Source organism: Propionivibrio soli, assembly GCF_025770765.1.
GTDB classification, from domain to species: Bacteria; Pseudomonadota; Gammaproteobacteria; order Burkholderiales; family Rhodocyclaceae; genus Propionivibrio; species Propionivibrio soli.
In genome coordinates, this window is the sequence record NZ_JANZKY010000024.1 from 1 (window position 1) to 47,483 (window position 47,483).

Sequence of the window (47,483 nt, forward strand, 5' to 3'; positions counted from 1 at the left end):
GGCGTGGCGCGCATCCCCATGAGCGGTGCCATCCGCGGCGTCGTCCCCTTCATGATCGCCCAGACGATCGTCATGTTCCTCCTCGTCGTCTTCCCCCAGATCGTCATGGGTCCGCTCAAGTGGATGAGCTGAGATCGTAAGAACCAACGGCAGGCTTAAAGCCTGCCGTTCCTCGCTTGCCCGCCTCGTTTTTTTGGAGCCACATTCCGTGAAAGTCACCAAGCTTACGACGTATCGTTTAGCCCCTCGTTGGATGTTTCTCAAGGTTGAAACGGATGCGGGGATTACCGGGTGGGGTGAGCCCGTCATCGAAGGTCGCGCGCGCAGTGTCGAGGCCGCGGTGCATGAGTTGTCTCACTACGTGGTCGGGCAGGATCCGGCGCGTATTAACGATATCTGGCAGACACTATATCGAGCCGGTTTCTATCGCGGCGGGCCGATCTTGATGAGCGCGATAGCGGGCATCGACCAGGCGCTGTGGGACATCAAAGGAAAGACACTCGGTGTCCCCGTGTATGAGCTTCTCGGCGGCTTGGTCCGCGAGAAGATGAAGATGTACAGCTGGGTCGGCGGCGACCGTCCAGCGGACGTGATCGCGGGCATTCGCAAGTTGCAGTCGATCGGCTTCGACACCTTTAAGCTCAATGGTTGCGAAGAAATGGCACTGCTCGACAATAGCAAGACCGTCGATGCGGCCGTAGCCGTTGTTGCGGAGATCCGCGAAGCCTTCGGCAACAGCATTGAGTTCGGCCTCGATTTTCACGGTCGTGTGGCAGCTCCGATGGCGCGTATCCTGATCAAGGAGCTTGAGTCGTACAGACCGCTGTTCATCGAGGAGCCTGTCTTGGCTGAACAGGCGGAGTACTATCCGCGCCTCGCGGAGATGACCCATATACCGATCGCGGCCGGGGAACGCATGTTCTCGCGTTTCGATTTCAAGCGCGTTTTCGCAGCCGGCGGTATCTCGATCGTCCAGCCCGATCTGTCGCATGCCGGCGGTATTACCGAATGCTTCAAGATCGCCGCGATGGCCGAGGCGTATGACGTCGGTCTTGCACCGCATTGCCCGCTCGGGCCGCTCGCTCTGGCTTCATGCTTGCACGTGGACTTCGTTTCACGCAATGCGGTGCTCCAGGAACAGAGCATGGGCATCCATTACAACCAAGGTGCCGAGCTGATGGATTACGTCCTGAACAAAGACGATTTTCAGTTCCATGACGGATTCATGCTGCCGCCGAAGAAGCCGGGCCTTGGTGTCGAGGTCAACGAGGAACTCGTTATCGAGCGCAGCAAGTCGGCTCCCGATTGGCGCAATCCCGTCTGGCGGCACGAAGACGGGGCCGTTGCGGAATGGTGATTGATGACGCGGCAGGTCGAAAGGCATACCTGACCGCTGTGTGGAGGAAGGCATGACCGAATCGACCCCCCCGGCGATTCCCCAACTCATTGCGCTGGACTGGGGGACTTCCAGTCTGCGCGCTTTCTTGATGCGCGATGGAGATGTGCTGGAGGTACGCCAATCGCGGCATGGAATTCAGAACCTGCCGGTTCCTGGCATCGCTGGCTTTGAGAACGCATTTGCGCAGATCGCCGGCGAATGGCTCGTCCGCTGGCCCGGGTTGCCTGTGGTGGCGAGCGGTATGGTAGGGAGCGCGCAAGGGTGGCGCGAAGCGCCGTATGTGCGCTGCCCGGCCACCATCGATAACCTCGCGGAGCAAGGCGTCACGGTTCCGTGCGGTCTGGGCGTCGACATTCTGATCGCTCCCGGTGTCTTGTTCGACGAACCGGATGAACTGCCCGACGTGATGCGCGGTGAGGAAATCCAGATCGCCGGGGCATTGCTTCAAGAGCCTTCTTGGAATCGACGCTCGTGTGTCGTCCTGCCTGGAACCCATTCCAAATGGGTACGTTTCGAGGAAGGGCGCCTGCTCCGCTATTCCACTTACCTGACCGGCGAGCTTTTTGCCGTTCTCAGCAAGCATTCGATCCTCGGGCGCCTGATGCCCGAGGGGACGCAAGGAAATCATGGACCGGATGTCGTCGCGTTCGAGTTGGGCCTTGCCACAGCGCGTGACAGTCGTCCGGGCGACCTCACGCATCAGGTCTTCGCAACGCGTACCCTTGGCCTCACGCATCGCCTGCCTGCGGAGGCCCTTGCTGATTATCTGTCCGGACTCCTGATTGGGCATGAACTCGTGTCCGCGCTGGCCGGTCTCGGCAACGCCGCCGACGCGCCGCTCGTCATGATCGGCGACCCGGCCTTGTGCGAACGCTATGTGTATTCCCTCAAGTATCTCGGCAAAGCGGCGGATGCGGTTCTCGACAACACGGCACCGACAGGGTTGTGGGCGTTCGCCCATGCCGCGGGCCTTATCGGCGACGCCAATCCCTGAACCATGAAATCGGAGAAACCGATGGCCGACCTAAACGAATTGACGAACCGGTTTTCTGCAGCGTTGCGTCAACTTCCCCTTGTTGCCATTTTGCGCGGGATCAAGCCGAGCGAGGCCCAAGGCGTAGGGCGTGTGCTTTACGAGAAGGGATTTCGCCTGATCGAAGTACCGCTGAATTCGCCTGACCCGTTCGACAGTATTGCGGCCATTCGTCGTTCTCTTCCGGACGACGCACTGGTTGGTGCGGGCACCGTGCTTTCCGTGGATAACGTGACGGCGTTGCGGCAATGCGGCGGTGAAGTGGTTGTCATGCCGCATTCCGATGGCGGTGTCATTAGGGCGGCGAAAGATGCCGGCCTGCTTTGCGTTCCGGGTGTCGTGACGCCGACGGAGGCGTTTTCCGCGCTGGCGGCCGGAGCCGACGCGCTCAAACTCTTTCCAGCCGAACTCGTAAGCCCCCAGATACTGAACGCGATTCGGGTTGTGTTGCCGGCAACGACGCGGCTGCTGCCGGTGGGTGGAATCGCTCCGAACAACATGAAGCCATTTGTCGATGCCGGAGCGGCTGGCTTCGGGCTGGGTTCTGCGCTCTACTCGCCTGGTATGAACATCGACGAGGTGGCAAGGCGTGCCGGCGACTTCGTGAGCGCCTGGAGGGAAATCGCACCGGCATCGGCTTAGTCGGCCGGCTCGGGATGCCGGAGGAACAGAAGACAAATCAATGCGCTGAAAAAGGGAGAGTAGGGGAGCATGAAGATCGTCAAGACAGCACTCGCCGTTGCTTTGGGATGCGGAATTGGCGCGGTGGCAACGCTTTTTCCGGCGTACGACGCCAACGCACAAATCAAGGACCGCGAGCTACGGATTGGTATCGGTCTGGGCGAAGACCACCCGCAAAGCCTTGCGATCAAGCAGATGGCCGATATCGTGCAGCGTGAGACGAAAGGGAAGATCAAGATCACGCTCTATGCCGGTGGCAAGCTGGGCAACGACAAGACCATGGCCGCCGATTTGCAAAAAGGCACGCTGGACATGACCGCGCCGGACTCGTCCACGCTCGTCGATTTCAACAAGGGTTTCGGCATCATCAACTTTCCGTACCTTTTTGATCGCGAGGAAGATGCCGATTCCGTGCTCGACGGTCCCTTCGGAACCAAGCTGCTCGATACCTTGCCCGAGCATGGCATCGTCGGCCTCGCCTGGTGGGAAAACGGTTTTCGCAATACCACGAACAACGTGCGCCCGATTACGACGGCGAGCGATTTCCAGGGGTTGAAGATTCGCGTCATCCCGAACCCGCTGTTCAAGGACATTTTTGTGGCCTTGGGGGCCGAACCGGTCGAGATTCCCTTCCCGCAGGTGTACGACGCATTGAAGGATCAGAAAGTCGACGGGCAGGAAAACCCGGTGATCACCATACACAGCTCCCGTTTTTACGAGGCCCAGAAGTACCTCACGTTAACGCGGCACATCTACAGCGCGTGGCCGCTGCTCATCAGCAAGAAAACCTGGGACTCGTTCTCGGACGAGGAGCGGAAGATCATGCGCGATGCCGCACGTGAAGCAACCCTGTTCGAACGTCGCACAATCCGCGACTCGTCGCGGCGGGCAATCGCCGAGTTGCAGCGGCAGGGCATGAAGGTCAACGAGTTGCGATCGTCCGAACAGGTCCAGTTCCGACGGTTCATGCGGCCCGTTATAAAGAAATACACGACGGTATTTGGCGAACAGTGGGCGAGCGAGTTCTACATGGCCGGTGTTCAAATGGAAGCGCAACGTATCAAAAAGGGCGCACCTAACTGAACCCCTCACCCTGTTCTCCATTGCGGCAAACGGAAAAAAGAGAGCAGGGCAGGGGATCTTTCCACCGAGGAGTGGAAAGACATCGTCCAAAAACACTTTTGTTCTATTGCAATCGAAAGGTGCTCCATGGTTTCTACAGTAGCAAATCCCTTGTTTGATCTGACGGGCCGGCGTGCTTTGATCACCGGATCGACTCAGGGAATCGGGTTCGCGTTGGCGACCGGTTTGGCGCGAGCGGGCGCCACGATCGTTCTCAATGGGCGTGATTCAGGCCGCGTGCGAGCCGCAGTCGAAAAGCTCTCGGCTTTCGGCTACACCGTCGAAAGCGCCGTTTTCGACGTTACGGATCAGCCGGCGGTCGTTGACGGAGTGGACCGAGTCGAGAAAGAAAACGGGGCAATTGATATTCTGATCAACAACGCCGGCATCCAGCGTCGGGCGCCGCTCGATGAGTTTCCGAGCGAGAACTGGCACGCCTTGATCAACGCCAACCTGAATAGCGTCTTTTATGTTTCGCAGGCGGTCGCCAAGCACATGATTCCGCGCCGGAGGGGCAAGATCATCAACATCTGCTCAGTGCAGAGCCAGCTTGGCCGGCCCACGATCGCACCTTACACGGCGACCAAGGGCGCAGTCGCGATGCTCACCAAAGGCATGTGCGCCGATTGGGCGAAATACGGTATCCAGGCGAATGGCCTGGCCCCGGGATATTTTGAGACGGAGATGAACAAGGCGCTCGTGGAGAACGAGGAGTTTTCAGCGTGGCTTTATAAGCGCACGCCAGCCGGGCGTTGGGGAAAAGTGGAGGAACTCAACGGAGCGGCGATCTTCCTTGCCTCGGATGCGTCGAGCTTCGTCAATGGTCAGGTTATTTATGTCGATGGCGGTATGACGAGTACCGTCTGACGCCCGTCGCGCAGCGTGTCTTCAACGGCCATCTTAGGGTGGCCGTTTTTTTTCTGAGGGAGGGGGCAAGACAAACCGTAAGCTCGCAGGCCTCAAGCGAGGCATTTCCGGACAACTGAAGGAACGGTGATCGCGCACGGGCTGAGACCACGATGGTTCCACTTGCGCGAGTTGTCTGTGCAAAGGTTGGCTTTGTGGTCAGTCTTAGGTAAGGGCGGCCATTCTTTGAATGGCCATACCGTCCCGAATGCCAAGCGCAACGACTATCTGAACGAGTGGCCTCCTCGTCAGGAATCGAACCTGAATCTCACGCTTAGGAGGCGCGTGCACTATCCGTTATGCTACGAGGAGGTCGGGCGCGTATTCTACGCGGCCTTGGCGTAGCCCACCAGAGTTACCAGCGCTTCGTGTGCGGCCTGCACGCATGGTCGTGCTGTAGCCGTTCTCCTTGCTCGGTAGCCGCGCAGTAAATCGTGACGGCGGAGGTAGAATCGGGGGACTATGCCTATGTAGGTTCAACCTACGAGTCGAAGTTGCCCGCCGAACCTCCACTTTTCCCTTCAACCTGCTCTGCTCATGCCTCATCTGATTCTGTCTGACGCTTCTCTCGCTTACGGCCATGTGCCTTTGCTCGACCACGCCGAATTCCAGCTCGATCCGGGGGAGCGTGTGGCCCTGATTGGCCGAAATGGCAGTGGAAAGTCGTCGTTGTTGCGCGCACTGGCCGGGCAAGGTGCTCTCGACGACGGTACGGTGTGGCGTCAGCCCGGTATTCGTTTTGGCTACGTGCCCCAGGAGCCACCCTTCGATCCGGACCTGTCGGTTTTCGAAGCGATCGTGGCCGGTATGGGTGAAGTCTCCTCGCTTCTGGCCGAGTATCACGCGGTCTCCCTGGCGATGGCCGAGCCAAAGGCGAAACACGATGAGCTACTTGACCGGTTGCATCATCTGCAAAGCGAACTCGAGTCCCGCGATGCCTGGTCATTCGAAGCGCAGGCCGGACGAGTGATTCAGCGCTTCTCGCTGGCACCCGATGCACGCGTCGGGACGTTGTCCGGCGGTCAGAAAAAGCGCCTCGCGTTGGCACAGGCCCTGGCTGTCTCACCGGAAATGCTTCTGCTCGACGAGCCCACCAACCACCTCGATATCGGCGCTATCGAGTGGCTTGAGGAGATGCTCGTTGGCTCGACGGCTTCGCTCGTGTTCATCACCCACGATCGTCGTTTCCTAGACCGTGTCGCGACGCGCATCATCGAATTGGACCGGGGCCGCCTGGCGTCGTTTCCCGGCAACTTCTCCGCCTACCAGGCGCGCAAGGAGCAGATGCTCTACGACGAAGCGATTCAGAACGCGAAGTTCGACAAGTTCCTCGCTCAGGAAGAGGTCTGGATTCGAAAAGGGGTCGAAGCGCGGCGTACACGCAACGAAGGCCGCGTCCTGCGGCTCGAGCAATTGCGTCGAGAACGCGCTGCACGACGGGAACGCCAAGGTCGAGTGGAACTGGCTCTCGACGCGGGCGAAAAGAGTGGCAAGCTAGTCGCCGAACTCGTGAATGTGAATAAACGTTTCGGCGAGAAAATCGTCGTGCGGGGTTTTTCTTGTCGCCTGCAGCGGGGCGACAAGCTCGGACTCATCGGTCCTAATGGCGCCGGCAAGACGACCTTGCTTCGCCTGATCCTTGGCGAACTTGCACCGGACTCGGGAACCGTGCGTCTCGGTACGCGGATTCAGGTGGCCTATTTCGATCAGTTTCGGACTCAACTCGATGAGGAGGCCGCGCTCGTCGATGTCATCTCCCCGGGGTCGGATTACGTCGAGATCGGGAACGAACGCAAACACGTCATCGGCTACCTCGGTGACTTTCTCTTCGCCCCGCAACGAGCCCGTTCGCCGGTCAAGTCGCTCTCAGGGGGTGAACGCAACCGTCTGTTGCTGGCACGCCTGTTTGCGAGGCCAGCCAACGTACTCGTACTCGACGAGCCGACCAACGATCTCGACATCGAGACACTCGAACTTCTTGAGCAACTCTTGCAGGACTATCCGGGAACCCTTTTCCTGGTCAGCCATGACCGCGCGTTCCTTGATAACGTTGTGACGCAAACGATCGCCGCCGAGGGGGGGGGTGTCTGGCACGAGTACGCCGGCGGTTACCAGGACTGGGCAGACTACCAGACGAGGAAGAAACAAAACGACGACTCTACGCGCACACCGCCGAAACTGGCCGAGGCCGCTACTGGCAGCTCCCCGAAAACGCGGCCAGACGGAAACCGGAAGCTGAGTTACAAGGAAACGCGGGAACTCGCGGAATTGCCCGAGCGTGTTGCGGCGCTTGAGCAGGAACAGAAAGAGCTGACTCGGCGCCTGGAGGACCCGGCACTTTACCAATCGGAGCCGCGCGAGGCAGAGAAGCTGGCGCGTCGTATGAACGAGATCGACGACGAACTCATGGTACTGCTCGAACGCTGGGAAGAGTTGGACAAGTAGCCGGGGGGCCTGATCTTGGCCGACTAGGAACGCGGTGCGCGCAAAAGAGTCTTGGACCGGCGGGCGCAAAAAGAAACGCTACGAGCGTCTCCGGCACTGGTGAGTGCGAAACCCGGCCTTCAGCCGCCAGCCGCTTTTTTCAACGCTTCGCGAATCTGCGGCAATGCCGCCTGTGCCGCTTTTTCTCCCTCCAAGATCGAATCGTGCCGGGCGAGGAAGTCGGTGGAGCCGACCGCTCCCACGTCTGGCCGAATGACAACGTCGGCTTCCTTCAACTCGTGCCGTGCCAAGTTCTGCCCCATGATCGTGAAGGTTTGGAGCAGGATGTCGAGTGTGCCGCGTACCGGATGATTATCGGTGTGCGCGGAGATATCCACGGCAATCACGACGTCGGCGCCCATTTCACGAGCGCTGCGCACCGGGACGAGGCTCGAAAGACCGCCGTCCACGTATTCGTGCCCGTTGATCAGTACCGGCCGGAAAATCCCAGGGACGGTGGCGGAGGCGCGTACTGCCATGCCGGTATTGCCTGTGCGGAACAGAATTCGCTCCCCGCTATTAAGGTCTGTCGCCACAACCGCGAATGAGGTTTTCATCTTTTCGAGCGGACGTTGCGCGACAGCATCATTCACGAACTTCTGCAACGCCTCGCCTTTCAGGACGCCGCGGTCTGGCATCGACCAATCGCTAATCTTCGATTCGTCGAGCCGATGAGCGAGTTTCTGGATTTCGAAACCCGAGTTTCCGGAAGCGTACAACGCTCCGACTACGGCCCCCGCACTGGTCCCCACAACCACGTCGGGAACAATCCCTTGTGCTTCAAGAACCTTGATTACTCCGATATGCGCAAAACCGCGGGCCGCACCGCCCCCGAGGGCGAGGCCGACCTTAGGCGGTCTCGCAGGCGCGGTCGCAATGATGATCGGAGCAGGCGGGGGCGCTGGTTCGCGGCTGACGCAGCCGGTGAGGCCGGATGCCAGAACCAGCAAGGCGATAGGCAGGTAGTGCAGGCGCATATTGTTCTCGTTGAGGAAACGGGATTGTAATTCCGTTTCGTTTCACGAGGTGGTTTGAAGCGGGCTCGCCGCGATGCGTCAATCAGATGCCGGTTGGGAAGGCCCGTCCATCTCCTGAACGTCGCTTAAGTATTTCGGTATGAGCTCAGCCGGCACATTGAGCCGCGTGAGCAGCGTTTGCCGATCGATATGAAGCAGTTTTTGGATTGCCGTGAAGTCGTCCGGTAATGCCGCATCGGTCCAGTCATTGGAGGAATGGCGGGCGAGATTGACGGCCAGGATGACGTTTTGGACACGGGGAAGGTGCGAGTTCGCATCGTCCATCAACGTGTTGAGAAGTTCGGGAAGGTTCCACGATTCACAAAGGGCGCGTTGCAAATCGAACAGCCGGATGCCAAGAATCTGTTGTTGGGCGCTGGCGCTGCGCAACGTTTTGTCGGCCGTTTGTTTGTCGCGGATCGCGATAGCGAGCCGGGGGGCGAAGCACCACAGTAGGATCTCGGAAAGATCGTGGAGCAGCGCGGCAAGCGCGACCTCTTCGACGTTCAGGTCGTACCGTTCGCGCGCCCATTCGTGAGCGTAATGCGAAGCCCGCTGGACCCGTCGGATGACTTGGAGTACGCCAAGCAAGGCCTGTGGTTCGTTCTTGAGCAGCGTTTCGATCGTGAGCGGCGCTTCAAAGCGGGCGAAAAAAGGCTCGAGGCCATACATCATCACGGCGTGGTCGATTGTCGTAATGTCTGTCCGCAAGCGCTTGCCGCGGTACGGCTGTATATGCGCCAGAACACGAACCGCCATCAGGGGATCCTGAAGAACGATCGCCGCGATATCGCGACCATTGATCTGGTCGACGTTTTGCCGCGCTTCTTCGAGTCGGCGTGCAGTTTGCCGAAGAATAGGCATCTCGGTGTGACTGAAAAAGTCCACCCAAGCATCGAGATCGGGAAGCGGCTGATCGAGCATGCGCCAGAAGTTATAAAGTTACTCTAAATGTTTCTGCTAATTGTCTGATTCATCAATAAGGATTAAATTTTCAAGTTCATACTACCCGGAGCCTTTAGCGACCGCAAGGGCATGGCAAGAACCGCAGACTTCGGAAACTTTTGTCGTGTTCTTCAGGGCTTTGCGTGCGCCACCAACGTTTACAAACATCAGTTCTACCGCTGGGCCGTTGACGTGGCCTCGTTTCGGCATTCCTGAGAGTGTTGGTAGAATGAGAAGTTATCCCGCGTATTCCGACTCCGTCTGTTAAACCCGCCCTGTGGAGGATTCATGGCTATTGAACGTACGCTTTCGATTATCAAACCCGACGCCGTTGCGAAGAACGTCATTGGCAAGATCTACTCACGTTTTGAGACCAACGGTCTGAAGATCGTCGCGGCGAAAATGGCTTGGCTTTCGCCTCAAGAGGCCGGCGAGTTTTACGCGGTGCACAAAGAGCGGCCTTTCTACAAGGACCTCGTTACGTTCATGACGTCCGGTCCGGTGATGATTCAGGTGCTCGAGGGCGAGGATGCAATTGCCAAGAACAGGGAACTGATGGGTGCAACTGACCCCAAGAAGGCGGCCCCGGGAACGATCAGGGCTGATTTTGCGTCGTCGATCGATGCCAACGCCGTGCATGGTTCCGATGGCCCGGAGACGGCCAAGGTCGAGGTCGGTTTTTTCTTCCCCGGCATGAATGTTTACGCTGGTCGCTAGAGCAAACCCTCTGCGTGTGACGGCTTGATGAAGACTAACCTGCTCGATTTCGATGCGGCCGGGCTGACCGCCTTTTTTGCCGAAAACGGCGAGAAGACCTTTCGCGCCCGGCAAGTACTGCGCTGGATGCATCGATTCGGGCAGGATGATTTTGACGCGATGACCGATATCGCGAAAAGTCTGCGTGAGAAGCTGCGCGAAATTGCAGAAATCCGGGCACCGGCCGTCGTTTCGGACAAGCAGTCCGACGACGGAACCCGCAAGTTCCTGTTTGACGTCGGCGGGGGCAATGCCGTCGAGACCGTCTTCATTCCCGAAGACGACCGCGGCACCCTTTGCGTCTCTACTCAGGCTGGTTGTGCGCTCGATTGTGCCTTTTGCTCCACTGGCAAGCAGGGGTTCAACCGAAACTTGACGGTTGCAGAAATCATCGGGCAGTTATGGCAGGCGAATCGGGCGCTCGGCGCTGACCCGTCGGGTGAGCGAATCATTAGCAATGTAGTCTTGATGGGCATGGGCGAACCGTTGGCGAACTTCGAGAATTCCGTCACAGCCCTTCGCCTGATGCTCGATGACAACGCCTATGGCTTGTCGCGGCGACGCGTGACTGTGTCAACGTCAGGCCTTGTACCGGTCATCGATCGTTTGCGCGATGAATGTCCGGTAGCCTTGGCAGTTTCTCTGCATGCACCGAACGATGGACTGCGTGATGAACTGGTTCCGATCAACCGGAAGTATCCATTGCGGGAATTGATGGCGGCGTGCTTGCGCTATCTGGAAAAAGCACCGAGAGATTTCGTGACGTTTGAATACGTGATGCTCGATGGAGTGAACGATTCGGACGCCTGTGCGCAGGAATTGCTCGCCTTGACGCGCAACGTACCTTGCAAGTTCAACCTGATTCCATTCAATCCGTTTCCCGGGTCGCCGTTCAGGCGTTCGCCGTCGCAGCGAATCAGGCGGTTTGCTGAAATACTAATGAATGCCGGCATCATTGCCACCACGCGAAAGACGCGGGGGGATGATATTGATGCGGCATGCGGTCAATTGGCCGGCCAGGTTCAGGATAAAACGCGGCGAAGTGGGCGCCGTATCATCGACGTACACGAGGTTAGGACACGATGAAAGCGTTTTGGGGGATGTTCGCACGGGTAGGGGCCTTGGTCTGCCTGGTGGTGACCTTGGGCATGGTTTCCGCCCCTTCGGTTTTCGCTCAGGGAACGGCTTCGCCAGCTGATACGCTGACAGGCAGCAGTCCGAAGGACGCGCTGACCCGGGCTAAGCTTCATACCGAACTGGGCTCGATGTATTTCCAGGAAGGGAATTTCATCGTGGCCCTCGAAGAACTGACGATCGCCATCTCGATCAATCCCAACTATGCACCTGCTTACAGCACCCGTGCATTGGTCTTGCATCAGATCCGGGAACTCGATTCCGCAGGCAAAGACTTTAGAAAGGCGCTGGAACTTGACGAGCGCGATCCCGAGATCAACAACAACTATGGCTGGTTCCTTTGCGAAACGGGGCATGAGAAAGAGGCACTCGATTACTTCCAGAAGGCGATCCGGAACCCCTTGTACCGGACGCCGGAGGTTGCACACCTCAATGCCGGCGCCTGTTACGCGAAGATCGGCGATCTGGATACGGCCGAAGACTACATTCGCCGCACGCTCCGTTTTTCACCCGACAATGCTCGTGCGCTTTATCAACTGGCGGCCATCACTTACAAACGAGGCAACTACGATGCCGCGAGAGAGCATCTGACGAAGATTACCCGCACGCGTGAGCCGAATGCGGAAACGCTTTGGCTGCTTCTGCGTACGGAACGCCGTCTGGGCGACCGCATCGCGGAAAACAGCTTGGCGGCTCAATTGCGCCGCAACTATCCGGATTCGCCCGAATATCGCGAGTTGCTGAAAGGGAACTTCGAATGAATGGGGAATCGGTTCAGCAAGGAGGCCTCGTCGGGATTACTGACCCGGCGGATATGGTGGGGGCTCAGAGCGCGTCGGCTCCAACTGTCGGCCAGCAACTCCGAGCGGCCCGTGAAGCGAAAGGGCTGAGCAAGGGGGAAGCGGCCAAATCGATCAAGTTGAGCGTGCGCCAGGTCGAAGCGCTCGAAGCCGACGACTGGGACAACTTGCCGTGCAATACTATTGTTCGCGGTTTTGTTCGCAACTACGCGCGGCTGCTCAACCTTGACGCGGAGCGGCTCATGCATGACCTGGATGCCCTGCATTTTCCCCAGGCTCCGGAATTGAAAGTTACGACGGGGACTCCGGTCAGTATGCCCCAGGAAGGCACGCCTGATCGGCGCGACTATGCGCGAGTCATTTTTGGCCTGTTGATCCTGGCGGCAGCGGTGGCTGCGTACCTGTTCGTTCCCATCGAGCTGTGGCAATCGACTCTGACGGCGGTGAAGTCGGCGATGGAATCACGCACAGCAACGGAGGAAAAGCTTCCGCCGTCCCAAGAGGCGGCAACCGCCAACACGCCAGTCGTAACCGCAGCGCCTTCCGTGCCGGAGCCAGCGGCTGTGCCGGCTAACCTACCACCAGTCGGCGGTGCTGACACAAGCGCTCAATTGCCGGAGTCGCCGGCTGTGGCGGATGCAGCGGCCGAAGCGCAGGCGAACGTGCTCAAATTCTCTTTTGCGAAACCTTCGTGGGTGGAGGTGCGCGACAAAAGCGGGCGAGTTATCTTTTCGCAGTTGAACCCCGAGGGAAGCCAAAAGGAAGTGTCGGGAACTCCGCCATTTTCCCTGGTCGTGGGCAACTCGGCGTATGTCAGCCTGCAATACAGGAATAAGCCGGTGGACCTCTCCAAGCGCAGCAAGGATGATGTCGCCCGGTTAACCGTCGAATAACCCTCTTGATGGTGCCCTGCGGTTCGCGGGGGCGCTTTCCCATATTTTGTGAGCAGTGAGTTGAGCAATTCTCTTGTTACCCGACGTTCCACACGTACTGTCCGTATTGGCCACGTAAATGTGGGCGGGGATTCCCCGGTCGTGATCCAATCGATGACGAATACGGACACCGTGGACGTCGTGAAGACGGCGATTCAGTGCGCTGAGCTGGCAAGAGCCGGTTCGGAGCTTGTTCGTATCACCGTCAATACTCCGGAGGCCGCTGCCGCCGTGCCGGGTATTTATGAACATCTGCAGCGGATGAACGTTGATGTGCCGCTGATTGGCGACTTCCATTACAACGGGCATCGGTTGCTGTCTGATTTTCCCGAATGCGCCCAGATGCTGGCGAAGTACCGGATCAATCCAGGCAACGTCGGTCACGGAAAGAAACGCGACGATCAGTTCGCACAAATGATCGAAGTCGCATGCAAATACGATAAGCCGGTCCGCATCGGTGTTAACTGGGGGAGCCTGGACCAGGACCTGTTGGCGCGAATCATGGACGAGAATGCCCGGCGCCCCCAGCCGTTGGACGCAATCGAAGTGATGCGCGAGGCCATGGTAACGTCGGCCCTCGAATCGGCCGCGAAGGCAGAAGAGCTGGGCCTGCCCGGCGGCAAGATCATCCTGTCGTGCAAAGTCTCGGGCGTGCAGGATCTGATTGCCATTTACCGAGAGCTTTCGCGGCGCTCGGATTATCCTCTACATCTCGGTTTGACTGAAGCCGGAATGGGGTCAAAGGGAATCGTTGCCTCGACGGCCGCCATGGCGGTGCTCCTGCAGGAAGGTATTGGCGACACCATCCGGGTTTCGCTGACCCCAGAGCCGGGGGGCAAACGCACCCAGGAAGTGATTGTCGCGCAGGAGATGCTGCAGACGATGGGACTGCGGGCTTTTACGCCGATGGTCGCCGCATGCCCAGGCTGTGGCCGTACCACGAGCAGCTTTTTCCAGGAGTTGGCCCAGTCGATTCAAGATCATGTTCGGGAAAGAATGCCGCAATGGCGGGCGGAGTACGACGGCGTGGAAAATATGACGCTTGCCGTCATGGGATGTGTCGTCAATGGTCCGGGCGAGAGCAAGCACGCCAACATCGGCATTAGCCTGCCTGGAACCGGCGAAGTGCCGGCCGCTCCCGTGTTTGAAGACGGCGTGAAGACGAGCACGCTGCGCGGGGAGAATATCGCAGCTGAATTTACGGCCATCGTCGACCGCTACGTGGCGCGTACCTACAAAAGAAAGATAGCGACAAGATCATGAGTCAAAACATTCAGTCCGTGCGTGGGATGAACGACATCCTGCCGGAGGAGGCCGAGTTCTGGGAGGTGTTTGAAGAAACTGTCCGTTCGTGGCTGAGAAGCTATGGATACCGGCCGATTCGCCTGCCAATCGTCGAACCGACGCCTCTTTTCAGTCGCGCGATCGGGGAAGTGACGGATATCGTGGAGAAGGAAATGTATTCCTTCACCGACAGCCTTAACGGCGAGCAGCTGACCTTGCGCCCTGAAGGAACGGCGGGTTGTGTACGCGCGGTCATCCAGCACAAGCTCGCAGCACAGCAGCCACTGCGGCTTTACTACGTGGGGCAGATGTTCCGGCACGAGCGCCCACAGAAGGGACGCTACCGTCAGTTCAATCAGGTTGGCGTCGAATCGTTCGGTTTCACCGGGCCAGATATCGATGCCGAGCAGATTCTTATGGGCGCGAGGCTCTGGGATGATCTGGGTCTGGAGGGGATCGGCCTGCAGTTGAATACGCTCGGCCAGCCCGCGGAGCGCGCGAGCCACCGTGCCGAACTGATCGCGTATTTTGAAAAGCATCAGGAGCTGCTGGATGAGGATGCGCGACGTCGGTTATACACGAATCCGCTGCGGATTCTGGATAGCAAGAATCCCACGATGCAGGAAATGATCACCGAGGCTCCGCAATTGATGAGCCATCTTGGGGCTGAGTCGATGGCGCACTTCGAAGGGGTGCAGCAAGTGCTTCGCGACACCGGGATTCCGTACGTCATCAATCCGCGCCTTGTACGCGGCCTCGACTATTACAACCTGACTGTTTTCGAGTGGGTGACTGACCGCTTGGGCGCGCAGGGTACGGTCTGTGCCGGCGGGCGTTATGATGGCTTGGTCGAACAGCTCGGTGGCAAGCCGACACCGGCCTGCGGTTTCGCGATGGGCGTTGAACGTCTGGTAGCTCTCGTACGAGAGTCGGGCGGTGCACCGGAAACCGAAGGCGTGGACGTTTACCTCGTGCATCAGGGTGAAGCGGCCTCGCGTCTTGCTCCGCGCGTCGCCGAGAATTTGCGTGATCGGGGTATCGACGTGCTTTTCAACTGTGGTGGGGGTAGCTTCAAATCGCAGATGAAAAAGGCTGATGCCTCTGGGGCAACGTTTGCTGTCATCATTGGCGACGATGAGGCATCCGTCGGTGAGGTGACCCTCAAATCGTTACGCGCCGGCGAAGGAGTGCGCAACGAGCAAAAGCGTGTCGGCGTCGATGATGTCGCGGACGAAATCATGGACTCATTTTTGGACTTGGAAGAAGAAGCGTAATGGCTACCTACGACCTCGAAGAACAGGAACAACTCGCCGAGATCAAGGCGTGGTGGAAGCAATACGGCAACCTCGTGATCAACGTGGTAACCGCGGCCGCGATCGTCGTGATCGCCTGGCAGGGATGGAACTGGTACCAACGGTCTCAATCGACGCAGGCGGCTGGGCTCTACAACGTTCTCCAGCGTGCGGCGCAGGAGAAGGACTTGCAGAAGGTGAAGGCGGCAAGTGGAGAGCTCCTCGAAAAATTCGGAGGCACGAGCTACGCCACGCTCGGATCAATGATGGCTGCCAAGGCGTTGATCGACGCAGACGATGCCAAGACGGCCAAGCTGCAATTGCAGTGGGCCGTCGAGCACGGCAAGGATGAGCTGCGTGATCTTGCGCGCCTGCGTTTGGCTTCACTGCTGATTGACGAGAAGACTTACGACGAAGCGCTGAAAGTCGTTGACGGGTCTTCAGGTCCGGCATTCGAACCGCGGTTTTCGGATCTCCGCGGGGACGTTTTGCGGGCTCAAGGAAAGAAAGCCGAGGCGGCGACCGCGTATCAATCTGCGCTGGACAAGCTTGATACTCTCGCCAAGGCTGGCAAGGAAAAGGACGCGCAGGGCTGGCAGGAACAGTCGGGGGCGATCTACCGCGAACTCGTCCAGCAGAAGCTTGATTCGCTTGGCGGGAGCAAGTAATGACGAGGCGCCTTGCCGCGGCTGTACTTGTCCTGGCGCTTCCGCTGGCGGCATGTTCGACGCTTGACGCGATCAATCCGTTTGCGAAGAAGAGCGGGCCGAAAATGGCCGAGCTGCAGCCGATCAGTGCTACGACGGAGGCTCGCGTCGAGTGGCGGGAGGGCGTCGGCAAGAGCGAACTCTATGTCTTTACGCCTGCGGTCGTCGGCTCATCGGTTTACGCAGCCGGTGAAAACGGAACAGTTCTTCGAATCGACGAGGGGCGCGTGGTCTGGAAGGCCAATGCCGAGCAAGTGCTGTCCGGAGGGGTGGGCGCCAATGCCGACATCGTCGTGGTTGGGTCTCGCAAAGGCGACGTACTTGCTTTTGCCGCCGCGGACGGCAAGTTATTGTGGAAGGCCAAGGCGTCCAGCGAGATTTTGGCGCCGCCGGCGGTGGGTGAGGGACTCGTTGTTGTGCGTAGCAGTGACAGTCGGGTTACCGGATACAGCGCAAGCGACGGCCAGCGCAAGTGGGTTTACCAGCGGCCGGCACCTGCACTTGCGCTGCGCTTCGCCGGGCAGCCGTTGATCGACGGCAAGTACGTCTTCGTCGGCTTCCCCGGCGGTAAGCTTGTTGCGCTCCTTAATGACAACGGCACCGCTGTTTGGGATGGCACCGTTGCCTTGCCAAAGGGCGCGACAGAAACAGATCGTATCGCCGATATCAGCAGTGCCCCGGTTATTTCAGGGCGAACGATTTGTGCCGTTGCCTACCAAGGGAGGGTGGCTTGCTTCGACCTCGGCAATGGCAGTCTCGTGTGGGCCCGCGACATGTCGAGCGCACGCGGAATGACGGTCGACCAGCGTTACGTTTACGTGACCGACGACAAGGGTGCGGTTCATGCTCTTGATCTTGCGACGGGTTCGAGTATCTGGAAGCAGGACAAGCTGTTCTTGCGTGGTGTGACGGCACCTGCGGTGGCACGCGGCCTGGTCGTTGTGGCAGACGTTCAAGGCGTGGTCCACTTCCTGAACCGAGACGACGGCTCCTTCGCGGCGCGAGTGACGACAGACGGCAGCCCCGTCGTCGCACCTTTGCGTGCGGCAGGTAACGCGCTGGTGTTGCAAACCAGGAACGGCGGCGTATTCGCTGTAGCGGCGCAATGAAGCCGACGATCGTTCTTGTCGGCCGGCCGAATGTCGGCAAGTCCACCTTGTTCAACCGCCTGACCAAAAGCCGGGATGCCCTCGTTGCCGACATTCCGGGCTTGACGCGGGATCGCCACTACGGGCATGGAAAACTAGGCAGCAAGCCATATCTCGTTGTCGATACCGGTGGCTTCGAGCCGCTAGCGAAAGACGGCATCATGCACGAGATGGCACGCCAGACGGAACAGGCGATTGCCGAGGCAGACGCGGTAGTTTTCGTTGTCGACGGACGGACGGGGATTACGGCGCTCGACAAGGAGATCGCCCGAAAGCTAAGACGTGCTGGCCGGCCGGCCTTCGTTGCGGTCAACAAGACCGAAGGCATGAACGAGGGAGTCGTCATCGCGGATTTTCATGAGCTTGGCCTCGGGGAGCCGTGGGCGATTTCGGCGACGCATGGCGAAGGTGTTCGTCATTTGGTCGAGCAGGTACTTGCGCCCTATCCCGAACCAACTGAAGAAGAGGAAGGTGACGGTACGCTGCGCGTGGCTATTGTCGGCCGACCGAACGTCGGCAAGAGCACGATGATCAATGCCTTGCTCGGTGAAGAACGCGTCATCGCCTTCGACCAGCCGGGAACGACCCGAGACGCAATCTATGTCGATTTTGAACGTGGCGGAAAGCACTACACACTGATTGACACGGCGGGCCTTCGGCGCAAGGGCAAGGTGTTCGAAACGATCGAAAAATTCTCGGTCGTGAAAACCCTACAATCGATCGAGGATGCCCATGTGGTAGTGCTCGTTCTCGATGCCCAGCAAGACATCTCGGACCAGGATGCGCATATCGCTGGCTTTGTGGTCGAGTCCGGAAGGGCGCTTGTTGTCGCTGTGAATAAGTGGGACGGCTTGGATCCTTACACTCGGGACCAGGTCAAAAGTGCGCTCGAATCGAAGCTCACCTTCCTGAACTTCGCGAATTTCCACTACGTTTCGGCGTTGCGGGGGCAAGGTCTTGCGCATGTGTTCCGGTCGGTGGACGCGGCGTACAAGGCGGCGATGGCCGATCTCTCCACGCCGCGGCTTACTCGCACATTGATTGATGCAGTTGCCAAGCAAGCACCACCGCGTAGCGGTATCTTCCGGCCCAAACTCCGCTATGCTCACCAAGGAGGAAGGAATCCTCCTGTCATCGTCATCCATGGCAATGCGCTGGACAAGGTGCCGGATTCGTACAAGCGCTATCTGGAGCACATTTTTCGGGAAGTGTTCAAACTGCAAGGCACACCGTTGCGCATTCAGTTCAACGTCTCGGAGAATCCGTTCGCTGAGCGCAAACCGGTGGAGCAGCGGCGCCGCAAGCCGAAAGGCGAAGAAAAGGCGAAACCAAAAGCACGGACCCCGGTCCAACCGAAGGTCGTGGCCCCGACGCGGGGCACGGCTAGACCTCGGCGCAAGTCAAAGCCGGCGTCCGCTTAGCCCGTTGGCGTTCGGCCAGTATGGCGAACACACCCAAAATCAATTAAGCTGCAAGAGCTTAGACCAACAACGAACATGGAGTTCTAACCATGAGCAATAAAGGGCAATTGTTACAAGACCCGTTTCTGAATGTGCTGCGTCGTGAGCACGTACCGGTCTCCATCTATCTCGTCAACGGTATCAAGTTGCAGGGGCAAGTGGAATCTTTCGATCAGTACGTCGTTTTGCTCAAAAATACTGTGACGCAAATGGTGTACAAGCACGCCATCTCCACGGTTGTTCCGTCTCGGCCTGTCAGCATTCAGCAGGATAACGGCGACGGCGATTGATCAACGACTAGCCGCTTTTCCCGGAATGCCGCTTCCGCCGCGTTTTCGGGAGGTGGCTTTCTCGATCCTGGTGTTTCCGCTTCTTTCGTAAAGCGTCTTCATGCTCGAACGTCCAGCCGGCGGTGAACGTGCGGTTATCGTCCAGCTCGATTTCGGTCGTGCCGATATTGCCGAAGAACTCGAAGAGGTCCGCCTGCTGACCCAGTCGGCGGGTGCGGTCGTCTGCGCGGAGGTGCAGGGACGTCGGCAAGCTCCAGACGCGGCCACCTATGCCGGCAAAGGCAAAGCGCAGGAAGTGGCTGCGGAAGTGGCGGCGCATGAGGCGGACTTGGTTGTCTTTAACCACGAATTGTCGCCTGCTCAGGAACGCAACCTGGAGCGCGTGCTGCAGTGTCGAGTGATTGACCGGACGAGCCTCATACTCGATATCTTTGCGCAGCGAGCCCAAAGCGCCGAGGGCAAGCTGCAGGTCGAACTCGCCCAACTTGAGCATCTTGCGACCCGCCTCGTGCGGGGGTGGACCCACCTTGAGCGCCAGAAAGGTGGCATCGGATTGCGTGGGCCTGGCGAAACCCAGTTGGAGACCGACCGCCGTTTGCTGGGAAAACGCGTCAAGGTGCTCAAAGAACGGTTATCCCGCCTCGAACGGCATCGCGGCGTGCAACGGAAGGCGCGTAGCCGGGGCGACGTGTTGAATGTCTCCCTCGTTGGTTATACGAATGCCGGCAAGTCGACGCTCTTTAATGCATTGACTCATGCAGGTGCCTACGCTGCCGATCAACTGTTCGCCACCCTGGATACGACCTCCCGGCGCCTTTGGTTGGGCGAGGCGGGGAACGCCGTAATCTCGGACACTGTTGGCTTTATCCGCGATTTGCCGCATGAGTTGGTCGCCGCCTTTCGGGCGACCCTGGATGCGACGTCCAGGGCGGATCTCCTGCTGCACGTGGTAGATTCGGCGAGCACTGTGCGCGACGAGCAGATTGCCGAGGTCGACAAGGTCTTGTCCGAAATCGGGGCAAGCGACGTTCGCCAACTCGTGGTGTTGAACAAGCTCGATCTCACAGGGCTACCGCCGGCGGTCGAGAGAGACGAGTATGGTAGAATCGCCCGCATCAGGATCAGCGCGAAAAATGGCGAGGGTTTGCCCCTCTTGCGGCAAGCGCTGGCTGAAATCGCTCTTGAGAAACGCCAAAACGACGCGTCACCGGCAAGCATAGGTGACGACAGTTCTTTCAAAGCTGAATAACGTTCGTAACGTTCGGATTCCGACTTCTCCCTATGATTTCATGCATCGGAGTACTTATGTCGCTCAACGACCCGCAATGGGGCAACCGAGGCAACGACGGCGGTGGCGGCAAGCGGCCAAGTCAGGGGCCCCCAGATCTTGAAGAGCTTTGGCGCGACCTCAATCGTCGCTTGTCGGGTGTTTTTGACAAGAAAGGCGGTGGAGGCAGTGACGGTGGTGGCAATCGCCCGTCGGCTGAATTCAATCCACGGTTTCTCGGCGGCGGCATCACAATGCTTGTTGCCCTGGTACTCGTTGTCTGGCTGGCGAGCGGCTTCTATATCGTCGACGCTTCTCAACGTGGCCTCGTTTTGCAGTTCGGCCGCTACAAAGAGAGTACGGAATCGGGGCTTCGCTGGCGGTTGCCGTACCCGATCCAGTCGCATGAGCTGGTCAACATCTCCGGAGTGCGGACGATTGAGGTCGGCTATCGCGGTAGCGAGAGAAACAAGGTTCTCAAAGAGGCACTGATGCTCACGGATGATGAAAACATCATCAACATTCAGTTCGCCGTTCAGTACATTTTGAAGGATCCGGTCGAGTATGTCTTCAACAACCGGAATCCAGACGAGTCGGTGATGCAGGCTGCCGAGACGGCGATTCGCGAAATCGTCGGCAAGAGCAAGATGGACTTCGTTCTCTACGAAGGCCGCGAACAGATTGCAGTTCAGGCTTCTAACCTGATGCAGGAGATTCTCGACCGGTACAAAACCGGAATCCTGATCTCGAAAGTCACGATGCAAAACGCGCAGCCGCCCGAGCAGGTTCAGGCAGCCTTCGACGACGCCGTTAAGGCCGGCCAGGATCGCGAGAGACAAAAGAACGAGGGGCAAGCTTACGCGAACGACGTGATCCCGCGTGCTCGCGGTACGGCGGCTCGCTTGTTGCAAGAAGCGGACGGTTACCGGCAACGCCTCATCGCGACAGCTGAGGGCGACGCCAACCGGTTCCGTCAGGTCAACGCCGAATACTCGAAGGCGCCCGAGGTGACGCGCAGCCGCATGTACATAGAGACGATGCAACAGGTATATAGCAATACGAGCAAGGTAATGGTTGACGCGCATGGGCAAGGGAACCTGCTCTATCTTCCCTTGGACAAGCTGATGCAGGCTGCGGGCGCGATTCCGCAAGCGAGTAGCGAATCGTCAACCTCGGCTGGTGATGCGTTAGCTGGCCGCTCAGGTGCAACGTCCTCTCCCAAAGACAGTGCCCCGCCGGCGTCGGAGCGGGCGGATTCCCGCTCGCGTGATGCCCTTCGTTCGCGCGACAGGGAGGCACGATAATGAGAGCTCGCCTGAACATACTCGCGACGCTGGTTGCGGTTGCTCTTGTCATTTTTGCAACGTCCATTTTTACGGTCGATCAAAGGCAGTACGCGATCATCTTCCAGCTTGGAGAGGTGCGTGACGTCATCGAACGCCCGGGGCTTTACTTCAAGTGGCCAATGATTCAGAACGTGCGCTATTTCGACAAGCGGATTCTGACGCTGGACGCCGCCGAACCAGAGCGCTTCATCACTTCTGAAAAGAAGAATGTGCTCGTTGACTCCTTTGTGAAATGGCGGATCGTCGATCCCAAGCTCTACTACATCTCGGTTGCCGGCGATGAGGCGCGCGCGGTGACTCGTCTCTCGCAGACGGTCAATGCCGGATTACGAGAGGAGTTTGGCAAGCGCACGGTGCACGACGTCGTTTCGGGCGAACGCGATCGGATCATGGAGCAGATGCGCGAGAAAGCCGATCAAGACGCACGCAAGATCGGGGTGCAGATCGTCGATGTACGGGTGAAGCGGGTCGATCTGCCGACGGAAGTCAGCGAGTCGGTGTATCGCCGCATGGAGGCAGAACGCAAACGTGTCGCCAACGAGCTCCGTTCTGAAGGGGCGGCCGAGGCCGAGAAGATTCGGGCTGACGCCGATCGGCAAAGGGAAGTCATTGTTGCCGAAGCCTACCGCGAAGCGCAAAAGATCAAAGGCGAAGGGGACGCGAAGGCAACGGCGACGTACGCCCAAGCGTTTGGTCAGAATCCCGAGTTCTATGCCTTCTATCGGAGCCTGGAAGCGTATCGGTCGACCTTCAAGAACAAGGGCGACGTGATCGTGGTGGAGCCGAATTCGGACTTTTTCAAATACATGAAGAGTCTCGGGCGTGGTGCTGAAAAAACCTCGAAATGACCGACAGCCTTCTCGCCGCCTTCGCTTTGCTGTTGGTTCTCGAAGGCGTCATGCCTTTTCTCGCGCCACGCGTGTGGCGCGATACTTTTCGCCGTCTTCTTCAGTTGACTGACGGACAACTGCGTTTCATCGGTCTTTCTTCGATGCTCGCCGGAATAATCCTGCTGATGGTTTTCAGATGAACTGGCTGTTACCCGAATACTTGGCTGATGCCTTGCCCCAAGAGGCGGCGCGAATCGAGAAGTTAAGACGCGTCGTACTCGATCTGTTCAGGGTGCGTGGTTATGAGCTGGTCATCCCGCCCATGCTGGAGTATCTCGATTCCTTGCTGACGGGGTCCGGCTCTGACCTCACTCTGCGTACCTTCAAGCTCGTCGATCAATTATCGGGTCGTACGCTTGGAGTCCGCGCCGATATGACTCCGCAGGTAGCGCGTATTGATGCCCACCTCCTCAATCGGAAAGGTGTCGCACGCCTTTGCTATTGCGACAGCGTCCTGCATACGCTTCCAGCATCGCAGGCGGCAACGCGGGAACCGATTCAGCTCGGCGCCGAGCTCTATGGCTATGCAGGGCTAGAGGCTGACATTGAGATCATTCGCTTGGCGGCTGCAGCTCTTACTGCCGCTGGTACGCCGGCGTCTCGGATTGACGTCAGCCACGTTGGTGTCTTCCGTGCGCTTTCGGGCGCCGCGGGGCTCAAGGCGGCAGACGAAGCGAGAATTCTACCGTTCCTGCAAGCGAAGGACATTCCTGGGCTACGCGAATGTTGTGCCGGACTGGCCGAGCCTTATCGTTCGGCGTTTTTGCGTTTGCCGGCGCTCTACGGCGGTGTGGAAGTGCTTGAGGAAGCTATCGAGAAGTTGCCGAAGCTTCCCGAGATCGTACAAGCGGTTGAGACAATGAGCGGGTTGCGACTGGCTCTGCCCGAACTTCCGCTTTCATTCGATTTTGCCGATTTGCGCGGTTACCATTATCACAATGGCATTGTATTTGCCGCCTATTATCCGGGTTTCCCAAGCGCGATTGCCCTTGGGGGACGGTACGATGGCGTCGGGAGAGACTTCGGGCGCGAACGTCCCGCGACGGGTTTCTCGATGGATTTGCGAGAGGTCGCCCGCCTTTCGGGTGACGGAGATGGCGAGGAGTCAATTCTGGCACCCTACGTGGGTGGCGATGCAAGCCTCGCGGCGCGAGTTGCCGCGCTGCGAAATGAGGGACATATCGTTGTTGAGTTGCTTCCTGGCGAGGCAGCGAGCGAAGGTCCGGAATGTACCCAACGGTTGGTCAGACGCAACGGGCGATGGATTACAGAAGCAATTACGGGGATCGATTGAAAAATGGCTAAGAACGTCTTGGTAGTCGGGACGCAGTGGGGCGACGAGGGCAAGGGGAAAATCGTCGACTGGCTGACGAACCACGCGCACGGAGTCGTCCGTTTTCAGGGCGGCCACAATGCGGGTCACACGCTCGTCGTCGGAGATCGTGTGTACAAGCTCAATCTCGTTCCATCAGGGATCGTCCGAGAGGGAGTGACTTGCTACATCGGAAATGGCGTGGTCCTTGATACGCACCACCTGATTTCCGAAATCAAGGAACTCGAGGCGGGTGGCATCGAGGTGCGTTCACGGCTCAAGATCAGCCCGGGATGCCCGCTTATCCTCGGGTACCATGGTGCGCTTGATCGCGCCCGGGAGGCAGCCAAGAGTGCAGGTGCTCGTATCGGGACGACTGGCAAGGGGATTGGTCCGGCCTATGAGGACAAAGTGGCGCGTCGCGCGTTGCGCGTGTATGACCTGTTCTATCCGGAACGCTTTGCCGAGAAACTCAAAGAGAACCTCGACTACCACAACTTCGTTTTGACGAAATACTTGGGGGCCGACCCGGTTGATTACGATGCGGTGTTGGCACAGGCGATGGCTGATGCGGATGTCGTCAGACCGATGGTGGTCGATGTATCCGCAGCCCTTTATGCCGAAAACAAATCGGGTCACAACCTGCTCTTTGAAGGGGCGCAGGGTGCTTTGCTGGACATCGACCACGGCACTTACCCGTTCGTCACCTCGTCTAACTGTGTCGCCGGCCAAGCTTCCGCCGGCGCGGGCATCGGGCCGGGAATGTTGCATTATGTTCTCGGGATAACAAAGGCTTACTGTACGCGGGTCGGTGGTGGACCGTTTCCAAGCGAACTCGACATTGAGGCCGTCGGTACACCTGGTTATCAAATGTCGCAGAAAGGTCGGGAATTCGGTACGGTCACCGGGCGTAAGCGGCGGTGCGGCTGGTTCGACGTACCTGCGCTAAAGCGGTCGATCCAGATCAATGGCGTGACGGGGCTGTGCATCACCAAGCTCGATGTCCTCGATGGCTTGCAAGAACTCAAGATATGCACGGGCTATGACTTGGGTGGAAAAACGGTCGATCTTTTGCCGATGGGAGCGGACGATGTAGCGAATTGTCGTCCGATTCTCGAGACGATGCCGGGCTGGAGCGAGTCGACAGTCGGCGCAACAAGCCATGCCGACCTGCCAGCCGCCGCGCGAGCCTATCTGGAGCGTATCGAAAAACTATGCGAGATCCCGATCGACATTATTTCGACCGGGCCTGAACGCGACGAGACCATCCTTCGCCGTCATCCTTTTGAATGAGACAAACGGTGACTTCGGCGAGGGATTGAACGTGAGAAAGCCGGCGTTACGCCGGCTTTTTTGCTCGCTTGCTTGGGCGGCACGGAAAGGCGGGCTTGTGAAGGACAGAAGCGGCGCGCGGCATGGGAATCCTTGATTGGTTCAAGAATCGCTCCGCGCAATTCGACGCCGATCAACGTTCGGACGCACTGACGGAACAGGCGATCGAGAAAGCCGTAGCGCTCACCAATCCTCGGCTCAAATTGGTTCGGGCCTACCAGGATCGGTTGGGGCCTGCCGTCGAAACGAGTGTTGCGCATTTGCGACGGTTAATCTCTGCTTTGCCTGCGTCGATTCGGATTTCAGCGACCAACTGGGGGTTTGACCCCGTATTGCGTGCTTTTTTTGCGACGCCGTCTGATATCACCACCATCCTGGGGCGGTCGCATAACGTGCGAACCTTGCTCGAAAAATTTCCCGAACTGGACGAAGCCCATGTCGTTCTCGGGATGGCGTTTTCGGAACAGAAAGTCCGAGGATTGTCGCTTCAAGGCGGTGGTGGGCCGCAAGATGCCGAAGCGACGATGGTGAGTTTTGCGGATCACCAAGTGCGTATTTGCGGGCAGGAAGAGCGGGAAATCCGCCGGCTTCTCGGCACTCAATTGTTCGAGTATCTGGTAGCCCAGGCTCTGATTGAAATCGGAGAAGATCGTTCAGAGCGACGTGAACTTGAGGATGAGCGTTCGCTGATTCGAGCCCGGCTGCGCTTGCTGCAGCAGCAAGGGCCGGGATTGGGAACAGTTTTTGGATCCCCCCCCGGTGCGGCCGAAGAACGCGCCAAGCTTGAGGCCCAATTGCTTGAAAACGAGCGGCAAATGGAGATGATCGGCGGATCGGATTCGATTCTCGAAGGAGAACTCGAGCACTTGCAGTCAGTGCTTGCAAACCCAGAGCGCTACGTGCGCATTGAGCACAAGGACCTCCGCTTGAGCACGATGAATCTCATGCTCGACGAGGCGAGTACGGACGTCGCTTGCGATGTCTCGTTCTCTCTGGCAGAGCTTTCCGGTTCGCCTTCGATCCGAAGTGCGTTCGTGCTAGGAACGTTTGCGCGCGCTGAACTTCCTCCGGAGAGAATGAATTTCGACGATGCCATTCGTTATTTGTGATTCCGGATCGCGAGGCGAGGAGCGGGGCGACGCCGTTGCAGACGATCCGATGCTGGCTTGGAACACGGCCGGCGGATCAGTGTCCGAAGAGAAGAGTGCAAAGATCATAAGTCACGGCGTTGCGTATGGTGTACGCTTGGACGGTCGACCAATCGGAACCTTTGAATATCCGAGATCTGCACGGACAGAAAGAGCAGTATCCAGAACAAAAAGGCCCCGACGATCGTCGAGGCCATTGATGTTTTTCTTGGTGCCCAGGAAGGGACTCGAACCCCCACAGTGTTGCCACCACTAGGACCTGAACCTAGCGCGTCTACCAATTTCGCCACCTGGGCATTTGCAGCGAAGGCCGAATTCTAAAGGAACATAACAAAATGTCAATAAAAAAGCTCTCCAGAACCCGTCGTAACGACCCCTATTTCGCTCGTGAAGCGGCCAAGTATGACGTCCCGCTACCGTCACGTGAGTACGTATTGCAGGCGGTTGAGGAGCAGGGCAAGCCGGTGAGTTTTGACTACCTTTGCGCTCTGCTCGACGTGCAAAAGCACGAACTCGAAATGTTCCAGCGTCGCCTCGGTGCCATGGAGCGCGAAGGCCAGTTGATGCGCAACCGGAAGGGGGCGTACATCGTTCCCGAGCGCGCAAGTTTGATCCCTGGGCGTGTCGAAGGTCACCCCGACGGTTATGGCTTTCTCGTCCCCGACGACCGTAGCGGGGACATCTTTCTTGACGCCAAACAGATGTCGAAGGTGCTGCACGGAGACCGGGCGCTGGTTCGCGTTATCGGTATTGATCGGAAGGGGCGGCCCGAAGGCGTTCTCGTCGAAGTGCTGGAGCGTGCCAATACACGTGTCGTGGGCCGCGTCCTGGTCGAGCATGGCATTACGCTCGTGGTTCCGGAGAACCGCCGTATCAATCAGGACATTCTGGTTGTCCCCGACAAGAAGACGAGAATCGCCGCGGGTCAGGTTGTCATGGTCGAGATCGTCGAACAGCCGGACCGACATACACAGCCGATCGGCCGAATCGTCGAAATCCTGGGCAACTATGCTGATCCCGGGATGGAAATCGAGATCGCTTTGCGCAAACACGACTTGCCCTTCGAATTCTCGCCGCAAGTCAATGAAGAAACGAAACGTCTGCCCAACAAGGTGAGAAAAGCCGAAATGGCCGGACGAAGGGATTTGCGGGATCTTCCTCTGGTAACCATCGACGGCGAGACAGCGAAAGACTTTGATGACGCTGTCTTCGCGGAGAAAAAGGGGCGCGGTTGGCGCCTCGTGGTTGCCATCGCGGACGTGAGCCATTACGTGCAGCCGGGAAGCGCGCTTGACCGCGAGGCCATGGCGCGGGGCAATTCGGTGTACTTTCCTCGACGGGTCATCCCCATGTTGCCCGAGAAGCTGTCCAACGGTTTGTGTTCGCTCAACCCCGACGTCGAACGGTTGGCCATGGTTTGCGACATGGACATCAACAGCCGTGGCGAGATCAAGGAGTACGAGTTCTATCCCGCGATTTTTCGCTCGCACGCTCGGCTGACCTACACGCAGGTGTGGGCTTGGCTTTCCGGAGAGAAGGCGCCGGAAACGGAGTTGCACCGCGAATTGTTGCCGCGATTGCAGGCGCTCTACGATCTGTTCAGTGTCCTGCTGAAAGCACGCCACAAACGAGGTGCGATCGATTTCGAGACCACCGAGACGATGATGCTGTTCAACGACCAGGGCAAGATCGAAAACATCGTCCCGGTTTATCGGAACGACGCCCATCGTTTGATCGAGGAGTGCATGCTTGCGGCAAACGTGTGCGCTTCGGCCTTCCTCGAGGAACATGAACAACCGTGCCTCTACCGGATTCATGAGGGGCCGACGCCCGAGAAGCTCGAGGGCTTGCGCAGCTTCCTCAAAGAGTTCGGGTTGAGCCTTCCGGGGGGCGATGACCCGAAAGCCAAGGACTACGCAGCCCTGCTTGAAAAAATCAAGCCCAGGCCGGACGCCGCGTTGCTTCAGACGGTGATGCTGCGGTCACTCCGACAGGCAATGTACAGCCCGGATAACGTTGGTCATTTCGGTCTCTCGTACGAACACTACACGCACTTCACGTCGCCGATACGGCGCTATCCCGATCTGCTGGTGCATCGTTCGATCAAGGCGGTATTGGACGGAACGCGCTATACGCCCGGGAAATGGGACGATATCGGGTTGCACTGCTCGATGACTGAAAGGCGCGCCGACGAGGCCACACGGGACGTCGACAACTGGCTCAAGTGCTACTACATGCGTGACCGTATCGGGGAAGAATTTGACGCAACCGTTGCGGCAGTGGTGCCGTTCGGCGTCTTCGTTGCGCTCGATTCCGTTTACGTCGAGGGGCTCGTGCACGTCTCTGAACTCGGCGAGGACTATTTCGAGTTCGATAACGTCAAGCATCAGATGCTTGGGCAGCGTACCGGCCAGCGATATCGGCTCGGTGACAGATTGCGGGTGAAGCTTGTTCGCGCCGATCTGGAAAGTGGCCGCATCGATTTTGTCCTTGCCGAACCGCCGGCCGCGCCGGTCGGCCGGATGAGTACTGGGTTCAGTCACCCCCCACGCAAAAGCGCAAACGATCATGCTGAGAACGGCAGGCGAGAAAAGCGTCCGACGGCACACGGGCAAGAAAGATCGCGAAGCACAGGGCGAAAACGTCGCTAAGGCGCTGTTGCTTACCGCCTCACTACTGTTCGGCTGACTGCACCCGACAAGAGGTCCAGGGGCGGCTCAAGGTAGAATAACGCCCCTCATTTGCGAGACTGTCATGTCACAACCCACCTTCATTCACGGATTCCACGCGGTAATCGCCAAACTGCGCCATCAGCCGGAGGCTGTCCTCGAAATCTTCGTCGACGTGGGTCGCCATGACGCCCGGATGCGCGACCTGACGAAACACGCTGAATTGCATTCGGTGCGCATCATGCCTGTCGATGCAAAACGATTGGAGGGGATGGCCGGTGGAGGGCATAGGCATCAGGGGGTTGTCGCCCGCGTGTCGGGCGAGGCGCGTCATGTAACCCTCGACGATGTTCTCGATACGCTTGATGAACCCGCCTTCCTGCTCGTTCTCGATGGAATCCAGGACCCGCACAACCTGGGAGCTTGCCTACGCGTGGCAGACGCTGTAGGCGCGCACGCCGTTGTGGCGCCGAAAGATCGGGCGGTGGGCCTGACTCAGACGGCCATCAAGGTGGCAAGCGGAGCGGCCGAGAGCGTCCCGTATATCACGGTAACGAATCTTGCACGCACGTTGCGCGAGCTCAAGGAGCGTGAGATCCAGGTCATCGGGACGGATGCTGAAGCCGAGCACGACATCTACAACACGCAGTGGCCCGCGGCAACTGCCTGGGTTCTGGGTGCGGAAGGTGACGGATTGCGGCGCTTGACACGCGAAACATGTGATCAACTGGTGACCATCCCGATGCTCGGGTCGGTCCAAAGCCTTAACGTCTCGGTGGCTGCCGGGGTCTGTCTTTACGAGGCGAGACGCCGACGCGGTGCGTAGTCAAGAAGATGGCCGCAGGATGCCTGATCACGTGAGCAAATCGAACAGGGTATCGATGCCCGAGTGGAAAAGCTGTCCCAAGAGAACTCCAGAGTCCGACTCGGCCTTTTGCGCGCTGCGCTGACGTTCGATTGCGAGGATCGCTTCGGCGAGAGCAGCAGGGTCCCGCTGGGCGGATTTCTGTTCCTTTTGCTGGTAATCGGCGAGCGCCTTGTCGACTGCATCCGGATCGAGGATCGCGATGGGCGAACCGCAGTGTGAACAGGCGCTTTGCGTTCGGATATCAAGCGGTGCCCCGCAACCCGTACAGCGGATCGTCTCGACCCGCGCGGCGAGCGTCTTGATTTCGGCAGGGGCGAGTTGGCGCACAAAGCCCTTCTCGATCATGAACTGCCCGAACGTCGTGAACCGTCCATGCCCTTGTAGGCAGCGGTGATACGTAAAACGCCCCCCCCTCGCCACATCAAGCCCCGAGACGAGTCGATCATGGCAGCGAGGGCACGTCAGAACGGCCGACTGTGAAGTGCGCGGATCGTCGCGATGCTCATGGATCAACTTGAAGAGATCGACGATTCCTCCCGGGCTTATTTGAACGCTCTCAAAGCGGTCGAACCACAGCGCTTGGCACGGAAAGCACAGGTCGAGCGCGACCTGCCCATTGATCTTTTGCGGCAATTCGAGGCGCGTCATCGGCGAGCTGCACGATGGGCAGGAAGTGGCTGCAGGAGCGGAAAAGGTATTCATACGAACTTGGAATGAGGTAACGCGCGCATTCTAGCGCCGACCGCGGCGGTTTACGGCTGACTACCATTCCGCAATCACCCAATTGACCGCCGGACCGTTGGTCGGACATACTTCCTAGCTGCGCCCCCTTCGCTCTGAGCCAACAACAAGAAGCGATTGCGCTCCGTCGTCCAGATGAGTCGGGCGGGTCTTTGTCCCTTCGTTTACGGAAGCAACCTGTGCGTTTCGCAATTTCCCAGAACTCTCTCTTCGCCAAGCTGACCCGATCGCCTTGGTGGGCCAGTCTGGCCGTTGCCCTTGGTGTTTGGCTCGCGGCCAGAGTATTTCTTCCGGAGCAATACGGCCTGTTTTCTTGGTCGCTAGCGCTCCCGTTCGTTGTCACGGGCGTTATTGCCGCCCGCCGCCAACTGCAACAGCCAACTGCCGGGAGGGTAGAAGCTACCGTTGCTGCCGTGACCGCCATGTCTTGGCGCGATTTTTCTGCCCATATGGAGCGCGCATTTCAGCGGGAGGGCTACGCCGTGGAACGAACAAGTGGCGCCGCGGATTTTTCGCTGACCAAGGATGGCCGCGTGACGCTAGTAAGTTGCAAACGCTGGAAAGCCGCCGGGCATGGTCTCGAACCGCTCCGCGAATTGGAGATGGCCAGCGATAAGTGCGGCGCCCACAAAACCAGCTACGTCGCCATATTCGACTTGAGCGAGAACGCGCGGCGCTTTGCGCGCGATAACGGAATCACGGTGGTGGACCGAGCGGCATTGACGAAGCTGCTGCGTTTGCCAAAACGCGGATGACGCATGCAAACGCTGGGCGCAATACCAAGGGACAGCGTGTCGTGTAAGCGTGGCGTTGCGTTCACACTTCGACGATAATCCGTCATTGACCACTGGCCCTGTATGGATTCGACAAGGCGCCTACGCGCGGGAACCGAACAGAATTTTAGGAATTTCAGTTACTGAGACTACCAAGGAGCGTTGATGGCAATTCGTAAAGAGCTGTTGGATGAGTTGTACGCGCGTCGCCAGGAGGCCTATGCCGGTGGAGGGCAGGACAAACTGGAGAAACGCCGTCAAAAGGGGCTGTTGAATGCGCGAGAGCGTTTGGACATTCTCTTCGACGACGTGTCGTTCCAGGAGTTCGGGATGCATGTCGATCACGACACCGCTGGAATGGATGACAAGCGAATGCCGGGGGATGGCGTCGTTACAGGGATCGGTAACGTGGACGGACGCCCGGTCGCTGCGTTTTCGCAGGATTTCACTGTTTCAGGAGGGTCTCTAGGCCGGATGCATGCCCAGAAGATATGCCACGCGATGGAGACGGCCGGCAACCTCGGTATCCCGATCGTCGCCGTAAATGATTCGGGCGGTGCACGGATTCAGGAAGGCGTTCATTCGCTGTCCGGTTATGGGCAGGTGTTTTACCGCAACGTCGAGTTATCCGGGCTGGTGCCGCAGATCGCGATCATTTCCGGACCTTGCGCCGGTGGAGCCGCCTATAGCCCGGCTTTGATGGATTTCCTCATCATGACGCGGAAGAGTGCGCAGATGTTTATCTGCGGCCCGGACGTGATCAAGGCCGCAACGGGCCAGGAAGCCCCTATCGAGTTGTTTGGCACAGCGGAAGCGCACGCTTCGGTGAGCGGCAATATCCACTTCATCGCCGAGAACGACAGGCACGCGCTCGAGATCGCGCGCGGCCTTTTGTCGTATCTGCCGCTGAACAACATGCAGGACCCTCCGCACCGGATACCGGACGAGATCAGCATCGTCACCGACGACGAGATGAATGCGCTGACGCCGGAGGAAGTGAAAACCCCGCTCGATGTTTCGAAGGTCATTACCCGCCTGGTGGACGGCGGCGAGTTTTTCGAAGTGCAGAAGGAATTCGCCAAGAACATCATCGTCGGTTTCGCGCGCATCGAAGGCATGGTTGTCGGTATCGTGGCTAACCAACCGATGGTCAAAGCCGGGACGCTCGACGTGGATTCCTCCGACAAGGGAGCGCGGTTCATTCGTTTTTGTAACGCGTTCAACATTCCGCTTGTTTCGCTGGTCGATATCCCGGGGTTCATGCCCGGTCTCAACCAGGAACGGGGAGGCATCATCCGCCACGGCGCAAAGATGCTTTTTGCTTATGCGGCAACTACAGTCCCGAAAATCACCGTTATCCTCCGCAAAGCCTATGGCGGAGCCTACCTCGCCATGTGTTCGAAAGACATGGGCGCGGATTTCGTGTTCGCGTGGCCGACGGCCGAGATCGCCGTGATGGGTGCCGAAGGCGCGGTCAAGGTTATCTACCGCAAGGAACTAGAAACAGCGGCAGATCCGAAGACGAAGGAAGCCGAGCTTATTGCGAAATACCGCAAGGAGTTTTCGTCACCCTACCAAGCGGCAGAGCACGGCATGATTACCGACGTCATCGCTCCCAGCGAAACCCGCTCGCGTGTTGCGCTCGCATTGCGCGTCGCGCTGACCAAGCGGATCCCTCGCCCGCCGAAGAAACACGGACTGATCCCGCTGTGAGCCCAGATGCGTCGATTCATACAGATGCGGCCGAGTGAGGCTCGCAAGTCATTATTAGCTTAGGAGTGCGTGTTGTGAGCGAATCATCTGTTCAAGAGCAAGCAACGATTCACCCGGGAATGTCGAACGAAAAGTTCGTTACCATCTTGGCTGTTGCGGCATGCGAGGTGCTCGGGCAGGCCGTGTCCGTCGTGCGGTTCCGGCCACTCGGCGGATCAGACTGGAGTTGGTCCGCACAAGCTCGTGCCGGTCTTCATACCCATACCATTCGTTAGCTTTGTGCCTGTCCGTCAGGCCGGAAACAATAGGATAAAACTGTCATGAAGAAACTCAGGATTACTCTCGAAGGAAAAACGTACGAGGTCGAGGTTGAGCCGATTGGTGCGTCGTATGCACCGCAAGCGTACTCTCCGCCTCCGGCTGCCGCGCCGCGGCCCGTCGCCGCCCCGAAGCCTGTGTCGGCTGCGCCCGTAGCGGCGGCTCCAGCCGCGTCCACCGGTGGCGGCCACCCCGTCACGAGCCCCATGCCGGGTCTGGTAATGAAAGTGCGCGTCGCCGTCGGTCAGCAAGTGGCGAAGGACGAGGAGATCGTGGTTCTGGAGGCGATGAAAATGGAATCGTCGATCTACGCCCCGAGCGCCGGCACCGTCGCAGCCATTCTGGTCAAGGAAGGTGAGGCGGTCTCCGAAGGACAGGTGCTCGTGCAGTTGAGCTGACCGTTTCGGGTTTTCGGGCCGTCGGTTAACCGGCGGACTCGGCTGTTTTGCAAAAACCTTGGATGCCGGCAGAGCCGCTTCCAAGGTTTTTCTTTTGGGCCCTTAGCGCAGGGCAGGGAGTTCTCGTACCAGCTTTTGATAGTCGGGCGAGTTGCGCAGTAAGCGGGCTCCAGCTTCTCGCAAGCGATCGACTGCTTCGGGCGGCAGATTGAAGCTTGTCGGCAGTGCGTTGAAGTAGGCGCGTTCCTCTTCCGAATCCAGGTCGTCGAAGCTGATTTCGATCAGCATCGCCTGTACGTCATCTCCGTCTGGCTCTCCAGCGGCCGCTTGGCGCGCGGCCAGTGCCTTGGCAGATTCTTCCAGGCTGGTACGAGCGTAGGCAAGGGTTTCCACGTTGTAGCGGTCAGTCGTGTTGCCGACGGCGAAAGCGATAGCGCTCAACGTAGGCACTTCGGCGTATTGATCGAGTTGCGGATACTCATGACGCGCCTGGGCGTTCACGACGATGCGCACGAGCCGGCGCAGATTTTTCCGTTGGTAGATATCCGCAAGGCCAGTTGGTCCGGCGAGAGTCAGTCGGTCGAGCAGGGCGCGCAAGCCGAGATTGTCCGAAAGGCCGCCATCGAGAAGGTGAATGTACTTGCGCTTATCGGCATCGAGATACGAACTCACGTCTGACGCGATCGCATAGCGTCGTACTGAATCGTGGCGTGCGCGCAGACCATCGGTGATCCATTCAGGCGTAGCCTGCGTGCAGCGTCCGGAATAATTGGAGAGCGTAATGGGACTGAAGATCACCGGCACGGCACTCGATGCCGCGACGGCGCGGGAAACTTTGTAGCTTCCCAGGTCCGAGCACAACAGATCGAACTGATCCTGAGTGAACTCGAATCGGCTCGTCCTTGCCATGTCGGTGGCATTGATGAGAACGAAAGGACGGCCGCTCTGGCGGATCGCGCGATCAAGGTCGGCAAACGTGTGGCCATCGAAAAGCGTTTGGTCTAGATACTCCGCGGTCACGTCCGAACGGCCGTAGTAGGGCGAAGACATATTGAAGAGGTTGGCCGGCGAAAAGAAGCTTGAAGCGATTTCGCTCTGCACGTCTCGCTTGAGGAAGTGCGACTCGAAGTCTTTGAAGATTCGATCGCCGTACAAGCCGTAGTACGCCGCCGGGTAACTGCCGCCCGATACGGCGGAGATCGTTTCGACGAGATCGAGCATCCGCTGGTGCTTGCCTTTGACCACGACCGGCGTGCGGGCAAGCTCTTCGAGCACCCCATACGCCAACGCAGCCGCGCGCGTACCTCCGCCAGAAAAGCTCAGTCCGAATACCAAGCTCTCCGGCGCCCAATCGCGTGCATAAGCCATGGCCCGATAACCGCCGCTAGTGACGGGAGAGTACTGATTGCTCGCGGTGAGCGGCGTAGGTAGAGGTGCGTTATGTGGCGCGAGCGTCGATGCACAGCCCGATAGAGTGAGCACCGCAGCGATAAAGGCGCAGCGGGTGCGAGCGGCGATTCGCGAATGAAGCCCGAAACGTCGCGGGCGATGGGAAGAAGCGCTTAGCGTCGTAATGAAAGAACTTCTCCGTGATCGGCAAACAGAGCTGTGAATTTCCGAGAGCATATTCTTGTGATTCTGCGGAACGCGTCGATTGAATCAGATCTATAAGTCGGCGGTAATCTCGGCGAGCGCCGGCTTGGCGATGCGCACGTAGTCCTCGGAGTTGAGCACGATCGACGTATCGAGCCTTCCGGCATTGAAGGCGATTTCCTCGAAATCCTCGATGAGCTTGGGATCGACGACAAGCTTGATCGCGGGGTGGAAGGAGAACGGGGGAATGGCACCGATGGCGCAACCAGTGAGCGCAGTGGCTTCCTCCGGGCTCACAAAAGTCGCTTTCTTTCCTCCGGCCGCTTGGCCAACTTTCTTGAAATCGACTTTTCGGTCGCCGGGGAGGACGGAGAGAACGATTGTTTCCGGATGTTCCTTCAAGCGACAGAGCATGGCCTTCGCACCCTGGCCGGGCTTGGTTCCTCGAATGGCGGCGACCAGTTCCGAGCTTCCTTCGGCGGGATGCTCGATGACGCGATACCTCGCAGCGGAAGCGTCGAGAAGTTTGATTAGTTGTTCAAACATGAGATAACACAAAACAAAAGATCTCGCGGGCGGGCCTAGGCGGGGCTAGCCATGAGACGGGAAACTCGAACTCGCATTTGCCTAGACTGCCTGCGCGGACGACACGAGCTTGGCACCTAACGCCATCATCAACCCGCCGGCGGCACGGTCGATCCAAGCCTTGTATCGCAAATAAGCGCGGCGTGGGCCTTCCGACGACAAGACGAGCGCAACGACGACATACCAACCGGCCTCGACTACAAAAACGGTGCTCACGATCGCCACGTCGAATGCGGCCGATTGTGCTGTCGGCAGGAAGGCAGCAAAAACGCTAGCGTAAACGATGGCGGCTTTGGGGTTGCTTAATTGTGTGGTCAGGCCGAGCGCGAGCGATTTGAACTGAGTCGCGAAGCGGCGCGCTTCTGGGCTGCCTGAAAGATCGGCTATGGGCAGCGGTCGCTTCGCACCGCGCCAGATTCGTATTCCTAGGTACGCCAGGTACAGGCCACCAAGGACTTTGAGCACAACGTAGAGGGAAGGTACGGCGAGGAGGAGGCCATGCAATCCCAATAGGGCGGCGGCCGCAAAGAGAACGCCTCCTGCGCCCATGCCCAGCGCGACAGCAAGGCCATCTGCGCGCGATGCGGAAACTGCTGTTCGGGCAACCACCACGAAGCTCGGTCCGGGACTAACGGCACCCAAAGCAATGGCCAGAACGATGCCAAGAAACGCCGAGAATTCCTGCATTTTTTTCTCGCGGGCAAAAGCGAAATTATATCTCGGTGGCCGGTCGGTTCTCCCTGCTTTCCTGGTTTTACCTTGGTGCAGTATGACTGGCAAAAGTCGAATGGCCCCCGATAGACGGCAACTCAATTGGAAAGTGATGGCGCGCGATTAATGACAGACTGTCATTGTCATTACCGTCGCCAGCCGTTACGGACAACGTATTGCTAGGCGTGCGCTTCTTCGGATGCTTTACCGATACCGACCTCAGCAAGCATCAAGACATGCAAGCGAATATCCACTGGCCACCGCGCTATACGGCGACGCAGCGCTTCGATATCGCCGGCGAATAGCGCGCGGCAGGCTTCCTCGTAACCCGCGTTGTTTCCCGCCATGGCGGTCATGAAACGATTCGTGGCTTCCACCGCCTGGCGGCGCCGGTCGGATTCGGCAGCCGTTTTGCGCGCCTGCTCCACCAACTTGCGCAAAGCCACAGAAGCTCCTCCGGGTTGGGCGGCCAGCCAATCCCAATGGCGAGGCAGCAACGTGACCTCGCGAGCCACCACGCCGAGTTTCGGTCGGCCCGGCGATTTTTCTGAAGTGGTGCTTTCGGTTGTTTGAGCCTCTAGAGACGGGTTTGACGTTTCCGGGGGAAGCCGTCTGAGCACTGCCGATAGCGAGCCGCGCAGGTCGAGCTCGATCGGTGTGCTGGTTCGTAAGTCGAAGACCAAAACGCTTTCCTCGGGGTTCTCGTCTGCGTAGCGCTTGACCGCACCGGTAACATCGCGCGGCGTGCCCGAGGCGAGGCGCTTGTTGCTGGCGAAGGCGATCCACGTCGGAATTGAGTTTGCATCCATGAGTATCTCCCTTATGAAGAGATGTATTTTACCCGGATAAAAATAGGTTGGTCAAATAATATCCGGGTAAAATTGGTGCGCACTCGAAAGCAGAGGGGCACAAGCTGCTCTCTCAATACTTGCTGTTCAGCTCCACGCAAACGATCGTCGGCGAGACAGCAACTCCAGTTAGTCGACAATGAACAATTTGGCGCCAGTGGTGGTGGACGAACGATGAGGCTCAGCGTTGTCCGCGACTTGGTAGCTCGTTCCCGCCGTGAGAACGAAAGTGCGCCCATCCTTCAGTTCAGTATGCAACTCGCCCTCGAGGCAGAGCAGAATATGCCCTTTGGAGCACCAGTGATCGGCGAGGTATCCAGGCGTGTATTCGACCATGCGTACGCGAATGGAGCCGAACTGCCGCGTACGCCAAAAGGCGGAACCGCTTTCCCCTTTGTGCTCGGTAGGCGGTATCTGACTCCAATCGGTGGTGGAAAACGGGAGATTGTCGATATTCATGTCGTTGTCTTCTTGACGCGCAGGAGAGAATACTGCCGGCCTCAGTCTTTACATCGCAATCGGAATTACTCGAGCGCGAAGTCAACAGCGCTCTCGCCGTGAATTTGCGTCGTATCAGAGACCGGTACCGGCGAGTCGTGTTGCGAAACGAGAAGGGCTATTTCAGTGCAACCAAGAATGATGCCCTCGGCACCGCGATCCACAAGTCGGGCGATGATTTCACGGTAGCGTGTCCGCGACGATTCGACGATTTTGCCCAAGCACAACTCGTCGTAAATGACGCGGTGCACGAACTCTCGGTCTTCACTGTCCGGCACGATGGCATTGAGCGAGTGCTTCTCGCGCAGCCGACCGCAATAGAAATCCTGCTCCATCGTGAACCGGGTTCCGAGGAGACCAATAGTCTTTATGCCACTCGCCTTGATTCGCACGGCCGTCGGGTCGGCAATATGCAACAGTGGAATTCCAGCCGCACCTTCGATTGCGTCTGCGACTTTGTGCATCGTGTTCGTACACAAGACGATGAAATCGGCGCCAGCGCGCTTAAGCGATTTGCCTGCTTCGGCAAGAACACGGCCCGCTTCCTCCCAGTTGCCGGTCGCTTGCAAGTGTTCGATGTCGTGAAAGTCGACGCTGTAAAGAACGGCCTTGGCTGAATGAAGCCCGCCCAGTCGAGCCTTGACGTCTTCGTTGATGATTCTGTAATACGACGCGGTCGATTCCCAACTCATTCCGCCGATTAACCCGATTGTCTTCAAAGATGTCTCCTAAGTGCCCGTTCTTTCACCAGGAAAGAGTCGTCTAGGCTTCTTTTAGGTTGGCGAGAGTCGGAGCGGCCATCGAGGCGACAAACTCGATTATCTCGTACTCGGCGACACCTTCACGCTTGAACGGGTCTTCTTCGATGACGCGCTCAGCCTCGGCGCGCGAAGCGAGATTGGCGAGGATGACGCCTCCAGTACGCGGTTCTTTCCGTCCTGAAATGACGAAACGACCCGCAGCGTAGTTGCGTTCGAGGAACTCGCGATGCGCAACGACAAAGCGATCGACTTCAGCAAGTGGTCTAACGTAGTTCAGGAGAATGAGGAACATGGCGAACTCGATGGGTAGCGGTCTGTGACCGGGGAAAACGATGATCGTACTGTAGGTCTTGGCGTTTAGCCACCGACAGACGAGCCGAAAACGCACATGGCATACGCGAGTCTCGCGAATGCCCGGGCAGGTCATCCAGCTGACGATTGCTCCATTTTTTAGATTGCGTGCCGTATACCCGCTACCGCACTACGCAAACAGCTGTAGCCAGGTTGAATCGCACACTTCGCTATTTGCCCAGGGATCAGTAAGGGGTTGCATCCTTGCGCGTGAATTGCCATTTCCCCTGCACCAATTCAGCCTTGAGGTCATCATCCGGATAGCTGCACTCATCACCAGGCAGGCGGTCTCCCACCTCTAGGTATACGACTTCTTCAGAAGACTCATTGACAAGGTTGTGCGCGTTCGCAGTTCCTGCTTTGAAGCCTGCACACATGCCCGGGGTCAGCTGAGTGCGGCCTTCGTTGGTTTGCAGTATCGGGCGACCTTTTAGGATGTAGATGAACTCGTCTTGCCTTGTGTGAGCGTGGCGAAGAGCAGAAACTGCGCCCGGGCCGAGCCGGGTGAGATTCACCCCAAAGTTGGTGAGTCCGAAGAAATCTCCAAGCGGCCGCTTCTCCCGGCCATTCATTCGAGACGCAAACGGCTCGGGATAGTTTGACGGTTTTGTGCGAGGCGGAATATCCGTCGCATGTGCGGCGGTTTTGTTCGTTTCATTGCTCATGGTGGCTCAACTCCTTTCTCGCGAGCGCTGAATGGATGGAAAAGGATGGTTAGCCAACGTGGAACTACCCGGCGCTGCGCGGCTTTATCGCGCAGTGTCCGGCGACGGCAGGAGCGGGATCGAGCGCCAGTCTAGGTGCTCTTGATATAAGCAGGAGCTTGTGCATGGTTTTCAAAGCCACCATATTTGACCAAAGAGGGGTAATACTCTGAAGCAAATTGGACTTTGCCTGCGGCGGCTTCACCGTCAACGCTAGCGATAAATGCGAGCATAAGATCAGTGCCGGCAGAAACACCGGCAGAGGACCATATGTTGCCATCTTGCACGTAGCGTTGCTCAACGACCGTGACATCACCAAGCGCTCGCAAACGGTCCAGCGAGCCCCAGTGAGTTGTTGCTTTCTTGCCCGATAAAAGCCCTGCAGCGTGCAGCACAAAGGAACCGGTGCAAACGGATAAGACGGCCTTGCAGTTCGTTGCTTGGTTGGCAACGAAATCGATTAGTGCTGAGTTGCTGACTTCCCGTCGCGTGCCTTGGCCTCCTGGAACGAGCAGGTAATCAAGCGGAGGGCACGTGGCAAACGACGCATGCGGGTTAATTGACAAACCCTTTGCGCAAACGATTGGATCAAGCGATTGGCCGACAATGATGCAATTTTCTGGGCCGTTGGCATTTTTCCTCCACATGGTGAGCATCTCCCACGGCCCGACAAAATCAAGTTCTTCGACCTCGTTGAATACAAGAATCCCAAAATTCATAGGAACCTCCGAAGCAACTAACGTGGAAGTGAGCGGCCTGCGCGGCTTTTCGCGAAAGTCCGCTCGACTGCAGGGCTAGAGCACTCTTTTCTCATACTTTTCGAATGCTCCATGATCTCTCGCCGATGCTGATTGTTAGAACCCCATCGTCAACGCTCGACGTCATATTGAAACCCACCGGATAGCCAAACTTTGCCTTCGGGATTGGATCAACAACGGGTGCGGCGGCCAGCGATCCCGTTTCAATGAACGTCTCGTAAGGAGCAAAGTAAGGGCGGTCATGGCAGTTGGGACAATCGAAGACGATCGCCCCTGGTGCAAAGAATACCGATGTATCCAACATGCCTTCGATCGTGAGTGGTCGGTGGCATGTAGGACAGGTGATCAAGGTACTAAGGGAAGACAACCGCTCCTCTTCACTGCGGCGAAGCGCTCGATCGCGCATGCGCCTTACGAGATGCCAAGCACACCATACAACGGCACCGAGCAGCACAAGTGATCCGATGGACGGCGGCATGAGTGCTCTAACGTAGAGGTGACCGGCTTTGACCGCAGTGCTAGAGCGCCTTTTCGACGTAAGCATTGAGGCCCGCAATTAAGCACGTGAGTTCAAGGGGGTAGTACTGGACAACAGCTTCCTCAGTAGGAGCACCAATTTCAATCCAATACTGCCCAAGCTCGTGTTGCTCGGCAAGCGAATACTCGTCGTACAACTCGTAGTGGTAGCGGGCGCGCTCAAAGATGAATTGGTACCAGACGAGAAGTTTCTCGACCTTGGAAAGATCAGCGTGCCCAGGCATTCGTACCGAGGCAACCGCCAAAATTTCCTTTCGAGCGTAGCCAGGTAAACCAAGCCAGAGGTTTTTGTAGTTGTGACTCTGTTTTGGTTCTTGATTCGCAACAAGGAGAGCGCATTTCAATAGAACCTCGAAGGCAAGAATACGAATGATTGCCTGCGAGTCGGAGTGCGTGTCTAGCGATGACGCCAAGAGATCGGCGTCGTGCAAGCGATCTCGGGCTTCGTTATACATGCGCCGAATCCGATCAGTCATGAGCGCCCTAACGTCTGAGTTGAGGGGCGCGAAGCCGGCTTGCCGGCGTAGCGTCCCTCTCGAACGAAATGTTAGATGTCATGCTCAGAGCGACCTAAGGTCTCGCTTTGCGGACGAAGGCTTTAGCACCAAATCGCGGAAACCAGAATCCGCAAGGAAATTCTTGACGTTTGCAGCAAAGGCGTTTCTCAGAAACACCGGAAGGCCAACGGGAACGGCTTCCTGCGCACTATATGAACCCTCGGTTGTGACTTCGTGAACGACCTTGCCAGCGGTTCGACTGTAGATCTGCCATGCAACGCGCATGTAAACGCCACCCTTCAGCGTGGTTGTGTTTCCGATATCGATATTCGGGCTACCAGAGTAGGGAAAGCAGACCTTGATATCGACCTTATTGACTAACCCCGCAACTAGTATCTCGGCCTTCCAAACATAAGGATCGCCAAAGAGGGCGTAAGGATCGCCAACTACTGGATAGTTATTTGCCTCAAGTTCCTTACGAAATGTCTCAGTCAGTTCTTCATCGGTGATATTGAGCCGGCCACCTCGCCATGTGATTGTTGCACCTGGGGCGCACCACCAGCCGTGTTGGAATTGGCCGATCTGCTGTCCGAGCGGAATCTTCGTCATGATCTTCCGGAACTCGATTGGGTTCGCATCAGCTCCGGTTGGAAGCGCTAACGGCGTATTCGACTCGGCGACTTGCACGGGATTAACGGCGCACCCGCTAATAACAATGGTGACTAGGGCAATTAGTAGTTTCATTTGCATACGAAGCAGATTAATGACATCTAACGTTTGAATTCAGGGGCGCGACGCGGTCCTGTCGCGGCGCGTCCCTTGGAATGATGGGTTAGGCGTACACGTCAGCAAAGTAATGACTCCTCGCGATTGGACTCCATTACGATCAGAAAGAATTCTGCTTCATCAACTTTGAAGGTGGCGTTGAACCTGAAGTTTGCCTCCAAAAGATCAACTCGCTTTGCCATGCACGGAAAGCCCTCATCAATGCACTTCTTGTATAACGCGTCTGCACCAAATCCTGTTGCAAATAGCCGCTCCCATTGCTTATCAACTTCAACAGCCGCAACGCTCTGAAGTTCTTGAAGAAGTTGAACAAGCTCGTTGTTGATAATGTCTTTCCATCTATCTGCTAACTCAAACTTAAGGCCGTATTCAAGTAATCGCCTGCTATATGAACGAGCTCCGAGTGTTGTATATGCTGAAGTAATCAGTAAGAAAGCGCGAGACACCCCGTCTTGCAAGATGCGTTTGCTTGATAGATCAGGAAGCGCTCCTGAGTCTTTGGCTTGCCTCAAGTAATAGCGCGCTAAATCAGTTGCCTGATCAAATCGTGAAGAACGAGAGAACAAATCGGCAAGGTAGACTCTCGGAAGATGCAGTGAATTTGGATAACGAGTGACAAACGCTTCCAGAAGATCAAAGGCAGGTGAAATTCCTCGTTCGAACATTGAAGCGGCAACCCATGCCAACAAATGCTCTTCAGATTCTCCGTCAAGATAGGCTGCGCGAGCGATACTCTCGGCTTCTTTGATTCGATTTTCATTCAGCGCGGTTCTGATTCGCTCTTCGTAGCTGGCTCTTTTCCCGAAACCGAACATCAGTACTCCTTATACGCCTAACGTCTGAATTCACCGGACTGCGCGGCTTTTCGCGCAGGTCCGGTGGAATGACGGGTTAGGCATTGTATGCCGTAGAGATGGTTCTTGATATGTTGAACGACCTCCGGAATCGATTTGTCGGACGTGTCGATTACCCGACCGAGGTTAGATAGATGCGGCTGCATTGCAACAAGGCTTTGAGAGACGCGCTCACCTTGCCGTGCTGCCTCACTACGCGTTGAATCTCGAGCTTCGAGCATTGATAGTGGAGCCCAAAGAGTAAACATTTGGCAGGCGATCGCTGGATTGAGCGAACCGCTGAAATGACCAACTTGGACTGGACTTTCAAATACATAGTCGAAGATCACGGTACTTGCACCAGACTGAAGATAGAAATTGGCGAGTGTAGCCGCAGCTCTGTATGTGGAACCTGCTCCAAGAATGGCTTTGGCTTCGATTGGTGCAAACAATCGAAGGGCGTCACCAGAAATGTGAACTGACGTCGGACACAACTGGTGTAACTCAGTTGCAACAGAAGATTTACCCGTTGCTGATGGGCCATTGATAAGAATGACACCGGTGTACATGAAATGCCTAACGTTGGAGGTAAGGGGCGCTGCGCGGCGCTTTATCGCGCAGCGTCCAGCGACCGAAGGGAGCGGCCTTGACCGCAGTGTTAGGCAACTTGCTCATATTGGAACGCGCCTAAACGCTTTACGTAGATAAAATTGTCGTCTTCGGGAAGCTCTTCAATCTGTATAGCCTCTTCTATGCATTCCTCAGACAGCGCGATCCCGGATTCCGGCTCGAAAATTGGATTCCAAGAAATTTCGTAGATCGGGAGGTCGCTTTCCAATGGATAGCGAACGCTAAACACAATAAGAGGGCGTTGCTTGAGAGATATGCGTTTCGCGTTTTGCCAGAAAACGGGGTTCTGCTGCTCCGAGATATGCGCAGCAAACGCCAGCACATTTTCAAACTCACCAAACGCTGCATTTATCGTTTTCTGAGCAATTTCCAGTCGTGAATGCATTGGGTTGTCGTCGTTGTAGCTGACGTAAATCATCGTTTCACCGTGCTGGAACTCGCAAACTTTGGGCTCGCAATGGAGCCAGTGACCATACATTCGAGATGGCGCAAGGGAGATTGTCATGTTGCCTAACGTTGTAGGTAAGGGGCGCCCCGCTTGCGGGGCGTCCAGTGGAAGCCGTAGGCTGGAACGGCCTTGACCGTAATGTTAGGCATGGCGCGTAGCTAGCTGCTTTGGGGCCAGATTGGGCCATTGGCAATGCTGTTTGGAACAAAACCGATGCCACATGCTTCGCAATAGTAACCGTTGATAAATTGTTGAAGAGGCCCTTCTTGCAAGAACTCGGTTTTGCATTCATCAACCGCCAATTGGTCTTTGCGTTGGTAACCGGCTCGCTCTTCAGCGGCTCCAAAGATTTTTCTCGGACTTGCCGCACCAATAAGAAGAGTTTTTTCTCTGACGTGTGCGTTGCTCAGACACTTTGGGCAGATTCTGGGATCTTCAGAGACGCTCATGGCTGGTGCCTAACGTAGAGCTAACCGGCGCTGCGCGGCTTTATCGCGCAGCGTCCAGTGAGCGAAGCGAACGAGGTTGAGCGCCGGGTTAGAAATGACTCTCATTGAAATAGCACCTTCAGCGCTCTGGTGACGCCAACATAAAGCAGTGATGTACCAATGGTGGCGAAGAGTGCAACCGTTATCCAATATTGCAGTGGGTCGGCCGATTTGGACACGCCGCGCCCTTTGGGCGTATCTGGAAAATAGCCAAAGCGCAAAGCCGTTCTGGCAACATAGAGCACGAACAAACCAAATAGACAAATAGAAACAGAAAGAGCCGTTGGTCTGTATTGGGCAGACTGCACAAAAAACAGAGGAACGGCGGCTAACGCAAGAAGCAAGAGCCCAACAACGCGATGATTTGACCGAGTTGTTGGCCACTCTCCAAGACGGACAGAGGTTTGCGAAGATGTGACTTCATCGCTGGCTCGGTGGCGAGACGTGCAAAGTAGCCAAATGGAAAACCCTGTATAGGCAAAGAGAAGGCCAAACGAGTAATAGGGATGTGCATCCCGAAGTAGGAATAAACCCACGATACAAAGAAGGCCGAAGCCACCAAGGCGAAAGATCATTTCTAACGTTGGAAATCACCGGCCTGCGCGGCTTTTCGCGCAGGTCCGGTGGATTGAGAGGTTAGCCGTCGACATGGAACTGAACACGCTGGCCGTACTGCAACCGAAACTCCGCATGAGTTGAAACCCCTTCCCGTTTTGCAATGCCCTCAAGTGTGTTGGAGGATAAGGACACCCGCGCTCGTTCGGGATGCAACCACACCCATGTGACGGAGAAGCCGAAACTGTGGTCGTTGGGAAGGGTTTCTGCGTGAATACTCGGGCCGGACGGAGGTTTGACGTTAAAGGTGAACCGCTCGCGCACGATGGGGCGTTGCGCGAGATCTTGAAACACTTGCTCGATTGGTTGCCACGGTTCATGCGGTTGTTCGTCCTCGGGGTAGAGTTCCTCAATGGTCTTTCCAGGACGCGACGTGGTCGCGTTTTCCAGCAGAGTTACGGCGATTTCGTCTCCGGGGGAAATGATGCGGTCAGGCTCCCAGATCAGGTGTTTCTGATCTTGCTCTTCCCCGTAAAGTCCACCACTTACGTCGAGGTTCGCGAAGTCTGGGGTAATGCGGTCTCCGAAAACTCGCACGCTGAGAATGTTGAGACCATCAGACGAGATGGTGACCAGTTCCGTGCCGTTGAGAGAAATTGCGAGTGCTGGCGGCATAAGACGGCTAACGTTTGAAGTAACCGGCGCGCTTTAGCGCGTCCGGGTTGACTGAGATGTTAGAACTCCCAGAGGTTTAAGGGGAAACTGCTTCCATACAGCGTCCCAAACCGCCGAGAAGCGATCAAGTTCGGCAGATTGGTCGAGGCCTGCGGGATGGAAAACCTGAACGCTATGCCGAGTAGCGTCCAGTCGAATTTCTATAGAGTAAGTTGGCGCGTGGACAGGAAGCAGCGCAGGTTTAATCTCCTTAGGGAGTTCATTGAACTGATACGCCTGCGCCTCTTTAGCCAATGACATAAGAATATCTGGATCGAGAAAGAACTCTCCGCTGATGAGTCCAAAAGGATTCATGTTGGAATAGTGAAAGTATGCGCGTCCGGTTCGCGTGATATGGACGCTCCAATCCTGATAGCCATGTGTCAATAGCGAAGCCTCGATCTCCATCTCTGGTTTAGAAGGTTGATCCGAGCTGACTTGATCGGCTCCTGCAGTCTTGGCGAACATTATCAAGGTCAAAGCCAGGATGAATTGAATTCGGGAATGCATATGTGAAGAGTTCTAACGTTTGACATAACCGGCGGGCAAAAAGCGCAGCTTTTTGACTGTCCGGTTGATGGAAGGGTTGGGCATCATGATGGCTCACCCAACTGACCATCGGCATAAGCGAAGACCTGCCACCGTCTCTTGCGGCCAAACCACTCGCTCCATGTTGGCGCCCAGTACCCTTTGTACATGCCCCAAGACTCTACATCGGCGGTCTTGAACCGAGGAGCTTGGTAAACCTCGCCACGAATGCCGAACTCTTCGTACCACTCGTTGATGATGGAGCCGTTCCAATCAACTGTGACTTGCTCTTTCACGGTTCCATCTTGCAAGCGAAGGCCGATGCGTAGCCCGTACTTAAGCGCACCCTCCTTTTGCATTGGCGAGTACCTTTCGAGTTCGTCAAGTGAGGCTCTGAGGCGCGGCTCCATCACGCTCCAAAGCTTCTGTGGAATGCGTACTGCTTCGCCTTCAGACGACGACAAGTCCGACTCGCTGCTCATGATGCCCAACGT

General features: G+C 57.4%; 51 protein-coding genes and 2 tRNA genes. 28 read left to right on the forward strand and 25 right to left on the reverse strand.

The window, feature by feature from the left end; genetic code table 11:
- Positions 1-208: 208 nt before the first annotated feature.
- From dgoD to NZ453_RS21235, 5 genes are all read left to right on the forward strand, one after another.
- Positions 209-1,357 carry a galactonate dehydratase gene (dgoD, locus tag NZ453_RS21215; protein WP_263772974.1) on the forward strand — a complete coding sequence of 383 codons (1,149 nt, stop codon included), beginning with the start codon at positions 209-211 and terminating at the stop codon, positions 1,355-1,357.
- Between the two features lie 52 nt (positions 1,358-1,409).
- Complete coding sequence (locus NZ453_RS21220; protein WP_263772976.1) at positions 1,410-2,393, forward strand: 2-dehydro-3-deoxygalactonokinase; 984 nt, start codon at positions 1,410-1,412, stop codon at positions 2,391-2,393.
- A gap of 21 nt (positions 2,394-2,414) precedes the next feature.
- Positions 2,415-3,074 carry a 2-dehydro-3-deoxy-6-phosphogalactonate aldolase gene (locus NZ453_RS21225; RefSeq protein ID WP_263772977.1) on the forward strand — a complete coding sequence of 220 codons (660 nt, stop codon included), beginning with the start codon at positions 2,415-2,417 and terminating at the stop codon, positions 3,072-3,074.
- A 69-nt stretch (positions 3,075-3,143) separates the two neighbouring features.
- The gene (locus tag NZ453_RS21230) at positions 3,144-4,196 is read left to right on the forward strand and encodes a TRAP transporter substrate-binding protein (RefSeq protein WP_263772978.1); all 1,053 of its coding nucleotides are present in this window, start codon (positions 3,144-3,146) and stop codon (positions 4,194-4,196) included.
- A gap of 126 nt (positions 4,197-4,322) precedes the next feature.
- The gene (locus NZ453_RS21235; protein WP_263772980.1) at positions 4,323-5,102 is read left to right on the forward strand and encodes an SDR family oxidoreductase; all 780 of its coding nucleotides are present in this window, start codon (positions 4,323-4,325) and stop codon (positions 5,100-5,102) included.
- 276 nt (positions 5,103-5,378) lie between these two features.
- Here NZ453_RS21235 and NZ453_RS21240 read toward each other — a convergent pair.
- Positions 5,379-5,453, reverse strand: a tRNA-Arg gene (locus tag NZ453_RS21240).
- Between the two features lie 225 nt (positions 5,454-5,678).
- On the opposite strand from NZ453_RS21240, the gene NZ453_RS21245 reads away from it, so the two are divergent.
- Positions 5,679-7,586: an ATP-binding cassette domain-containing protein gene (locus tag NZ453_RS21245; RefSeq protein WP_263772981.1), complete on the forward strand. Its 1,908-nt coding sequence runs from the start codon at positions 5,679-5,681 to the stop codon at positions 7,584-7,586.
- 119 nt (positions 7,587-7,705) lie between these two features.
- Here NZ453_RS21245 and NZ453_RS21250 read toward each other — a convergent pair whose 3' ends face one another.
- On the reverse strand, positions 7,706-8,602 hold the full coding sequence (locus tag NZ453_RS21250) for a patatin-like phospholipase family protein (RefSeq protein WP_263772982.1): 897 nt from the start codon (positions 8,600-8,602) through the stop codon (positions 7,706-7,708).
- Positions 8,603-8,680: 78 nt separating this feature from the next.
- Positions 8,681-9,565 carry an HDOD domain-containing protein gene (locus NZ453_RS21255; RefSeq protein ID WP_263772983.1) on the reverse strand — a complete coding sequence of 295 codons (885 nt, stop codon included), beginning with the start codon at positions 9,563-9,565 and terminating at the stop codon, positions 8,681-8,683.
- 309 nt (positions 9,566-9,874) lie between these two features.
- Between NZ453_RS21255 and ndk the strand changes: the two genes are divergently transcribed.
- The 17 genes from ndk to NZ453_RS21340 all read left to right on the forward strand — a co-directional run bounded on the left by ndk (position 9,875) and on the right by NZ453_RS21340 (position 26,645).
- Positions 9,875-10,303 carry a nucleoside-diphosphate kinase gene (gene ndk, locus NZ453_RS21260; protein ID WP_263772984.1) on the forward strand — a complete coding sequence of 143 codons (429 nt, stop codon included), beginning with the start codon at positions 9,875-9,877 and terminating at the stop codon, positions 10,301-10,303.
- Positions 10,304-10,330: 27 nt separating this feature from the next.
- Positions 10,331-11,428 carry a dual-specificity RNA methyltransferase RlmN gene (rlmN, locus tag NZ453_RS21265; protein WP_263772985.1) on the forward strand — a complete coding sequence of 366 codons (1,098 nt, stop codon included), beginning with the start codon at positions 10,331-10,333 and terminating at the stop codon, positions 11,426-11,428.
- Positions 11,425-12,237: a type IV pilus biogenesis/stability protein PilW gene (gene pilW / locus NZ453_RS21270; protein WP_263772986.1), complete on the forward strand. Its 813-nt coding sequence runs from the start codon at positions 11,425-11,427 to the stop codon at positions 12,235-12,237. The genes rlmN and pilW overlap by 4 nt, the downstream gene beginning before the upstream one ends.
- The gene (locus NZ453_RS21275) at positions 12,234-13,169 is read left to right on the forward strand and encodes a RodZ domain-containing protein (RefSeq protein ID WP_263772988.1); all 936 of its coding nucleotides are present in this window, start codon (positions 12,234-12,236) and stop codon (positions 13,167-13,169) included. The genes pilW and NZ453_RS21275 overlap by 4 nt, the downstream gene beginning before the upstream one ends.
- 48 nt (positions 13,170-13,217) lie before the next feature.
- Complete coding sequence (gene ispG / locus NZ453_RS21280; RefSeq protein WP_420851690.1) at positions 13,218-14,471, forward strand: flavodoxin-dependent (E)-4-hydroxy-3-methylbut-2-enyl-diphosphate synthase; 1,254 nt, start codon at positions 13,218-13,220, stop codon at positions 14,469-14,471.
- Positions 14,468-15,766, forward strand: a complete 1,299-nt coding sequence (hisS, locus tag NZ453_RS21285; RefSeq protein ID WP_263772990.1) for a histidine--tRNA ligase — start codon at positions 14,468-14,470, stop codon at positions 15,764-15,766. The genes ispG and hisS overlap by 4 nt, the downstream gene beginning before the upstream one ends.
- Positions 15,766-16,452, forward strand: a complete 687-nt coding sequence (locus tag NZ453_RS21290; RefSeq protein ID WP_263772991.1) for a YfgM family protein — start codon at positions 15,766-15,768, stop codon at positions 16,450-16,452. Before hisS ends, NZ453_RS21290 begins: the two co-directional genes overlap by 1 nt.
- On the forward strand, positions 16,452-17,600 hold the full coding sequence (gene bamB, locus NZ453_RS21295) for an outer membrane protein assembly factor BamB (protein WP_263772992.1): 1,149 nt from the start codon (positions 16,452-16,454) through the stop codon (positions 17,598-17,600). Before NZ453_RS21290 ends, bamB begins: the two co-directional genes overlap by 1 nt.
- Positions 17,597-19,060, forward strand: coding sequence for a ribosome biogenesis GTPase Der (gene der, locus NZ453_RS21300; protein ID WP_263772993.1), 1,464 nt, complete (start codon positions 17,597-17,599; stop codon positions 19,058-19,060). Before bamB ends, der begins: the two co-directional genes overlap by 4 nt.
- Before the next feature lie 89 nt (positions 19,061-19,149).
- Positions 19,150-19,389: an RNA chaperone Hfq gene (gene hfq / locus NZ453_RS21305; RefSeq protein ID WP_263772994.1), complete on the forward strand. Its 240-nt coding sequence runs from the start codon at positions 19,150-19,152 to the stop codon at positions 19,387-19,389.
- A gap of 100 nt (positions 19,390-19,489) precedes the next feature.
- Complete coding sequence (gene hflX, locus NZ453_RS21310; protein ID WP_263772995.1) at positions 19,490-20,638, forward strand: GTPase HflX; 1,149 nt, start codon at positions 19,490-19,492, stop codon at positions 20,636-20,638.
- Positions 20,639-20,694: 56 nt separating this feature from the next.
- Positions 20,695-21,960 carry an FtsH protease activity modulator HflK gene (gene hflK, locus NZ453_RS21315; RefSeq protein WP_263772996.1) on the forward strand — a complete coding sequence of 422 codons (1,266 nt, stop codon included), beginning with the start codon at positions 20,695-20,697 and terminating at the stop codon, positions 21,958-21,960.
- Complete coding sequence (gene hflC / locus NZ453_RS21320; protein WP_263772997.1) at positions 21,960-22,850, forward strand: protease modulator HflC; 891 nt, start codon at positions 21,960-21,962, stop codon at positions 22,848-22,850. Before hflK ends, hflC begins: the two co-directional genes overlap by 1 nt.
- A complete protein-coding gene (locus NZ453_RS21325; RefSeq protein ID WP_263772998.1) occupies positions 22,847-23,032 on the forward strand; it encodes a DUF2065 domain-containing protein in 186 nt (61 codons plus the stop codon). The genes hflC and NZ453_RS21325 overlap by 4 nt, the downstream gene beginning before the upstream one ends.
- Positions 23,029-24,186, forward strand: a complete 1,158-nt coding sequence (locus tag NZ453_RS21330; RefSeq protein WP_263772999.1) for an ATP phosphoribosyltransferase regulatory subunit — start codon at positions 23,029-23,031, stop codon at positions 24,184-24,186. The genes NZ453_RS21325 and NZ453_RS21330 overlap by 4 nt, the downstream gene beginning before the upstream one ends.
- Positions 24,187-24,189: 3 nt before the next feature.
- On the forward strand, positions 24,190-25,497 hold the full coding sequence (locus tag NZ453_RS21335; RefSeq protein ID WP_263773001.1) for an adenylosuccinate synthase: 1,308 nt from the start codon (positions 24,190-24,192) through the stop codon (positions 25,495-25,497).
- Between the two features lie 122 nt (positions 25,498-25,619).
- Positions 25,620-26,645 (forward strand): hypothetical protein, encoded by a 1,026-nt coding sequence (locus NZ453_RS21340; RefSeq protein WP_263773002.1) that lies wholly within the window; start codon positions 25,620-25,622, stop codon positions 26,643-26,645.
- A gap of 248 nt (positions 26,646-26,893) precedes the next feature.
- Here the strand turns inward: NZ453_RS21340 and NZ453_RS21345 are convergent.
- Positions 26,894-26,980: transfer RNA gene (locus tag NZ453_RS21345), tRNA-Leu, on the reverse strand.
- A 39-nt stretch (positions 26,981-27,019) separates the two neighbouring features.
- On the opposite strand from NZ453_RS21345, the gene rnr reads away from it, so the two are divergent.
- Both rnr and rlmB read left to right on the forward strand, forming a co-directional pair.
- The gene (gene rnr / locus NZ453_RS21350; RefSeq protein ID WP_263773004.1) at positions 27,020-29,335 is read left to right on the forward strand and encodes a ribonuclease R; all 2,316 of its coding nucleotides are present in this window, start codon (positions 27,020-27,022) and stop codon (positions 29,333-29,335) included.
- A gap of 103 nt (positions 29,336-29,438) precedes the next feature.
- A complete protein-coding gene (gene rlmB / locus NZ453_RS21355; RefSeq protein WP_263773005.1) occupies positions 29,439-30,179 on the forward strand; it encodes a 23S rRNA (guanosine(2251)-2'-O)-methyltransferase RlmB in 741 nt (246 codons plus the stop codon).
- A gap of 27 nt (positions 30,180-30,206) precedes the next feature.
- On the opposite strand, the gene NZ453_RS21360 is transcribed toward rlmB, so the two are convergent.
- Positions 30,207-30,869 carry a hypothetical protein gene (locus NZ453_RS21360; RefSeq protein ID WP_420851691.1) on the reverse strand — a complete coding sequence of 221 codons (663 nt, stop codon included), beginning with the start codon at positions 30,867-30,869 and terminating at the stop codon, positions 30,207-30,209.
- Positions 30,870-31,141: 272 nt separating this feature from the next.
- Between NZ453_RS21360 and NZ453_RS22090 the strand changes: the two genes are divergently transcribed.
- The 3 genes from NZ453_RS22090 to NZ453_RS21375 all read left to right on the forward strand — a co-directional run bounded on the left by NZ453_RS22090 (position 31,142) and on the right by NZ453_RS21375 (position 34,164).
- On the forward strand, positions 31,142-31,717 hold the full coding sequence (locus NZ453_RS22090) for a restriction endonuclease (protein ID WP_263773008.1): 576 nt from the start codon (positions 31,142-31,144) through the stop codon (positions 31,715-31,717).
- Positions 31,718-31,900: 183 nt separating this feature from the next.
- The gene (locus tag NZ453_RS21370; RefSeq protein ID WP_263773010.1) at positions 31,901-33,448 is read left to right on the forward strand and encodes an acyl-CoA carboxylase subunit beta; all 1,548 of its coding nucleotides are present in this window, start codon (positions 31,901-31,903) and stop codon (positions 33,446-33,448) included.
- Between the two features lie 320 nt (positions 33,449-33,768).
- Positions 33,769-34,164 carry a biotin/lipoyl-containing protein gene (locus tag NZ453_RS21375; RefSeq protein ID WP_263773011.1) on the forward strand — a complete coding sequence of 132 codons (396 nt, stop codon included), beginning with the start codon at positions 33,769-33,771 and terminating at the stop codon, positions 34,162-34,164.
- Positions 34,165-34,266: 102 nt separating this feature from the next.
- Here the strand turns inward: NZ453_RS21375 and NZ453_RS21380 are convergent, their stop codons facing one another.
- The 20 genes from NZ453_RS21380 to NZ453_RS21475 form a co-directional block, all read right to left on the reverse strand.
- Positions 34,267-35,532: a patatin-like phospholipase family protein gene (locus tag NZ453_RS21380; protein ID WP_263773012.1), complete on the reverse strand. Its 1,266-nt coding sequence runs from the start codon at positions 35,530-35,532 to the stop codon at positions 34,267-34,269.
- 297 nt (positions 35,533-35,829) lie between these two features.
- Positions 35,830-36,303 (reverse strand): YbaK/prolyl-tRNA synthetase associated domain-containing protein, encoded by a 474-nt coding sequence (locus tag NZ453_RS21385; RefSeq protein ID WP_263773013.1) that lies wholly within the window; start codon positions 36,301-36,303, stop codon positions 35,830-35,832.
- Between the two features lie 81 nt (positions 36,304-36,384).
- On the reverse strand, positions 36,385-37,029 hold the full coding sequence (locus NZ453_RS21390; protein WP_263773014.1) for a LysE family translocator: 645 nt from the start codon (positions 37,027-37,029) through the stop codon (positions 36,385-36,387).
- A 203-nt stretch (positions 37,030-37,232) separates the two neighbouring features.
- Entirely contained in the window at positions 37,233-37,862 is a 630-nt protein-coding gene (locus tag NZ453_RS21395; protein WP_263773015.1) for a DUF2239 family protein, read from the reverse strand.
- A 168-nt stretch (positions 37,863-38,030) separates the two neighbouring features.
- Positions 38,031-38,360, reverse strand: a complete 330-nt coding sequence (locus tag NZ453_RS21400; protein WP_263773017.1) for a DHCW motif cupin fold protein — start codon at positions 38,358-38,360, stop codon at positions 38,031-38,033.
- A gap of 65 nt (positions 38,361-38,425) precedes the next feature.
- Entirely contained in the window at positions 38,426-39,118 is a 693-nt protein-coding gene (locus NZ453_RS21405; protein ID WP_263773019.1) for an aspartate/glutamate racemase family protein, read from the reverse strand.
- Between the two features lie 43 nt (positions 39,119-39,161).
- Positions 39,162-39,587 (reverse strand): YciI family protein, encoded by a 426-nt coding sequence (locus NZ453_RS21410; RefSeq protein ID WP_263773020.1) that lies wholly within the window; start codon positions 39,585-39,587, stop codon positions 39,162-39,164.
- A gap of 109 nt (positions 39,588-39,696) precedes the next feature.
- Entirely contained in the window at positions 39,697-40,176 is a 480-nt protein-coding gene (locus tag NZ453_RS21415; RefSeq protein ID WP_263773022.1) for a cupin domain-containing protein, read from the reverse strand.
- 131 nt (positions 40,177-40,307) lie between these two features.
- Positions 40,308-40,934 carry a DJ-1/PfpI family protein gene (locus NZ453_RS21420; RefSeq protein ID WP_263773023.1) on the reverse strand — a complete coding sequence of 209 codons (627 nt, stop codon included), beginning with the start codon at positions 40,932-40,934 and terminating at the stop codon, positions 40,308-40,310.
- Between the two features lie 91 nt (positions 40,935-41,025).
- The gene (locus tag NZ453_RS21425) at positions 41,026-41,277 is read right to left on the reverse strand and encodes a hypothetical protein (protein WP_263773024.1); all 252 of its coding nucleotides are present in this window, start codon (positions 41,275-41,277) and stop codon (positions 41,026-41,028) included.
- Between the two features lie 214 nt (positions 41,278-41,491).
- A complete protein-coding gene (locus tag NZ453_RS21430; protein WP_263773025.1) occupies positions 41,492-41,965 on the reverse strand; it encodes a hypothetical protein in 474 nt (157 codons plus the stop codon).
- 105 nt (positions 41,966-42,070) lie between these two features.
- Entirely contained in the window at positions 42,071-42,751 is a 681-nt protein-coding gene (locus NZ453_RS21435; RefSeq protein WP_263773026.1) for a hypothetical protein, read from the reverse strand.
- A 101-nt stretch (positions 42,752-42,852) separates the two neighbouring features.
- Positions 42,853-43,608, reverse strand: a complete 756-nt coding sequence (locus tag NZ453_RS21440; protein WP_263773028.1) for a hypothetical protein — start codon at positions 43,606-43,608, stop codon at positions 42,853-42,855.
- 17 nt (positions 43,609-43,625) lie between these two features.
- Positions 43,626-44,195 (reverse strand): P-loop nucleotide/nucleoside kinase family protein, encoded by a 570-nt coding sequence (locus tag NZ453_RS21445; RefSeq protein WP_263773030.1) that lies wholly within the window; start codon positions 44,193-44,195, stop codon positions 43,626-43,628.
- Positions 44,196-44,284: 89 nt separating this feature from the next.
- The gene (locus NZ453_RS21450; RefSeq protein WP_263773031.1) at positions 44,285-44,674 is read right to left on the reverse strand and encodes a hypothetical protein; all 390 of its coding nucleotides are present in this window, start codon (positions 44,672-44,674) and stop codon (positions 44,285-44,287) included.
- A gap of 188 nt (positions 44,675-44,862) precedes the next feature.
- Complete coding sequence (locus NZ453_RS21455) at positions 44,863-45,153, reverse strand: hypothetical protein (RefSeq protein WP_263773033.1); 291 nt, start codon at positions 45,151-45,153, stop codon at positions 44,863-44,865.
- 101 nt (positions 45,154-45,254) lie between these two features.
- Complete coding sequence (locus NZ453_RS21460; protein ID WP_263773034.1) at positions 45,255-45,767, reverse strand: hypothetical protein; 513 nt, start codon at positions 45,765-45,767, stop codon at positions 45,255-45,257.
- A gap of 61 nt (positions 45,768-45,828) precedes the next feature.
- Entirely contained in the window at positions 45,829-46,422 is a 594-nt protein-coding gene (locus NZ453_RS21465; RefSeq protein WP_263773035.1) for a hypothetical protein, read from the reverse strand.
- A 33-nt stretch (positions 46,423-46,455) separates the two neighbouring features.
- Positions 46,456-46,929, reverse strand: a complete 474-nt coding sequence (locus tag NZ453_RS21470; protein WP_263773036.1) for a hypothetical protein — start codon at positions 46,927-46,929, stop codon at positions 46,456-46,458.
- 125 nt (positions 46,930-47,054) lie between these two features.
- Positions 47,055-47,483 (reverse strand): hypothetical protein (locus NZ453_RS21475; RefSeq protein WP_263773037.1); only part of this gene is annotated, 429 nt, incomplete at its 5' end.

Coding starts and splice junctions, on each gene's coding strand:
- NZ453_RS21220 (WP_263772976.1), top strand. CDS start 1,410: ATGACCGAATCGACCCCCCCGGCGATTCCCCAACTCATTGCGCTGGAC.
- NZ453_RS21225 (WP_263772977.1), top strand. CDS start 2,415: ATGGCCGACCTAAACGAATTGACGAACCGGTTTTCTGCAGCGTTGCGT.
- NZ453_RS21230 (WP_263772978.1), top strand. CDS start 3,144: ATGAAGATCGTCAAGACAGCACTCGCCGTTGCTTTGGGATGCGGAATT.
- NZ453_RS21235 (WP_263772980.1), top strand. CDS start 4,323: ATGGTTTCTACAGTAGCAAATCCCTTGTTTGATCTGACGGGCCGGCGT.
- NZ453_RS21245 (WP_263772981.1), top strand. CDS start 5,679: ATGCCTCATCTGATTCTGTCTGACGCTTCTCTCGCTTACGGCCATGTG.
- NZ453_RS21250 (WP_263772982.1), bottom strand. CDS start 8,602: ATGCGCCTGCACTACCTGCCTATCGCCTTGCTGGTTCTGGCATCCGGC.
- NZ453_RS21255 (WP_263772983.1), bottom strand. CDS start 9,565: ATGCTCGATCAGCCGCTTCCCGATCTCGATGCTTGGGTGGACTTTTTC.
- ndk (WP_263772984.1), top strand. CDS start 9,875: ATGGCTATTGAACGTACGCTTTCGATTATCAAACCCGACGCCGTTGCG.
- rlmN (WP_263772985.1), top strand. CDS start 10,331: ATGAAGACTAACCTGCTCGATTTCGATGCGGCCGGGCTGACCGCCTTT.
- pilW (WP_263772986.1), top strand. CDS start 11,425: ATGAAAGCGTTTTGGGGGATGTTCGCACGGGTAGGGGCCTTGGTCTGC.
- NZ453_RS21275 (WP_263772988.1), top strand. CDS start 12,234: ATGAATGGGGAATCGGTTCAGCAAGGAGGCCTCGTCGGGATTACTGAC.
- hisS (WP_263772990.1), top strand. CDS start 14,468: ATGAGTCAAAACATTCAGTCCGTGCGTGGGATGAACGACATCCTGCCG.
- NZ453_RS21290 (WP_263772991.1), top strand. CDS start 15,766: ATGGCTACCTACGACCTCGAAGAACAGGAACAACTCGCCGAGATCAAG.
- bamB (WP_263772992.1), top strand. CDS start 16,452: ATGACGAGGCGCCTTGCCGCGGCTGTACTTGTCCTGGCGCTTCCGCTG.
- der (WP_263772993.1), top strand. CDS start 17,597: ATGAAGCCGACGATCGTTCTTGTCGGCCGGCCGAATGTCGGCAAGTCC.
- hfq (WP_263772994.1), top strand. CDS start 19,150: ATGAGCAATAAAGGGCAATTGTTACAAGACCCGTTTCTGAATGTGCTG.
- hflX (WP_263772995.1), top strand. CDS start 19,490: ATGCTCGAACGTCCAGCCGGCGGTGAACGTGCGGTTATCGTCCAGCTC.
- hflK (WP_263772996.1), top strand. CDS start 20,695: ATGTCGCTCAACGACCCGCAATGGGGCAACCGAGGCAACGACGGCGGT.
- hflC (WP_263772997.1), top strand. CDS start 21,960: ATGAGAGCTCGCCTGAACATACTCGCGACGCTGGTTGCGGTTGCTCTT.
- NZ453_RS21325 (WP_263772998.1), top strand. CDS start 22,847: ATGACCGACAGCCTTCTCGCCGCCTTCGCTTTGCTGTTGGTTCTCGAA.
- NZ453_RS21330 (WP_263772999.1), top strand. CDS start 23,029: ATGAACTGGCTGTTACCCGAATACTTGGCTGATGCCTTGCCCCAAGAG.
- NZ453_RS21335 (WP_263773001.1), top strand. CDS start 24,190: ATGGCTAAGAACGTCTTGGTAGTCGGGACGCAGTGGGGCGACGAGGGC.
- NZ453_RS21340 (WP_263773002.1), top strand. CDS start 25,620: ATGGGAATCCTTGATTGGTTCAAGAATCGCTCCGCGCAATTCGACGCC.
- rnr (WP_263773004.1), top strand. CDS start 27,020: ATGTCAATAAAAAAGCTCTCCAGAACCCGTCGTAACGACCCCTATTTC.
- rlmB (WP_263773005.1), top strand. CDS start 29,439: ATGTCACAACCCACCTTCATTCACGGATTCCACGCGGTAATCGCCAAA.
- NZ453_RS21360 (WP_420851691.1), bottom strand. CDS start 30,869: ATGACGCGCCTCGAATTGCCGCAAAAGATCAATGGGCAGGTCGCGCTC.
- NZ453_RS21370 (WP_263773010.1), top strand. CDS start 31,901: ATGGCAATTCGTAAAGAGCTGTTGGATGAGTTGTACGCGCGTCGCCAG.
- NZ453_RS21375 (WP_263773011.1), top strand. CDS start 33,769: ATGAAGAAACTCAGGATTACTCTCGAAGGAAAAACGTACGAGGTCGAG.
- NZ453_RS21380 (WP_263773012.1), bottom strand. CDS start 35,532: ATGGCTTATGCACGCGATTGGGCGCCGGAGAGCTTGGTATTCGGACTG.
- NZ453_RS21385 (WP_263773013.1), bottom strand. CDS start 36,303: ATGTTTGAACAACTAATCAAACTTCTCGACGCTTCCGCTGCGAGGTAT.
- NZ453_RS21390 (WP_263773014.1), bottom strand. CDS start 37,029: ATGCAGGAATTCTCGGCGTTTCTTGGCATCGTTCTGGCCATTGCTTTG.
- NZ453_RS21395 (WP_263773015.1), bottom strand. CDS start 37,862: ATGGATGCAAACTCAATTCCGACGTGGATCGCCTTCGCCAGCAACAAG.
- NZ453_RS21400 (WP_263773017.1), bottom strand. CDS start 38,360: ATGAATATCGACAATCTCCCGTTTTCCACCACCGATTGGAGTCAGATA.
- NZ453_RS21410 (WP_263773020.1), bottom strand. CDS start 39,587: ATGACCTGCCCGGGCATTCGCGAGACTCGCGTATGCCATGTGCGTTTT.
- NZ453_RS21415 (WP_263773022.1), bottom strand. CDS start 40,176: ATGAGCAATGAAACGAACAAAACCGCCGCACATGCGACGGATATTCCG.
- NZ453_RS21420 (WP_263773023.1), bottom strand. CDS start 40,934: ATGAATTTTGGGATTCTTGTATTCAACGAGGTCGAAGAACTTGATTTT.
- NZ453_RS21425 (WP_263773024.1), bottom strand. CDS start 41,277: ATGTTGGATACATCGGTATTCTTTGCACCAGGGGCGATCGTCTTCGAT.
- NZ453_RS21430 (WP_263773025.1), bottom strand. CDS start 41,965: ATGTATAACGAAGCCCGAGATCGCTTGCACGACGCCGATCTCTTGGCG.
- NZ453_RS21435 (WP_263773026.1), bottom strand. CDS start 42,751: ATGAAACTACTAATTGCCCTAGTCACCATTGTTATTAGCGGGTGCGCC.
- NZ453_RS21440 (WP_263773028.1), bottom strand. CDS start 43,608: ATGTTCGGTTTCGGGAAAAGAGCCAGCTACGAAGAGCGAATCAGAACC.
- NZ453_RS21445 (WP_263773030.1), bottom strand. CDS start 44,195: ATGTACACCGGTGTCATTCTTATCAATGGCCCATCAGCAACGGGTAAA.
- NZ453_RS21450 (WP_263773031.1), bottom strand. CDS start 44,674: ATGATTTACGTCAGCTACAACGACGACAACCCAATGCATTCACGACTG.
- NZ453_RS21455 (WP_263773033.1), bottom strand. CDS start 45,153: ATGAGCGTCTCTGAAGATCCCAGAATCTGCCCAAAGTGTCTGAGCAAC.
- NZ453_RS21460 (WP_263773034.1), bottom strand. CDS start 45,767: ATGATCTTTCGCCTTGGTGGCTTCGGCCTTCTTTGTATCGTGGGTTTA.
- NZ453_RS21465 (WP_263773035.1), bottom strand. CDS start 46,422: ATGCCGCCAGCACTCGCAATTTCTCTCAACGGCACGGAACTGGTCACC.
- NZ453_RS21470 (WP_263773036.1), bottom strand. CDS start 46,929: ATGTTCGCCAAGACTGCAGGAGCCGATCAAGTCAGCTCGGATCAACCT.